49 protein-coding genes and 6 pseudogenes (1 of these 55 running past the window's edge) are annotated in these 57,671 nt (G+C 51.0%); 43 read left to right on the top strand and 12 right to left on the bottom strand.

Annotation, left to right across the window (positions count from 1 at the left end; translation table 11 throughout):
- Nucleotides 1-317 carry the 5' portion of an outer membrane lipoprotein periplasmic chaperone LolA gene (gene lolA / locus FGL10_RS00310; RefSeq protein WP_003709748.1) on the bottom strand. The gene continues 307 nt to the left of window position 1, outside the view, so only the first 317 of its 624 coding nucleotides appear in the window; the start codon lies at nt 315-317; the stop codon falls past the left edge of the window.
- 431 nt (nt 318-748) lie between these two features.
- Between lolA and FGL10_RS00295 the strand changes: the two genes are divergently transcribed.
- The 3 genes from FGL10_RS00295 to FGL10_RS00285 are packed head-to-tail and all read left to right on the top strand — an operon-like array spanning nt 749 to nt 3,285.
- Nucleotides 749-1,576 carry a ferritin-like domain-containing protein gene (locus FGL10_RS00295; RefSeq protein ID WP_003710433.1) on the top strand — a complete coding sequence of 276 codons (828 nt, stop codon included), beginning with the start codon at nt 749-751 and terminating at the stop codon, nt 1,574-1,576.
- Nucleotides 1,577-1,621: 45 nt separating this feature from the next.
- Complete coding sequence (locus tag FGL10_RS00290; protein ID WP_003710434.1) at nt 1,622-2,632, top strand: cation diffusion facilitator family transporter; 1,011 nt, start codon at nt 1,622-1,624, stop codon at nt 2,630-2,632.
- On the top strand, nt 2,629-3,285 hold the full coding sequence (locus FGL10_RS00285; protein WP_003710435.1) for an HAD family hydrolase: 657 nt from the start codon (nt 2,629-2,631) through the stop codon (nt 3,283-3,285). The genes FGL10_RS00290 and FGL10_RS00285 overlap by 4 nt, the downstream gene beginning before the upstream one ends.
- 244 nt (nt 3,286-3,529) lie before the next feature.
- On the opposite strand, the gene ppsR is transcribed toward FGL10_RS00285, so the two are convergent.
- Entirely contained in the window at nt 3,530-4,351 is an 822-nt protein-coding gene (gene ppsR, locus FGL10_RS00275; RefSeq protein ID WP_003710439.1) for a posphoenolpyruvate synthetase regulatory kinase/phosphorylase PpsR, read from the bottom strand.
- 411 nt (nt 4,352-4,762) lie between these two features.
- Between ppsR and ppsA the strand changes: the two genes are divergently transcribed.
- From ppsA to FGL10_RS00250, 3 genes are all read left to right on the top strand, one after another.
- Nucleotides 4,763-7,147: a phosphoenolpyruvate synthase gene (gene ppsA / locus FGL10_RS00265; RefSeq protein WP_003710443.1), complete on the top strand. Its 2,385-nt coding sequence runs from the start codon at nt 4,763-4,765 to the stop codon at nt 7,145-7,147.
- A gap of 222 nt (nt 7,148-7,369) precedes the next feature.
- Nucleotides 7,370-8,629 carry a transcription termination factor Rho gene (gene rho / locus FGL10_RS00260; protein ID WP_003710445.1) on the top strand — a complete coding sequence of 420 codons (1,260 nt, stop codon included), beginning with the start codon at nt 7,370-7,372 and terminating at the stop codon, nt 8,627-8,629.
- Nucleotides 8,630-9,235: 606 nt separating this feature from the next.
- Nucleotides 9,236-10,540 carry an ammonium transporter gene (locus tag FGL10_RS00250; RefSeq protein WP_036470159.1) on the top strand — a complete coding sequence of 435 codons (1,305 nt, stop codon included), beginning with the start codon at nt 9,236-9,238 and terminating at the stop codon, nt 10,538-10,540.
- Nucleotides 10,541-10,787: 247 nt separating this feature from the next.
- Here FGL10_RS00250 and FGL10_RS00240 read toward each other — a convergent pair whose 3' ends face one another.
- From FGL10_RS00240 to yajC, 9 genes are all read right to left on the bottom strand, one after another.
- A complete protein-coding gene (locus FGL10_RS00240) occupies nt 10,788-12,083 on the bottom strand; it encodes an NAD(P)/FAD-dependent oxidoreductase (RefSeq protein WP_003710451.1) in 1,296 nt (431 codons plus the stop codon).
- A gap of 125 nt (nt 12,084-12,208) precedes the next feature.
- Nucleotides 12,209-13,096, bottom strand: a complete 888-nt coding sequence (locus FGL10_RS00230) for an ABC transporter permease subunit (RefSeq protein ID WP_003710452.1) — start codon at nt 13,094-13,096, stop codon at nt 12,209-12,211.
- Nucleotides 13,096-14,061 carry an ABC transporter permease subunit gene (locus FGL10_RS00225; protein ID WP_003710454.1) on the bottom strand — a complete coding sequence of 322 codons (966 nt, stop codon included), beginning with the start codon at nt 14,059-14,061 and terminating at the stop codon, nt 13,096-13,098. Before FGL10_RS00225 ends, FGL10_RS00230 begins: the two co-directional genes overlap by 1 nt.
- A 15-nt stretch (nt 14,062-14,076) precedes the next feature.
- Nucleotides 14,077-15,201: an ABC transporter ATP-binding protein gene (locus tag FGL10_RS00220; protein WP_003710456.1), complete on the bottom strand. Its 1,125-nt coding sequence runs from the start codon at nt 15,199-15,201 to the stop codon at nt 14,077-14,079.
- A 275-nt stretch (nt 15,202-15,476) separates the two neighbouring features.
- Nucleotides 15,477-15,746: a 30S ribosomal protein S15 gene (gene rpsO, locus FGL10_RS00215; protein WP_002217790.1), complete on the bottom strand. Its 270-nt coding sequence runs from the start codon at nt 15,744-15,746 to the stop codon at nt 15,477-15,479.
- 38 nt (nt 15,747-15,784) lie between these two features.
- Nucleotides 15,785-15,961 (bottom strand): hypothetical protein, encoded by a 177-nt coding sequence (locus tag FGL10_RS11885; RefSeq protein WP_003710458.1) that lies wholly within the window; start codon nt 15,959-15,961, stop codon nt 15,785-15,787.
- Nucleotides 15,962-15,968: 7 nt separating this feature from the next.
- Entirely contained in the window at nt 15,969-16,904 is a 936-nt protein-coding gene (gene secF / locus FGL10_RS00210) for a protein translocase subunit SecF (protein ID WP_003710460.1), read from the bottom strand.
- Between the two features lie 3 nt (nt 16,905-16,907).
- Nucleotides 16,908-18,761 carry a protein translocase subunit SecD gene (secD, locus tag FGL10_RS00205; RefSeq protein ID WP_003710462.1) on the bottom strand — a complete coding sequence of 618 codons (1,854 nt, stop codon included), beginning with the start codon at nt 18,759-18,761 and terminating at the stop codon, nt 16,908-16,910.
- A gap of 74 nt (nt 18,762-18,835) precedes the next feature.
- On the bottom strand, nt 18,836-19,102 hold the full coding sequence (gene yajC, locus FGL10_RS00200; protein WP_003710464.1) for a preprotein translocase subunit YajC: 267 nt from the start codon (nt 19,100-19,102) through the stop codon (nt 18,836-18,838).
- 130 nt (nt 19,103-19,232) lie between these two features.
- Between yajC and FGL10_RS00195 the strand changes: the two genes are divergently transcribed.
- From FGL10_RS00195 to FGL10_RS00075, 24 genes and pseudogenes are all read left to right on the top strand, one after another.
- Complete coding sequence (locus tag FGL10_RS00195) at nt 19,233-20,345, top strand: histone deacetylase family protein (protein ID WP_036470163.1); 1,113 nt, start codon at nt 19,233-19,235, stop codon at nt 20,343-20,345.
- 217 nt (nt 20,346-20,562) lie between these two features.
- Nucleotides 20,563-21,627: a 2,3-butanediol dehydrogenase gene (locus tag FGL10_RS00190; RefSeq protein WP_003710472.1), complete on the top strand. Its 1,065-nt coding sequence runs from the start codon at nt 20,563-20,565 to the stop codon at nt 21,625-21,627.
- A gap of 122 nt (nt 21,628-21,749) precedes the next feature.
- Entirely contained in the window at nt 21,750-22,073 is a 324-nt protein-coding gene (locus FGL10_RS00185; protein ID WP_003710473.1) for a phosphoribosyl-ATP diphosphatase, read from the top strand.
- A gap of 72 nt (nt 22,074-22,145) precedes the next feature.
- Entirely contained in the window at nt 22,146-22,469 is a 324-nt protein-coding gene (locus FGL10_RS00180; RefSeq protein WP_003710475.1) for a histidine triad nucleotide-binding protein, read from the top strand.
- A gap of 52 nt (nt 22,470-22,521) precedes the next feature.
- Nucleotides 22,522-22,725: a Sec-independent protein translocase subunit TatA gene (gene tatA / locus FGL10_RS00175; RefSeq protein ID WP_003710477.1), complete on the top strand. Its 204-nt coding sequence runs from the start codon at nt 22,522-22,524 to the stop codon at nt 22,723-22,725.
- 3 nt (nt 22,726-22,728) lie between these two features.
- Nucleotides 22,729-23,412, top strand: a complete 684-nt coding sequence (gene tatB, locus FGL10_RS00170) for a Sec-independent protein translocase protein TatB (protein WP_003710479.1) — start codon at nt 22,729-22,731, stop codon at nt 23,410-23,412.
- An 11-nt stretch (nt 23,413-23,423) separates the two neighbouring features.
- The gene (gene tatC / locus FGL10_RS00165; RefSeq protein ID WP_003710481.1) at nt 23,424-24,194 is read left to right on the top strand and encodes a twin-arginine translocase subunit TatC; all 771 of its coding nucleotides are present in this window, start codon (nt 23,424-23,426) and stop codon (nt 24,192-24,194) included.
- Between the two features lie 52 nt (nt 24,195-24,246).
- Nucleotides 24,247-24,855: a Maf family nucleotide pyrophosphatase gene (locus FGL10_RS00160; protein ID WP_013449366.1), complete on the top strand. Its 609-nt coding sequence runs from the start codon at nt 24,247-24,249 to the stop codon at nt 24,853-24,855.
- An 8-nt stretch (nt 24,856-24,863) separates the two neighbouring features.
- Nucleotides 24,864-25,217, top strand: a complete 354-nt coding sequence (locus tag FGL10_RS00155; RefSeq protein ID WP_003710486.1) for a DUF2069 domain-containing protein — start codon at nt 24,864-24,866, stop codon at nt 25,215-25,217.
- Entirely contained in the window at nt 25,207-27,021 is a 1,815-nt protein-coding gene (locus FGL10_RS00150; RefSeq protein ID WP_036474963.1) for a PglL family O-oligosaccharyltransferase, read from the top strand. Before FGL10_RS00155 ends, FGL10_RS00150 begins: the two co-directional genes overlap by 11 nt.
- Before the next feature lie 189 nt (nt 27,022-27,210).
- Nucleotides 27,211-27,888, top strand: coding sequence for a two-component system response regulator MisR (gene misR / locus FGL10_RS00145; RefSeq protein WP_003710489.1), 678 nt, complete (start codon nt 27,211-27,213; stop codon nt 27,886-27,888).
- Nucleotides 27,889-27,900: 12 nt separating this feature from the next.
- Nucleotides 27,901-29,322 carry a sensor histidine kinase gene (locus FGL10_RS00140; protein ID WP_003710491.1) on the top strand — a complete coding sequence of 474 codons (1,422 nt, stop codon included), beginning with the start codon at nt 27,901-27,903 and terminating at the stop codon, nt 29,320-29,322.
- A gap of 92 nt (nt 29,323-29,414) precedes the next feature.
- On the top strand, nt 29,415-31,841 hold the full coding sequence (locus FGL10_RS00135) for a bifunctional acetate--CoA ligase family protein/GNAT family N-acetyltransferase (protein ID WP_036474959.1): 2,427 nt from the start codon (nt 29,415-29,417) through the stop codon (nt 31,839-31,841).
- A gap of 45 nt (nt 31,842-31,886) precedes the next feature.
- Entirely contained in the window at nt 31,887-32,132 is a 246-nt protein-coding gene (rpsP, locus tag FGL10_RS00130) for a 30S ribosomal protein S16 (protein WP_003710495.1), read from the top strand.
- A gap of 13 nt (nt 32,133-32,145) precedes the next feature.
- Nucleotides 32,146-32,655 carry a ribosome maturation factor RimM gene (rimM, locus tag FGL10_RS00125; RefSeq protein ID WP_003710498.1) on the top strand — a complete coding sequence of 170 codons (510 nt, stop codon included), beginning with the start codon at nt 32,146-32,148 and terminating at the stop codon, nt 32,653-32,655.
- Complete coding sequence (gene trmD / locus FGL10_RS00120) at nt 32,655-33,404, top strand: tRNA (guanosine(37)-N1)-methyltransferase TrmD (RefSeq protein ID WP_003710500.1); 750 nt, start codon at nt 32,655-32,657, stop codon at nt 33,402-33,404. The genes rimM and trmD overlap by 1 nt, the downstream gene beginning before the upstream one ends.
- Nucleotides 33,405-33,417: 13 nt before the next feature.
- Nucleotides 33,418-33,783, top strand: a complete 366-nt coding sequence (rplS, locus tag FGL10_RS00115) for a 50S ribosomal protein L19 (protein ID WP_002214322.1) — start codon at nt 33,418-33,420, stop codon at nt 33,781-33,783.
- Between the two features lie 318 nt (nt 33,784-34,101).
- The gene (locus FGL10_RS00110) at nt 34,102-34,827 is read left to right on the top strand and encodes a metal ABC transporter ATP-binding protein (RefSeq protein WP_171007429.1); all 726 of its coding nucleotides are present in this window, start codon (nt 34,102-34,104) and stop codon (nt 34,825-34,827) included.
- Between the two features lie 35 nt (nt 34,828-34,862).
- Nucleotides 34,863-35,738, top strand: coding sequence for a metal ABC transporter permease (locus FGL10_RS00105; protein WP_003710504.1), 876 nt, complete (start codon nt 34,863-34,865; stop codon nt 35,736-35,738).
- 76 nt (nt 35,739-35,814) lie between these two features.
- Nucleotides 35,815-36,744 carry a metal ABC transporter substrate-binding protein gene (locus FGL10_RS00100; RefSeq protein ID WP_003710506.1) on the top strand — a complete coding sequence of 310 codons (930 nt, stop codon included), beginning with the start codon at nt 35,815-35,817 and terminating at the stop codon, nt 36,742-36,744.
- Between the two features lie 280 nt (nt 36,745-37,024).
- Entirely contained in the window at nt 37,025-37,810 is a 786-nt protein-coding gene (locus tag FGL10_RS00095) for a YadA C-terminal domain-containing protein (protein ID WP_036474956.1), read from the top strand.
- A gap of 149 nt (nt 37,811-37,959) precedes the next feature.
- Nucleotides 37,960-38,898 carry a glycosyltransferase family 2 protein gene (locus FGL10_RS00090; RefSeq protein WP_003710511.1) on the top strand — a complete coding sequence of 313 codons (939 nt, stop codon included), beginning with the start codon at nt 37,960-37,962 and terminating at the stop codon, nt 38,896-38,898.
- Between the two features lie 1,300 nt (nt 38,899-40,198).
- Nucleotides 40,199-41,308 carry a replication initiation protein RepM gene (gene repM, locus FGL10_RS00080; protein WP_003711201.1) on the top strand — a complete coding sequence of 370 codons (1,110 nt, stop codon included), beginning with the start codon at nt 40,199-40,201 and terminating at the stop codon, nt 41,306-41,308.
- 96 nt (nt 41,309-41,404) lie between these two features.
- Nucleotides 41,405-41,821: pseudogene (locus FGL10_RS00075) on the top strand (DnaB-like helicase N-terminal domain-containing protein); the annotation flags it as partial.
- Here FGL10_RS00075 and FGL10_RS11880 read toward each other — a convergent pair.
- A pseudogene (locus FGL10_RS11880) lies at nt 41,821-41,925 on the bottom strand (IS1595 family transposase); the annotation flags it as partial. The pseudogenes FGL10_RS00075 and FGL10_RS11880 overlap by 1 nt on opposite strands.
- A gap of 92 nt (nt 41,926-42,017) precedes the next feature.
- Between FGL10_RS11880 and FGL10_RS00070 the strand changes: the two are divergent.
- From FGL10_RS00070 to FGL10_RS12875, 13 genes and pseudogenes are all read left to right on the top strand, one after another.
- Nucleotides 42,018-47,144 (top strand): annotated as a pseudogene (locus FGL10_RS00070) (two-partner secretion domain-containing protein); the annotation flags it as partial.
- Between the two features lie 99 nt (nt 47,145-47,243).
- Nucleotides 47,244-49,880 carry a hemagglutinin repeat-containing protein gene (locus FGL10_RS13070; RefSeq protein WP_446673950.1) on the top strand — a complete coding sequence of 879 codons (2,637 nt, stop codon included), beginning with the start codon at nt 47,244-47,246 and terminating at the stop codon, nt 49,878-49,880.
- Complete coding sequence (locus FGL10_RS12880; RefSeq protein ID WP_332000810.1) at nt 49,832-51,385, top strand: EndoU domain-containing protein; 1,554 nt, start codon at nt 49,832-49,834, stop codon at nt 51,383-51,385. The genes FGL10_RS13070 and FGL10_RS12880 overlap by 49 nt, the downstream gene beginning before the upstream one ends.
- 26 nt (nt 51,386-51,411) lie before the next feature.
- Entirely contained in the window at nt 51,412-51,831 is a 420-nt protein-coding gene (gene mafI, locus FGL10_RS00060) for a protein MafI (protein WP_003711570.1), read from the top strand.
- Between the two features lie 236 nt (nt 51,832-52,067).
- A pseudogene (locus FGL10_RS12975) lies at nt 52,068-52,157 on the top strand (hypothetical protein); the annotation flags it as partial.
- A gap of 305 nt (nt 52,158-52,462) precedes the next feature.
- Nucleotides 52,463-54,583 (top strand): VENN motif pre-toxin domain-containing protein, encoded by a 2,121-nt coding sequence (locus FGL10_RS12390; RefSeq protein ID WP_232043714.1) that lies wholly within the window; start codon nt 52,463-52,465, stop codon nt 54,581-54,583.
- A gap of 23 nt (nt 54,584-54,606) precedes the next feature.
- Nucleotides 54,607-55,098: an immunity 42 family protein gene (locus tag FGL10_RS00035; RefSeq protein WP_003711489.1), complete on the top strand. Its 492-nt coding sequence runs from the start codon at nt 54,607-54,609 to the stop codon at nt 55,096-55,098.
- Nucleotides 55,099-55,132: 34 nt separating this feature from the next.
- Nucleotides 55,133-55,786: a hypothetical protein gene (locus tag FGL10_RS00030; RefSeq protein ID WP_231844341.1), complete on the top strand. Its 654-nt coding sequence runs from the start codon at nt 55,133-55,135 to the stop codon at nt 55,784-55,786.
- 130 nt (nt 55,787-55,916) lie between these two features.
- The gene (locus tag FGL10_RS00025; protein WP_003711431.1) at nt 55,917-56,267 is read left to right on the top strand and encodes a helix-turn-helix domain-containing protein; all 351 of its coding nucleotides are present in this window, start codon (nt 55,917-55,919) and stop codon (nt 56,265-56,267) included.
- Nucleotides 56,171-56,500 (top strand): annotated as a pseudogene (locus FGL10_RS12970) (IS3 family transposase); the annotation flags it as partial. The gene FGL10_RS00025 and the pseudogene FGL10_RS12970, both read left to right, overlap by 97 nt.
- A 31-nt stretch (nt 56,501-56,531) precedes the next feature.
- Complete coding sequence (locus tag FGL10_RS00015) at nt 56,532-56,930, top strand: DDE-type integrase/transposase/recombinase (protein ID WP_138251405.1); 399 nt, start codon at nt 56,532-56,534, stop codon at nt 56,928-56,930.
- On the top strand, nt 56,839-57,069 hold the full coding sequence (locus FGL10_RS12965) for an IS3 family transposase (protein WP_039405057.1): 231 nt from the start codon (nt 56,839-56,841) through the stop codon (nt 57,067-57,069). The genes FGL10_RS00015 and FGL10_RS12965 overlap by 92 nt, the downstream gene beginning before the upstream one ends.
- A gap of 391 nt (nt 57,070-57,460) precedes the next feature.
- Nucleotides 57,461-57,671, top strand: a pseudogene (locus tag FGL10_RS12875) (VENN motif pre-toxin domain-containing protein); the annotation flags it as partial.

Genomic DNA, 57,671 nt, shown 5'->3' with positions numbered 1-57,671 from the left:
TGGTCTTGGGACGACTTGGTCACTTGTGCCAAATCGACATCGTAGAGCCAAACGGTTTGACCGTCGCCGACAATAGTCTGTTTGTAGGGCGAAGTGTATTCCCATTTGAAGAGGCCCGGGCGCAGGATTTTGAACGTGCCGTGCGCGGTTTGGGTTTTCTTTTTGCTTTGGACGGTTTGGGTGAAGCTGCCGCTGATACCGTCGGCATCGTTGTTGAATTGCTTGAGCGCGTCCACCGCGCCCGCCTGTGCGGAAGCGACGGCGACGGTCAGGGAGCAAACGGCGAGGAATTGGAACAGGTTGTGCGGTTTCATCATTATTTTTCCTTGTCGGGATGGGTGTGGCGTAAAGTATCGGCGCGGCAAAACAATCATATGGGCGGCGTTACGGGCGGTTTGTATTTTGCAAACCGCGTTTTCCGAGGGCTGATTTTTTTGACCGCTCGGAAAAGGCAGGCGCGCCACGCTGCCCTTTAATGTGTGCCGCGTTATAGTGGATGAACAAAAATCAGGACAAGGCGACGAAGCCGCAGACAGTACAAATAGTACGGAACCGATTCACTTGGTGCTTCAGCACCTTAGAGAATCGTTCTCTTTGAGCTAAGGCGAGGCAACGCCGTACTGGTTTTTGTTATAATCCACTATATTTGACGGTTTGGGCGCGGAATGCCGAATCGCGGAGATTATATGCCTCATCTTGTTTTTTTAAAACGCTATAATATTTGTTTTCCGAACACGGCGGACTTGAGATGAAACCCGATATTTATGCTTTGCTGGAACGCGCCCTGCTTTCGGGCGACCCCGATGAAAAAGGACGGCTGACGGATGAGGCGTTTGCCGCCGTTCAAAACATGGACGGGGCTGAAACAAACGCGCCGCCGCTGGATTTCCCCCGCGCGGGACAGCCGGACAAGCCGGTTTTGGTCGCGCCATCACAACTGACCCCGCGCAAAATGAACACAACCGAAGGCTATGCGGCGATGCTGCACGCGATTGCGCATATCGAGTTCAATGCCGTCAATCTGGCTTTGGACGCGGCATACCGTTTCCGCACGCTGCCGTTTCAGTTTGTCCGCGACTGGGTGAAAGTGGCGAAGGAAGAGGTGTACCATTTCCGCCTGATGCGCGAAAGGCTGCGCGCTTTCGGCTTCGATTACGGCGATTTTGAAGCACACAATCATTTATGGGATATGGCATACAAAACCGCCTACGATCCTTTGTTGCGTATGGCTTTAGTGCCGCGCGTATTGGAAGCGCGCGGGCTGGACGTTACGCCCGGCATACGCGCGAAGGTGGCGCAGCGCGGCGATTCGGAAACCTGCGGCGTGTTGGACATTATTTACCGCGACGAAGTGGGCCATGTCGCCATCGGCAACCGGTGGTATCAACACCTTTGCCGCGAACGCGGTTTGGAACCGATTGCCCTGTTCCGCAGTCTGATTGCCCGTTACGATATGTTTATCTTCCGCGGCTATGTGAACATCGAAGCGCGGGAAAAAGCGGGCTTCAGCCGCTTCGAGCTGGATATGCTGGAAGATTTCGAGCAGGGTTTGAAACAAGGCAAAAAGGTCGTCTGAAAACCCTGAAGCCGGATTTTCAGACGGCCTCTGTTGAGGAACGTTATGTCTCACCATCACGAACACCATCATCACGCACACGCCCACACGCATACCGCCAACAAAAAAGTATTGCGCGTGTCGTTCATCATCATCGCCGCCTTTATGCTGCTGGAGGCGGCCGGCGGCCGGCTGACCCACTCGCTCGCACTGCTTTCCGACGCTGGGCATATGTTCGGCGACGCGTTTTCCTTGGGCGCGGCATTGTGGGCGTTCAAACTCGGCGAAAAAGAAACCACGCTGCAAAAGACCTTCGGCTACAAACGTTTTGAAATCCTCACCGCCATGTTCAACGGCTTGTCGCTGGTGGTCATCGCCGTAATGATTTTCTACGAAGCCGTCAAACGCCTGCTTTATCCGCCCGAAATCGCCACGCCGGGGATGCTCGTCATCAGCATTATCGGACTGCTGGTCAACATCGGCGTGGCGGTTTATATGCTGAAAAACAGCGACACCGAAGCCAACGTCAATATGCGCGGCGCGTATCTGCACGTTTTAAGCGACCTTCTCGGCTCGGTCGGCGCGGTTGCCGCCGCCGTACTTATGATGGCGTTCGGCTGGAAATGGGCGGATCCGCTCGTCAGTATGTTCGTTGCCGCGCTGGTCGGACGAAGCGGCCGGAGCCTGCTCAAACAAACGCTGCACATCCTGATGGAGGGCACACCCGAAAACATCCGCACCGACGACCTGCTCGACGTTATCCGCAACACCGAAGGCGTAAAATCCGTCCACGACTTACACGTCTGGACGATTACAAGCAATATCAACGCCCTATCCTGCCACATCGTCGTGGACGGCAGCATAACCGTTGCCGAATCCGAACAAATCGCCTACCGCATCGAACACGGTTTGTCCCACAAAAACATCGGACACTGCACCATCCAAATCGAAAGCGAACACCACCCGCATCCCGACAGCGTCTTGTGCGCCAACAAAACCGGCGGCGCGCACCATTGCCGCCGTCAAACCCAAAGCCTTGCAGGCAAACCCATCGGAAAACCAAAGGAAGCCTTATGATACAAGCCGTATTGTTCGACCTCGACGGCACGCTCGCCGACACCGCCCCGGACCTCGGCAGCGCGCTCAACGCCGTGTTGCGCCGCCACAACCTGCCCGAAAAAAGCATCGCGGAAATCCGCCCGTATGCCGGACACGGCGCGGCAGGACTGCTCAAACTCGGCGCAGGCATCACGCCCGACCACCCCGACTACGCCCGGTGGCGCACCGAATACCTCGACGAATACGACCGCCGCTACGCCCAAGACACCGCCCTCTTCGACGGCGTGGACGAACTCATCGCCGAACTCGGCAGGCGCGGCATCAAATGGGGCATCATCACCAACAAACCCGCCCGCTTTACCGACAAACTCGTTCCCAAACTCGGCTTTGCCGTTCCGCCCGCCGTCGTCGTCAGCGGCGACACCTGCGGCGAACCCAAACCAAGCGTCAAACCTATGCTGTATGCGTGCGGACAAATCCACGCCGAGCCGCAACACACTGTCTACGTCGGCGATGCCGAACGCGACATCCAAGCCGGGCGCAACGCCGGTATGACGACCGTCCTTGCCGAATGGGGTTATATTTCCGATGAAGACGATACCGACTCTTGGCAGGCGGATTTCCACATCCGCACGCCGTTCGATCTGCTCGAATGTCTGGACAAAATATAGTAGATTAACAAAAATCAGGGCAAGGCGACGAAGCCGCAGACAGTACAAATAGTACGGAAACGATTCACTTGGTGCTTCAGCACCTTAGAGAATCGTTCTCTTTGAGCTAAGGCGAGGCAACGCCGTACTGGTTTTTGTTAATCCACTATACAGCCCTGAAAAATATCCGCCCCACAAACATAAAACTGCCGTCTGAAACCTGATTGCAGACGGCATTTCCACCTTCAAACCGAATCAAAGCCCGTCAAAACCTGCGCTTCAACTTGCACGCCTGAAGGATGTGCACGGCAAGCTCCTCCACCGATTTATCGGTCGTATTCGCAAACGGAATCCCGTGCCGTCTGAACATATTCTGCGCGTCCGCCACCTCGCTGCGGCAGGTATCGATACGCGCATAAGCCGAATTCGGGCGGCGTTCCTGACGGATGGCCTGCAAACGCTCCGGCTGGATGGTAAGTCCGAACAGCTTGTCTTTGTACGGTTTGACCATACGCGGCAGATCGACGGATTCCAAATCGTCGGGAATCAGCGGATAGTTGGCGGCGCGGATGCCGTATTGCAACGCCAGATAAAGGCAGGTCGGCGTTTTGCCCGAACGCGATACACCCATCAAGATTACATCCGCTTCCTGAAGGTTTTTATCGCTGACACCGTCGTCGTGGTTGAGCGAAAAATTGACCGCCTCCATACGCGCATCGTAACGTTGGGTATTACCGATACTGTGGTGTCCTTGCGTAGCGGCAACCGCCTCGGTGTTGAGTTCCTTTTCCAAAAGCCCGAGGAAAGTTTCAAAAAAATTGATATGGAAAGCGTCTGCCTGCTTGATGATTTCACGGATTTCATCGTTGACCACGCTGACAAACGCAATCGGACGCTGACCGTTTTCCTGCCGGCTCCGATTGACCTTCTCCACCACCTCGCGCGCCTTGTCCGGTGTATCGACAAACGGGTGCGTATGGCGTTTGAACGCCACATTGCCAAACTGGTTCAACAAAGCCTCGCCGATATTTTCGGCCGTCAGGCCGGTGCGGTCGGAAATATAAAACACTTGGCGCGGACTGCCCATCGCCCCTCCTTAAATACAGGATAAAAATATCATCATAACAGCAGCGGCAGACAAGGGGGAAGCACCCCGCCGCCCCTACCTCGGATTACACCCCAAAAAAAACAAATCATATTTTAAAATAAATTACCGAAAAACTATATTTCTTTAAAATAAAATTCCAAAAAAAGAAACCGGAAAAATACGGCACAAAACATTAACCTATTCAAAACCATCTGTTTTATAAAGGAAATACCTGAAAAAAACAATATGCCGCCCATCGATTTCAAACCGCTACACAGCCCGAACCCGCCATTTTTCAGACGGTGCCGCGATTGTCCGGACAGATAAAAACGTGACAGCGGCGGAACGAATCGCTTAAAATAAGGACGCGGATTTGTTTCTTTTTTAACATATTTTGGATTGGACACACAAATGGCCGACAACTATGTAATCTGGTTTGAAAACCTGCGTATGACAGATGTTGAACGCGTGGGCGGTAAAAACGCCTCGCTGGGCGAAATGATCAGTCAGCTGACCGAAAAAGGCGTGCGCGTCCCCGGCGGTTTTGCCACCACGGCCGATGCCTACCGCGCATTCCTCGCACACAACGGTCTGAGCGAACGCATTTCCGCCGCACTGGCAAAATTGGATGTCGAAGACGTTGCCGAACTGGCGCGTGTCGGCAAAGAAATCCGCCAATGGATTTTGGACACTCCCTTCCCCGAACAGCTCGATGCCGAAATCGAAGCGGCATGGAACAAAATGGTTGCCGATGCCGGCGGTGCGGACATTTCCGTTGCCGTACGCTCTTCCGCAACCGCCGAAGACCTGCCGGACGCATCATTCGCCGGACAACAGGAAACCTTCCTGAATATCAACGGCTTGGAAAACGTTAAAGAAGCGATGCGCCATGTATTCGCCTCCCTGTACAACGACCGCGCCATTTCTTACCGCGTCCACAAAGGCTTCGAACACGACATCGTCGCCCTTTCCGCAGGCGTGCAGCGTATGGTGCGTTCCGACAGCGGCGCGTCCGGCGTGATGTTCACCCTCGATACCGAATCCGGTTACGACCAAGTCGTCTTTGTCACTTCATCCTACGGCTTGGGCGAAAACGTCGTACAAGGCGCGGTCAACCCCGACGAATTCTATGTGTTCAAACCCACGCTGAAAGCAGGCAAGCCCGCCATCCTGCGTAAAACCATGGGTTCGAAACACATCAAAATGATTTTTACCGACAAAGCGGAAGCCGGTAAATCCGTAACCAACGTCGATATCCCCGAGGAAGACCGCAACCGCTTCTCCATTACCGACGAAGAAATCACCGAGTTGGCACACTACGCGCTGACCATCGAAAAACACTACGGCCGCCCGATGGACATCGAATGGGGACGCGACGGCTTGGACGGCAAACTCTACATCCTGCAAGCCCGTCCCGAAACCGTCAAATCCCAGGAAGAAGGCAGCCGCAACCTGCGCCGCTTTTCTATCAACGGCGAAAAAAACGTCTTGTGCGAAGGCCGCGCCATCGGTCAGAAAGTCGGACAGGGCAAAGTACGCCTGATTAAAGATGCTTCCGAGATGGATTCCGTCGAAGCCGGCGACGTACTGGTTACCGATATGACCGATCCGGATTGGGAACCCGTGATGAAACGGGCTTCCGCCATCGTTACCAACCGGGGCGGACGCACCTGCCACGCGGCGATTATCGCGCGCGAACTGGGTATTCCTGCCGTTGTCGGCTGCGGCAATGCGACCGAATTGCTGAGCAACGGTCAAGAAGTTACCGTATCCTGTGCTGAAGGCGATACCGGCTTCATCTATGCCGGTCTGTTGGACGTACAAATTACCGATGTTGCTTTGGACAATATGCCTAAAGCACCTGTAAAAGTCATGATGAACGTCGGCAATCCCGAACTCGCATTCAGCTTCGCCAACCTGCCCAGCGAAGGCATCGGCTTGGCGCGTATGGAATTTATCATCAACCGCCAAATCGGCATCCACCCGAAAGCCTTGTTGGAATTTGACAAACAAGACGACGAATTAAAAGCGGAAATTACCCGCCGTATCACCGGTTACGCGTCCCCTGTCGACTTCTACGTCGATAAAATCGCCGAAGGCGTGGCGACATTGGCCGCATCGGTTTATCCGCGTAAAACCATCGTCCGTATGTCCGACTTCAAATCCAACGAATACGCCAACTTGGTGGGCGGCAGCATCTACGAACCGCACGAAGAAAACCCGATGTTGGGCTTCCGGGGTGCAGCGCGTTATGTCGCCGAAAGTTTCAAAGACTGCTTCGCACTCGAGTGCAAAGCCTTGAAACGCGTTCGTGACGAAATGGGGCTGACTAACGTTGAAATTATGATTCCGTTCGTCCGCACTTTGAGCGAAGCCGAAGCCGTTGTTAAAGCCCTGAAAGAAAATGGTTTGGAACGTGGCGAAAACGGCTTACGCCTGATCATGATGTGCGAGCTGCCGAGCAACGCCGTATTGGCGGAACAATTCCTGCAATACTTCGACGGCTTCTCCATCGGCTCTAACGATATGACCCAGCTGACCCTCGGCCTCGACCGTGACAGCGGCTTAGTGTCCGAATCGTTTGACGAACGCAACCCTGCCGTCAAAGTGATGCTGCATTTGGCAATTTCCGCCTGCCGCAAGCAAAACAAATATGTCGGCATCTGCGGTCAAGGTCCGTCAGACCATCCGGACTTCGCCAAATGGCTGGTTGAGGAAGGCATCGAAAGCGTGTCTCTGAACCCGGATACCGTCATCGAAACCTGGCTGTATTTGGCGAATGAATTAAACAAATAATCAATGCCCATACCCCCGAGCCTGAAAAGCTCGGGGGTATTTTTCCAAACGACTTTACTCAAGCGATATATCCTGCCGATAAAGGCTGCCTCCGCCTGAGATAATATTTGACACCCACGCGCCGACTGCCTACAATTCCCCTTTCTCCGAGCAACCGCCAACGGTCAGCTTCTTCTTTCAGACGGCATCCGCCCGTCTTTTCCTCTTCTATATATCATTATTATGCACGTCTCTGAATTACAAACCCTGCACATTTCCAAACTTTTAGAGTTGGCAGAAGAACACGCTATCGAAAATGCCAACCGTTTCCGCAAGCAAGACTTGGTTTTTGCCATCGTCCGTCAAATGATGAAAAAAGGTGAGAGTTTTACCTGCTCCGGCACACTCGAAATCCTGCCCGACGGTTTCGGTTTCCTCCGCAGCGCGGACACCTCCTATCTCGCGGGCCCCGACGACATCTATGTCTCACCCACCCAAATCCGACGCTTCAACCTGCATACGGGCGACACCATCGAAGGCAGCGTGCGCGTCCCCAAAGACAACGAACGCTATTTCGCCCTGGTCAGACTGGATTCCATCAACGGCGACCACCCGGAAGTATGCCGCCATAAAATCCTGTTTGAAAACCTGACTCCTCTGTTTCCGACCAAACAGTTAAAACTGGAACGCGATTTAAAGTCCGAAGAAAACCTGACCGGACGTGCCATCGACCTGATTTCTCCCATCGGCAAAGGTCAACGCGCCCTCTTGGTTGCCCCGCCCAAAAGCGGTAAAACCGTGATGCTGCAAAATATTGCCCATGCCATTACCGCAAACTATCCTGAAGTCGAACTCATCGTCCTCTTGATTGACGAGCGTCCCGAAGAAGTTACCGAAATGAGCCGCTCCGTCCGTGGCGAAGTAGTCTCCTCCACCTTTGACGAGCCGGCTCAACGCCACGTCCAAGTTGCCGAAATGGTGCTTGAAAAAGCCAAGCGTATGGTGGAACACAAAAAAGACGTGGTCATCCTGCTGGATTCGATTACCCGCCTTGCCCGTGCCTACAACACCGTCGTGCCTACCTCGGGCAAAATCCTGACCGGCGGTGTCGATGCCAACGCACTGCATCGTCCCAAACGTTTCTTCGGTGCGGCGCGCAACGTGGAAGAAGGCGGTTCGCTGACCATCATCGCCACCGCATTGGTTGAAACCGGCAGCCGTATGGACGATGTGATTTACGAAGAATTCAAAGGCACCGGCAATATGGAATTGCACCTCGACCGCCGTATGGCGGAAAAACGCCTCTTCCCCGCCATCAACATCAACAAATCCGGCACGCGCCGCGAAGAACTGCTTGTGCCGAACGACCAGCTGCAACGTATGTGGCTGCTGCGCAAATTCCTGCACCCGATGGATGAAATCGAGGCAGCCGAATTTTTAATCGGAAAAATCAAAGCCTCTAAAAACAATGATGATTTCTTTGAACTGATGCGCGGAAAATAAACGCGCCGCCCGCATTAATGCGAAATGCCGTCTGAAGCCTGAAAATCGGGTTTCAGACGGCATTTTCATTCACACGGTCCCGGCGCGGTAACGGCGCAACCGCCGGCAATGTCCGTATCTGCCTGCCGAATGTGCAGCCTTTGCAAAGCCGGCTTTAAGGCATCCGTACCGGCATTGGAAACCGATGCGGGAACTTGATTCGAGATTGCAGCAAACCGCGTCCATTCTTATATAAATTTTATTTTTTATTTCATAAATAAAATTTTTTAATATATTAATCAATAAATTAATTTTATTAAACGAAAATATTGTCAACAATATTTTGCCTTATCCTCCAAACATCTGTATATTTTCCTACGGCAGATTGTTGACAATCCGTCCGCCCCCATATGCGCCGCCTGAGGATGCCCCTCCTGCCGGACAACGGATACGACGGATCGGATGCACTATTTTCACGTTCAAACAAGGGATTTGTTTCACACAGGGCGGCACATCGGCACAACTCCCCGCGCCTCCCGGTTCGGCAGGGCTTGCGCCATCCCGGACAAGCCCCGACCCCGCCTTCCCGAAAGACAGAATCCAACCATTAAGGAAACTTCAATCAAAATGAAAAAACACATATGGGCGGCATCTTTGCTGCCGGCATCCCTATCGGCAGAACCATTAAACTGGTGGAAGCCTTATTCCGCCGTCAATTCGGGCGATACCGCCTGGGTGATGACTGCGGCTGCCTTGGTATTGTTGATGACGCTTCCCGGACTGGCTTTATTCTACGGCGGTATGGTGCGGAAAAAAAACCTGCTCTCGACGATGATGCACAGCTTTTCCATCGCGGCATTGGTGGGCATTCTTTGGGTCGCAGTCGGCTATTCTTTGGCGTTCACGCCGGGAAATGCCTTTATCGGCGGTTTGGGGCGCGTATTTTTAAGCGGGATGCAGATAGACGCTGCCGCAAAAATGTTGACCGTCTCGCCTAATGCGCCGACTGTTCCCGAACCGGTATTTATGTTTTTCCAGATGACGTTTGCCATTATTTCGACCGCCATTATTACCGGCGCGTTTGCCGAACGGATGAAATATTCGGCAATGATGCTGTTTTCGGGCATATGGTTTTTATTGGTTTATGTGCCGGGCGCGCATTGGGTGTGGGGCGGCGGCTTTATGAGCAAAGGCGGCGTATTGGATTATGCCGGCGGTACGGTGGTGCACATCAATGCCGGTATCGCGGGACTCGTCGCCGCCTTGGTTTTGGGCAGGCGCATAGGCTACGGGCGCGAGGCGATGCCTCCGCACAATATGGCGATGACGCTGATCGGCGCGGCAATGTTGTGGTTCGGCTGGTTCGGCTTTAACGCCGGTTCGGCGCTTGCGGCAGACGCGGCGGCGGGTATGGCGATGGCGGTAACGCAGGTGTCGGCCGTATTCGGCGCGGCAGGCTGGCTTGCCTGCGAAAAAATAGCGGGACACAAACCTTCCGCTTTGGGGCTGGCTTCCGGCGCGGTTTCCGGGCTGGTCGGCATCACTCCTGCCGCCGGCTTTACCGGCCCGTCGGGCGCGGCCGCCATCGGTATATTGACTGCCGCCGCGTGCTTTGTGTCCGTCACCGTCGTCAAACACAAATTGCGTTACGATGATTCTTTGGACGCTTTCGGCATACACGGATTCGGCGGGCTGGTGGGCGGAATATTGACCGGCATCTTTTTCGACAACCGCATTTTCGGCGGGGATGCGGCAGTTTGGCAGCAGTTGTGGATACAGATAAAAGACGGATTCGTTATGGCGGCATACAGCGGGCTGATGAGTTGGGCGATTTTGAAGGTTGTGGGGAAAATCTGCGGCGGCCTGCGCGTCGGCAAGGATGTCGAACGCGAAGGTTTGGATCTGAATATCCACGGCGAACGCGTGGAATAAGGGCGGCTATGCCGTCTGAAGCCTGGAAATCGGGTTTCAGACGGCATTTTTCACGTTTGCCGCCGATGGGGATAAACATATAGTGGATTAACAAAAATCAGGACAAGGCGACGAAGCCGCAGACAGTACAAATAGTACGGAACCGATTCACTTGGTGCTTCAGCACCTTAGAGAATCGTTCTCTTTGAGCTAAGGCGAGGCAACGCCGTACCGGTTTAAAGTTAATCCACTATACTGCCTGCGACGCTCAACGGCTGTCTTTCCACTGATAATATTTCGAGCCGAGGAAAGAACCGAGCTTTCTCAAAAACGGCTGGAGGATGATATTCGGCTGGCGCAACCGCTCAAACGGCTTCAGACGGCATTCGTCCCCTAAAATTGCTTCCGCAACCGCCAAACCTGCAATGCCCGTTATCGCCATCCCGTGCCCGGAATAGCCTTGCGCATAAAAAACATTCGCGGCCAAACGTCCGAAATGCGGGACAAGGTTGGCGGTAATATCGCACTCCCCGCCCCACGAATATTCGATTCCGACATCGGCAAGCTGCGGAAAAACTTTAAGCATATCTTGGCGGACAAGTTCGGTCATACGCGCAGGATCGTCGATAAACTCGTTATCCTTACCGCCAAAAAGCAGTCTGCCGTCCGCGCTGAGGCGGTAGTAGTCCAAAATATGGCGGTTGTCGCATACTGCCATATTGTTGCGGATAAGCCCTTTTGCGCGCGCCCCCAAGGGTTCGGTGGCGATAATAAAGGTGCTGACGGCAATCGCCTTACGCTCCAAAGGCTTGAATATCGGATTCAAACCGGCATAAGTATTGACGGCATAGACCATATTTTTGCATTCGACACTGCCTTCGGGCGTGTAAACCAGCCAACCGTTTTGATGCGGTTCTATGCGCGTCATCGGGGACTGCTCGAAAATCTGCGCGCCGGCTTCGGCAGCGGCGCGGGCGATGCCCAGCGTGTAATTGAGCGGGTGCAGATGTCCGGACAGGGGATCGAATTGCGCCCCTTGGTACATATCGCTGTCAAGCTGCTGTTTCAACTCGGCTTTATCCCAAAGTTGATAATGACTCGCACCGTAATGCCGTTGGGCGCGCCCGTGCCATTGTTGCAATTCTTCCCAATGCTGCGGACGAACGGCAACCGTGGCATAACCGCGCTGCCAATCGCAATCGATGGTATGTTTGCGGACGCGTTCGTCCACCAGTTCGACCGCCTGCAAAGACTGTTGCCAAAACCATTGCGCCTGCTCCAAACCAACCTGTTTTTCAATTTCCTCCATACCGCAGGCGTAATCGCTGATAACCTGCCCGCCGCTCCGTCCCGATGCGCCGAAACCGACGCGCGCGGCTTCCAACACAACCGTTTCTTGTCCCTGCTCCGCCAAGGGCAGTGCGGTGCACAAACCGCTCAAACCGCCGCCGATAATGCAGGTATCGGTTTTCAGACGGCATTGGAGTTTCGGATAAACAGTATGGGGATTAACCGAACTGAAATAATAAGAAGGCAGATATTCTTGAAAATCAGGACGAATCATTGTGTTTGCTTTATCGGGTATATTTTCGGACGGAATGATACAGGCTGTCGGGCCATATCGTCCAAACAGAAAATCGGTTGAAGAAAACAGGCTGACCCGGTTATGCGGTCAGCCTGCCTTATTAGTTAATTTGCTTTCTCGGCAGCCAATTTTTCTTGGCGGTAGGCTTCCGCCGCCTCGCGGTCGCGCTTGGTTGCCTGCCTCATCATCCAATAATTGACGATGATGACCAATGTTCCGACGATGCCGATGAGGATGGTTGCCAAAACGTTCATCTGAGGATCGAGACCCAGCTTGATTTTGGAGAAAATCACCTGCGGCAATGTGGAAGAACCGGGGCCGGACAGGAATGAGGTAATCACCAAATCATCCAAAGACAGGGTAATGCCGAGTAGGAAGCCGGAAGCAATGGCAGGGGCAATCAAAGGCAGGGTAATGACGAAAAAGATTTTCAGCGGACGCGCGCCCAAATCCATTGCGGCTTCTTCGAGCGACTTATCCAATTCGATCAGCCGCGAACGGATGACGACGGTAATGTATGCCATACAAAGCGTGGTATGCCCGAGGAAAATAGTGAAGAAGCCCCTGTCGAAATAGAACGGCTGCAACCATTCGCTGCCCTGCAAAAATATCTGCACCTGAATAATCAGCAGCAGCATAGACAGGCCGGTAATCACGTCGGGCATCACCATAGGCGCGGAAATCATACCGGCGAACAAGGTACTGCCGCGAAAGCGTTTGATACGCGCCATCGCATAGCCCGCCAGCGTACCCAAAACGACGGCGGCAAGCGAGGAAACGACGGCAATACGCAGCGATAACCAAGCAGCTTCCAAAATGGTGTCGTTTTCCAGCAATGCGCCGTACCACTTGGTCGAAAAGCCGCCCCAAACGGTAACCAGCTTGGATTCGTTAAACGAATAGACAACCAAGACGACCAGCGGGATATACAGAAACGCCAGCGACAGTGCCAACATCAGTTTCAAGAACCAAGATAATTTGGATTTCTGCATTATTTGGCTCCTTCTTCCAATTCGCGGTTTTCATAATGCTGGAACAGGGCAATCGGCACGACCAGCAGCGCAACCATCACAACGGCGACGGCGGAAGCCAGCGGCCAGTTGTTTTGATCGAAGAACGCCTGCCACAAGACTTTACCGATCATCAGGTTTTCCGAGCCGCCGACCAGCTCGGGAATGACGAACTCGCCGACTGCGGGAACGAAAACCAGCATCGAACCTGCAATAATGCCGGTTTTCGACAACGGCAGGGTAATCGTCAAGAACGACTTGACCGGTCCCGCGCCCAAGTCGGAAGCCGCTTCGAGCAGGCGGTTGTCGAGTTTCACCAGCTGCGTGTAAAGCGGCAGAATCATAAACGGCAAATAGGCATAAACCATCACCAAGTTCAATGAGAACGCATTGTAGAACAAATCTAATGGCTCACTGATAATACCCATCTTAATCAATAAGTTGTTTATGATGCCGTTATGCCCGAGCAAACCCATCCACGCATAGACACGCAGCAGGAACGATGTCCAAAAGGGCAGCATAATGGCAAGCAGCAAACCATTGCGGACGGATGGGTCGGCACGGGAAATCGCATAGGCGGTCGGATAACCGACCAACAGGCAAATCACCGTCGTCGTCAATGCCGTTTTTATCGAGGACCAATAAGTCATCAGATAGATATTGCTGTTTTCACTGTCGCCGAACGGATTAAGGGTGCTCCAAAAATTTTGGAAAATATCGGCATAGTTTTGATAGCTGATAGCAATGTTCAGACGGCCTAAATCCTCATCGATGCTGGTCAGCGGCGTAAACGGCGGAATGGCGATTTCTTGTTCGGCAAAGCTGATTTTCAGCACGATGGCGAACGGAATCAGAAACAGCACCAAAAGCCAAATATATGGCACGGCAATCACCGCGCGCCGGCCCGGGCGGCGGAACAGTTTGTTTTTCAGTTTTTTAAGGTTCATCTCACTTCCCTTAAATCAACGGAACAACGGAGTCGGTTGGTTTTCCGGCCAGCTGATGTAGACGGTTTCGTCCCAAGTCGGCGGCGTGATGTTGCGCACATACCAATAAGGTGCGGGGACTTGGCTTTTGACGACGCGGCCGTTGGCGAGTTTGATGTGGTAAATGGCGAAGCTGCCCAAATAGGCGATTTCTTTTACCGTGCCTTTCGCCCAGTTATAATCGCCCAAATGTCCGGGTTTTTCTTTATACAAATCGATGTCTTCCGGACGGATGCTGACCCACAAATCCTGTTCGCTCGGGCCGCCCAAACCATGATCGATACGGACGTGGTTTTCCAAACCTTCGCATTCGATGACGGCATAATCCGCATGATCTTCAATCACGACACCGTCAAAAATATTGGTTTCGCCGATAAACTCGGCAGTAAAGCGGCTGTTGGGATAGTCGTACACGTCGCTGGGCGTGCCGACCTGCTGCAACTGACCGTCGGACATAATGGCGATACGGGTCGCCATCGTCATCGCCTCTTCTTGATCGTGCGTAACCATAATGCAGGTTACGCCGACTTGCTCCAGCGTGTTGACCAATTCGAGCTGGGTTTGCTGGCGCAATTTTTTGTCCAACGCGCCGAGGGGTTCGTCCAGTAGCAGGATTTTCGGACGTTTTGCCAGACTGCGTGCCAAAGCGATGCGCTGCTGCTGACCGCCGGACAATTGGTGCGGTTTTCGCTTGGCGTATTTGGTCATCTGAACCAGGCGCAGCATTTCTTCCACACGCGCTGCGATTTCGTCCTTAGGCATTTTGTCCTGCTTCAATCCGAAAGCGATATTTTGCTCCACAGTCATATGCGGGAACAGGGCATAGCTTTGAAACATCATATTGATGGGACGGTCATAGGGCGCGAGTTTGGTAATGTCCTGACCGTCAAGGATGATTTTGCCCTGATTGGGGCTTTCCATACCCGCCAGCATACGCAGCAGCGTGGATTTGCCGCTGCCGGAGCTGCCCAAAAGGGCGAAGATTTCGTGTTGATAAATGTCCAAGTCGATGTTATCGACAGCGTAATTGTCACCAAACTTTTTCACCAAACCTTGGATTTTGAGATAAGGTTTGGCTGAGGACGCAGTGGTTGCGGTCATAATGGCAATACTCCAATAAAAAAACGAGTACCGGCAAAACGGATTTTCGAAAGGGTGATAAAAAGCTGTTTGATTGCTGGCGGGAGTCGCAACGTCTGATGCCGTCTGAAACTCTTGTGAAGCGCACGGGCAGCGTGAAATAAAAAGGGGGTTATAAAGAACCCTGTATTATATTAGCTTATAAGGTCTTAGGGGAATAAATATGGGCCGGTATCATTAATGGGATACGGGAAAAGAAAACACCGCCCGTTTCCGGGCGGTGTCGAAAAGCGCAATTATTTACGCAGACCCAAGCGGGTAATCAACGCACGATAAGTATCGGGTTGGGTACGGCGCAAATATGCCAACAAACGGCGGCGTTGGCTGACCATTTTCAACAGGCCGCGGCGGCTGTGGTGGTCTTTGGGGTTGGCTTTAAAATGGGGGGTCAAATCATTGATACGGAAAGTCAGCAAGGCGACTTGCACTTCGGAAGAACCGGTATCGCCTTCTTTACGTTGGAAATCTTTAACGATTTGCGCTTTTTGTTCTACGGTCAATGCCATAATGAAAACTCCAAAAATATAAGAATCCCCATAGGGATTCAGACAAGTTTGCCAAGCCTGAAGACAACGGCAAACTCCCTATGCCCAAGATAGGACAACGCGGCATTATGCCACAATTCCCGCCTTTCTGCACAATATTTAAAACCGTGAAAACAACCGTTAAAAATGCCGTCTGAAGCATTGTCTGCCTGAAGCTGCGGCACTTCAGACGGCATATGCGCTTCAGACCACGATCTCTTCTTTCTTCTTCACTTCCCTGCCGATGTTTTCACGGCTCAAACCGAACATCAGCAAGAGCGGGCTGGCAACCAATACGGAAGAATAAATGCCGAACACGATACCGATGGTCAACGCCATAGAAAAGCCGTGCAAGGCCGCGCCGCCGAACACCAGCATGGATACGACCATCGCCTCGGTCGAACCGTGGGTAATGATGGTACGGCTCATAGTGGCGGTAATCGCATTGTCGATGACTTCCGGCACGGTATGCCCGCGCATATGCGGCTTGCGGAAGTTTTCACGGATACGGTCGAACACCACCACAGATTCGTTCACGGAATAACCCAAAACGGCCAAGATACCGGCTAAGACGGTCAGCGAAAACTCCCATTGGAAGAAGGCAAAGCAGCCGAGAATAATCACGATGTCGTGCATATTGGCGATAATGGCAGATACGGCAAAACGCCATTCGAAACGCATAGATAGGTAAACGATGATGCCCGCCACCACGAAGCCCAATGCCATCAAACCGTTGGTAACCAATTCTTCACCGACTTGAGGGCCGATAAATTCGACTTGGCGCAAGGCAACGTCGGGATTGTCTTTTTTCAGCAAATCCATCACCCGGTTGGACAATTGGGCGGAAGTTACGCCTTCTTTGTTCGGCAGGCGGATCATAATGTGCTTGTTCGTACCCAATGCCTGAACCTGTATATCGCCCATTTTCAGCGTATCGAGGCGGTCGCGCATCTTATTGACATCCGCACCCTGCCGGTATTGGACTTCCATCACCGTACCGCCGGTAAATTCAACAGAGAAATTCAGGCCTTTGGTCACCAAAAAGAATACGGCGGCGATAAACGTAAGCAGCGAAATAAAGGTCGTCAGTTTGCCGTAGCCCATAAACGGAATATCGCGCTTGATTTTAAATAATTCCATATTTTACTCCTTGCCTGCTGCCATTCCGGCTTCCGGCTTCCACACCGAACCGATGGAAATATTTTGCAATTTGCGGCGGCGGCCGTACCACAGGTTGACCAAAGCACGGAACACGACCACGGACGAATACATCGAAGTCAGAATACCGATACAGTGCACAACCGCAAAACCGCGTACCGGACCGGAACCGAATACCAACAATGCGATACCGGCAATCAGCGAAGTCAGGTTGGAATCGACGATGGTTGCCCAAGCGTGTTGGAAACCAAGGTTGATGGCCTGCTGCGGTGCGACGCCGGCACGAAGTTCCTCGCGGATACGCTCGTTAATCAATACGTTGGAGTCAATCGCCATACCCAAGGTCAGGGCCAGCGCGGCTATGCCCGGCAGTGTCAGCGTCGCCTGCAATGCCGACAAAATACCTATTAAGAACAAGATATTGGTACTCAAGGCAATGGTAGAGAAGAAACCCATCAGGCGGTAGTAAACCACCATAAATACGGCAACGGCGGCGAAGCCCCACAAGGTAGAGTGGAAGCCTTTTTCAATGTTTTCCTTACCCAAAGACGGGCCGATGGTGCGTTCTTCGACAATCTGCATCGGCGCGGCAAGGGAGCCGGCGCGCAGCAGCAGCGAAGTATCGTTGGCCTCGGCCGTCGTCATACTGCCAGAAATTTCCACACGCCCGCCGGTAATGGCGGTGCGGATGACAGGCGCGGTTACGACTTCGGATTTTCCTTGGTCAATCAACACCATCGCCATACGTTTACCGACATTGGCCGCAGTCAGTTCGCCGAAAATGCTGCCGCCCGCGCTGTCCAGGCTCAGGCTCACGGCAGGCGCGCCCATTTGATCGAAGCTGGGTTGCGCGTCGTTGATATTGTCGCCGGTCAGCTCGACCTGCTTGCTGATCAGCAGGGTCTCCGGATGCTCGCCGCCGCTTGAAAGCAGCTCGTAACCGCTCGGCACATTGCCTTCCGAAGCCTCGCGCAACTTGGCGGGATCGTCCTCCACCATACGCACTTCCAAAGTCGCGGTACGACCGATAATATCTTTTGCTTTGGCGGTGTCTTGCACGCCGGGAAGCTGCACAACGATGCGGTCCGGTCCGGATTGCTGGATAACCGGCTCTGCCACGCCCAACTCGTTCACACGGTTGTGCAGGGTAGTGATGTTCTGTTTGACCGCATCGGAACGCACTTTATTGACCGCCTCTTCCGAAAGCGTCAAGACGATATTGCTGCCGTCTGAATTCAGCGTTGCTTCAGGAAACAGCTTGCGCAACTGCGGCATCGCCTTTTGCACATCGCCGGCATCCTGCAAAGGGACGGTCAGGCTGTTTTCAGCCTGACGCACCGTGCCGCTGCGGATTTTTTCGCGGCGCAGTTCGCGGCGGATGTCGCCCGAATAACGTTCAAACGTTTTCTGCATCGCCGCTTTCATATCGACCTGCATGGTGAAATGCACGCCGCCGCGCAAGTCCAGACCCAAAAACATCGGATTGGCTTTGATTTTCGCCATCCATTCCGGGCTGTCTGCCAAAAGGTTGAGCGCGGTAATATAGCCTTCGCCCAAAGTATTTTCGATAACGTCGCGCGCCTTCAGTTGCGTTTCAGTATCTTTGAAGCGCACTTTCAACGAATTGTCGACGACGAACATCCCGTCAGTCTGAATACCCGCCTGTTTCAGCGCGGCATCCACTTTAGACCGGGTTTGATCGTTAATCACAATGGCTTGTCGGTTGGTCGATACCTGTACGGCAGGCGTTTCGCCGAAAAGGTTGGGCAGCGAATAAACGGCCGCGACGGCAACCGTCAGCGCAATCAGCAGGTATTTCCATAAAGGATAGCGGTTCATAAATAAACCTTTGCTTTGTTTGTAAAGGCAAACAGCCGCACTCGGGAAATGAGGCGGCTTTTCTAAAAAACGGATTACTCGGCTTTTGCGGCAACCGCGTTGCGCTCGACTTCCACTTCGATTTTCGCGCCTTGTCCGATGTCGACAGTATAGAATTGCTCGCCGACTTTGGTTACACGTCCTTTAAAACCTGCCGCCAAAACGACTTTGTCGCCGACCTTCAAAGCGGCCAACATCGCCTGGTGTGCTTTAAATTTCTTTTGCTGCGGACGCATAATCAAGAAGTAGAACACCACCATAATCAACACTAAAGGAGCAAATTGTGCAACAGCCTGATTCATAAATTTATCCGTTCTTTCTAATAGGGTTGAAAATTAAACGGGGTATATAATAGCATAAGACCGTAAACAATATATCGGGTTTGCCGCCGGCATCCGCCCATATGCCGCCCTCCGGCCCGACTGTGAAACTATGCCGCCTATCCGCCTGATTCTGAAATTCTATTCCCTGTTGCGCCTTTTTTCGGGCCAAAACGCCCGCACCGTATGGATTTCGCATCCCGCCTGTGCCGGGCACGAACCCGGCGCGAACCATCCCGATTCCCCGGAACGCATCGGCAGCATCGAGCAGGCCCTGCGCCGTTCCGGCGTTTGGCGGCGGCTCCAAACACTGGACGCGGAAGAAATCAGCGATGCGCGCCTCGCGCTTGCCCATACGAGCAAATATTTAAACCGGTTAGAGTCCCGCCTGCCTGAAGACGGCAAGATTTACCGCTTGGACGACGACACCGTTATCAGCAAAAACTCCCTGTCTGCCGCCCGTTTTTCCGCAGGTTCGGTCGTTCAGGCGGTCGATATGGTTATGAAACGCAAAGCGTGGCACGCTTTTTGCGCCGCCCGCCCGCCGGGGCATCACGCGAAAAGCGGCAAGGCAGGCGGGTTCTGCCTCTTGAACAACGTTGCCGCCGGTGCGATGTACGCCCTTGCCGAATACCGGCTGAACCGCATCGCCATCATCGATTTTGATGTCCATTATGGCGACGGTACGGCGGAAATACTCAAAAACAACCCGAACATCCTGTTTTTCAATCTGTTTGAGACCGACCTTTTCCCCTTTCCCGAAAACAACGATATGCCCGACGGCGGCAATATGGTGCACCTGCCCTTGCCGCCGGGTACGGGGAGCGTGGCGTTCCGGGAAGCCGTCCGCAGGCAGTGGTTGCCGGGGCTTGCCGCCTTCAAACCCGAACTGGTGCTGCTGTCGGCGGGATTTGACGCGCACCGGTCGGACGAATCCGGCAGGCTCAACCTGCACGAGGCGGATTTCGGCTGGCTGACACACAAAATCATTCAGACGGCATCGGGCTGCCCGGGTAAGGTCGTATCCGTATTGGAAGGCGGTTATACCCTTGAATCCTTATCAAAATCCGCCGCCGAACACATCCGCGTGCTGGCAGGATTGGGCAAATCCGAAACGGCCGCCGCCTATCAGGCGGAATTGGACCGCAACAGGGAACACGTCCCCCCCCCGGCCCGAACCCGGCATAAGCACGCCGGGCCGGCCGTTTTAAAACAAGGGCTATGACGGCATAGGTATTATTTAAATCTGATTCGGTTTGCAGGCGGTATCATTATTTGACCTGAAGCAAAACAAGAAACTTTTACCTGCTTGAAATAGGTTTTTTTGTAGCAAAATAACACTCGGGCAAATTGAATCCGGCCCTTACCGGCCGCCGTTTCCATCCCAACCGCCGCCGGACATCTTCAGACGGCATTCCTACTTGAAAACAAGGAGCATTACAATGAAAGCAGCACGTTTTTACGACAAAGGCGATATCCGCATCGAAGACATTCCCGAACCGGCCGTAGCTCCGGGTACTGTCGGCATCAATGTCGCCTGGTGCGGCATCTGCGGCACCGACCTGCACGAATTTATGGAAGGCCCGATTTTCATTCCGCCCTGCGGCCATCCGCATCCGATTTCCGGCGAATCCGCACCCGTCACGATGGGACACGAGTTCTCCGGCGTGGTTTATGCCGTCGGCGAAGGCGTGGACGACATCAAAGTCGGCCAACACGTTGTGGTTGAACCTTACATCGTACACGACGACGTACCGACCGGCCCGGGCAGCAACTACCACCTCTCCAAAGACATGAACTTTATCGGCTTGGGCGGCTGCGGCGGCGGCCTGTCTGAAAAAATCGCCGTCAAACGCCGTTGGGTGCATCCGATTTCCGACAAAATCCCGTTGGATCAAGCCGCTTTGATCGAGCCTCTGTCCGTCGGACACCACGCCTATGTACGCAGCGGCGCAAAAGCAGGCGATGTCGCATTGGTCGGCGGTGCAGGCCCGATCGGTTTGCTGTTGGCTGCCGTGCTGAAAGCCAAAGGCATCAAAGTCATCATCACCGAATTGAGCAAAGCGCGTAAAGACAAAGCCCGCGAAGCCGGCGTTGCCGACTACATCCTCGACCCGTCCGAAGTCGATGTTGTTGCAGAAGTGAAAAAACTGACCGGCGGCGAAGGCGTGGACGTGGCATTTGAGTGCACCAGCGTGAACAAAGTGTTGGATACTTTGGTCGAAGCCTGCAAACCTGCCGCCAACTTGGTCATCGTATCCATTTGGAGCCACCCCGCCACCATCAACGTCCACAGCGTCGTGATGAAAGAGCTGGACGTGCGCGGCACGATTGCCTACTGCAACGACCACGCCGAAACCATCAAACTGGTTGAAGAGGGCAAAATCAACCTTGAGCCTTTCATCACCCAACGCATCAAATTGGACGAGCTGGTTTCCGAAGGCTTCGAGCGTCTGATTCACAACAACGAATCCGCCGTTAAAATCATCGTCAACCCCAACCTGTAAGCAGGCCGCGCCGCAACGGCCCAAATGCCGTCTGAAGCCTTCAGACGGCATTTTCCAATCAGGCGCGGCGGCCCGCCTTACCTCGGGATTGTCATTCCGAAGCACCCAAACAAGGAGAAATTATGGGAGATTCCGTACTATCCGCCATCCAACAAACCATCGACCGGCGCAAATCCGCCGATCCGTCCGAATCCTACGTCGCACAACTCCTGCATAAGGGCGAGGACAAAATCCTAAAAAAAGTCATTGAAGAAGCGGGCGAAGTATTAATGGCATCCAAAGACAAAGACCCGTCCCACCTGGTTTACGAAGTCGCCGACCTTTGGTTTCACACGATGATCCTGCTGGCGCACCACAACCTGAAGGCGGAAGACGTATTGGACGAACTTGCACGCCGTCAGGGGCTGTCGGGGCTGGCCGAAAAAGCCGCCCGCACAGAATCTTAAATTTATATTACAATCTCATCCTTTCCACGTTTAATCCGTCTGGGTGCCTCTTCAGACGGCAACGGAGCCGTTATGGACAACTGTATTTTCTGCAAAATCGCCGCCAAAGAGATTCCGGCGCAAACCGTCTATGAAGACGGCGAAATGGTTTGCTTCAAAGACATCAACCCCGCCGCGCCGGTCCACCTGCTGCTGATTCCGAAAGTCCATTTCGACTCGCTGGCGCACGCCGCGCCCGAACATCAGATGCTGTTGGGCAAAATGATGTTGAAAGTTCCCGAAATCGCCAAAGCGGCAGGTTTGGCCGGCGGCTTCAAAACCCTGATCAATACCGGCAAAGGCGGCGGGCAGGAAGTCTTCCACCTGCATATCCATATTATGGGCACGCCGGCATAAACCATTATTCCAACCGCTACTTCCAACCGTATCACTGTATAAAGGACTCGTTATGGGCATCTCTTCTATGTCGCACTGGATTATCGTACTGATTATCGTCGTTTTGATATTCGGCACAAAAAAACTGCGTAACGTCGGCAAAGACCTCGGCGGTGCGGTGCACGATTTCAAACAAGGGCTGAACGAAGGCACAGACGGCAAAAATGCCGAAAAAGACGGCGTAATCGAACACAAAAAAGACGAAGACAAAGCATAACTTATGTTTGATTTCGGTTTGGGCGAGCTGGTTTTGGCCGGCGTTATCGCCCTGATTGTCCTAGGCCCCCAACGCCTGCCCGAAGCCGCCCGCACCGCCGGGCGGCTCATCGGCAGGCTGCAACGCTTTGTCGGAAGCGTCAAACATGAGTTTGACACGCAAATCGAACTGGAAGAACTGAGGAAGGCAAAGCAGGAATTCGAAGCCGCCGCCGCTCAGGTTCGAGACAGCCTCAAAGAAACCGGTACGGATATGGAGGGTAATCTGCACGACATTTCCGACGGTCTGAAACCTTGGGACAAACTGCCCGAACAGCGCACGCCTGCCGATTTCGGTGTCGATGAAAACGGCAATCCGCTTCCCGATGCGGCAAACCCCGCATCAGACGGCATTTCCGACGTTATGCCGTCCGAACGTTCCGATACTTCCGCCGAAACCCTTGGGGACGACAGGCAAACCGGCGGCACGGCCGGACCCGAGGAAACCGGCCAAGACCGCGCCTGGCGCGAATACCTGACCGCGTCCCCGCCGCCCGCCGCACAGACCGTCGAAGTCAGCTATATCGATACCGCCGTCGGAAACCCTGTTCCGCATACCACTTCGCTGCACAAACAGGCAATCAGCCGCAAACGCGGTTTGCGTCCTAAATCCCGCGCCAAACCCAAATTGCGCGTCCGTAAATCATAAAGGGGCATCCGGTGTCCGAAACACACAACGAACAACCCGTCCAACCGCTTGTCGAACACCTCATCGAGCTGCGCCGCCGCCTGATGTGGACGGTTGCCGGCATCTTAGCCTGCTTTTTCTGCCTGATGCCCTTTGCCCAGCAGCTCTATACCTTCGCCGCCGACCCGCTGATGGCAAACCTGCCCAAAGACACCAGTATGATCGCCACCGATGTCATCGCGCCGTTTTTCGTGCCGGTCAAAGTTACCCTGATGGCGGCATTTTTGATTTCGCTGCCGCATACGCTCTACCAAATCTGGGCATTCGTCGCCCCCGCGCTCTATCAAAACGAAAAACGCCTGATCGCCCCGCTCGTCCTTTCCAGCGTCAGCCTGTTTTTCACCGGTATGGTATTTGCCTATTTCCTGGTCTTCCCCGTCATTTTCAAATTCCTTGCCGGCGTAACCCCCGTCGGAGTCAATATGGCGACGGACATCGACAAATACCTGTCCTTTATCTTAGGTATGTTTGTTGCGTTCGGCACGGCATTTGAAGTGCCCATCGTCGTCATCCTGTTAACCAAAATCGGCGTGGTAACGACCGCGCAGCTCAAACACGCCCGGCCTTATGTCATTGTTGGCGCGTTTATCGTTGCCGCAGTCATCACGCCGCCCGACATTATTTCGCAGACCCTGCTTGCCATTCCGCTGATTCTCTTATACGAGGCGGGCATCTGGCTCGGACGCTTTTTTACTTCCGCCCCCAAAGGAGGGGACGGCGTGCGGCCGCCTGCAAAAACCTGACACTATGCCGTCTGAAGTCCTGCCTCATACCGCCACAGATTAAGGAATACCTTTGAATACCCTCTATTTAGGTTCAAACAGCCCGCGCCGAATGGAAATCCTGACACAGTTGGGCTACCGCGTCATCCAACTGCCCGCCGGCATCGACGAATCCGTTAAAGCCGGCGAAACACCTTTCGCTTACGTTCAAAGGATGGCGGCAGAAAAAAATCAGACGGCTTTGTCCCTGTTTCTCGAAACCAACGGCACAATGCCCGATTTCCCCCTGATTACCGCCGACACCTGCGTCGTTTCAGACGGCATCATATTGGGCAAACCCCGCTCCCAAGCCGAAGCAATCGAATTTTTAAACCGATTGTCCGGCAAACGGCATACTGTCCTGACTGCCGTCTGCATTCATTATCGCGGCAATGCGGAAAACCGCGTCCAAACCAACCGCGTCGTTTTCAAGCCCCTGAGTTCGGAAGAAATTTCCGCCTATGTGCAAAGCGGCGAACCGACGGATAAAGCCGGCGCCTACGCCGTACAAGGCATAGGCGGCATCTTTATCCAATCTATCGAAGGCAGCTTCAGCGGCATTATGGGGCTGCCCGTTTATGAAACCGTTTCGATGTTGCAGGATTTGGGATACCGCTCCCCCTTGTCCGCCCTTAAACCGTAAAGACCGCCGTGAACAGACAAACCGCTTACCTCCTTGCCTCTTTCAGCCTGATCGCACTGATAATCCTGTCCCTTGCCTGGGAACTGTGGATTGCGCCGCTGCGCCCGGGCGGTTCGTGGCTTGCGCTCAAAGCCCTCCCCCTCTGCCTGCCGCTTTCAGGCATCTTGAAAAAGAAAATCTACACCTACCAATACAGCTCCATGCTGGTTCTGATTTATTTTGCCGAAGCCCTTATGCGTTTATTCAACGCTTATCCCGCAGAACAAATTTGCGCCGCGCTTTCCGCAGTATTCAGCATCATCTTCTTCATATCCTGCCTGTCGTTCGTCAAACAATACAAGGAAACAAACAATGCCCGCTGAAACGACCGTATCCGGCATCCGCCCCGCCGCCAAACTGCCGATTTACATCCTGCCCTGTTTCCTTTGGATAGGCATCGTCCCCTTTACCTTCGCACTCCGTCTGGAACCGTCGCCCGACTTTTACCACGATGCCGCCGCAGCAGCCGGCCTGATTGTCCTATTGTTCTTCACGGCAGGAAAAAAGCTGTTTGATGTCAAAATCCCCGCCATCAGCTTCCTTCTGTTTGCAATGGCGGCGTTTTGGTATCTTCAGGCACGCCTGATGAACCTGATCTACCCCGGTATGAACGACATCGTCTCTTGGATTTTCATCTTGCTCGCCGTCGGCGCGTGGGCCTGCAAGAGTTTGGTCGCACACTACGGACAAGAACGCATCGTTACCCTGTTTGCCTGGTCGCTGCTTATCGGCTCCCTGCTTCAATCCTGCATCGTCGTCATCCAGTTTGCCGGCTGGGAAGACACCCCCCTGCTTCAAAACCTCATCGTTTACAGCGGGCAAGGCGTAATCGGACACATCGGGCAGCGCAACAACCTCGGACACTACCTGATGTGGGGCATACTCGCCGCCGCCTACCTCAACGGACAACGAAAAATCCCCGCCGCCCTCGGCACAATCTGCCTGATTATGCAGACCGCCGTTTTAGGTTTGGTCAATTCGCGCACCATCTTGACCTACATAGCCGCCATCGCCCTCATCCTTCCCTTCTGGTATTTCCGTTCGGACAAATCCAACAGGCGGACGATACTCGGCATAGCCGCAGCCGTATTCCTTACCGCGCTGTTCCAATTTTCCATGAACACCATTCTGGAAACCTTTACCGGCATCCGCTACGAAACCGCCGTCGAACGCGTCGCCAACGGCGGTTTCACAGACCTGCCGCGCCAAATCGAATGGCGCAAAGCCCTTGCCGCCTTCCAGTCCGCCCCGATATTCGGGCACGGCTGGAACAGTTTTGCCCAACAAACCTTCCTCATCAATGCCGAACAGCACAACATACACGACAACCACCTCAGCAACTTGTTCACCCATTCCCACAACATCGTCCTCCAACTCCTTGCAGAGATGGGAATCAGCGGCACGCTTCTGGTTGCCGCAACCCTGCTGACGGGCATTGCCGGGCTGCTGAAACGCCCCCTGACCCCCGCATCGCTTTTCCTGATCTGCACACTTGCCGTCAGTATGTGCCACAGTATGCTCGAATATCCTTTGTGGTATGTCTATTTCCTCATCCCCTTCGGACTGATGCTCTTTCTGTCCCCCGCAGAGGCTTCAGACGGCATCGCCTTCAAAAAAGCCGCCAATCTCGGCATACTGACCGCCTCCGCCGCCATATTCGCAGGATTGCTGCACTTGGACTGGACATACACCCGGCTGGTTAACTCCTTTTTCCCCGCCACTGACGACAGTGCCAAAACCCTCAACCGGAAAATCAACGAACTGCGCTATATTTCCGCAAACAGTCCGATGCTGTCCTTTTATGCCGACTTCTCCCTCGTAAACTTCGCCCTGCCGGAATACCCCGAAACCCAGACTTGGGCGGAAGAAGCAACCCTCAAAGCACTAAAATACCGCCCCCACTCCGCCACCTACCGCATCGCCCTCTACCTGATGCGGCAAGGCAAAGTTGCAGAAGCAAAACAATGGATGCGGGCGACACAGTCCTATTACCCCTACCTGATGCCCCGATACGCCGACGAAATCCGCAAACTGCCCGTATGGGCGCCGCTGCTGCCCGAACTGCTCAAAGACTGCAAAGCCTTCGCCGCCGCGCCCGGGCATCCGGAAGCAAAACCCTGCAAATGACCCGCGCCGGCGGATGCGGATGCCGCCCGAAATGTAAAGCTCCCTGCAAGACATTGCAAAAAACAGCAAACCGGCAGGGAAATACGCTATCAAAAAACATTGCAGCCGTGTTAAGATGAGCCGTCAAACAATCTTTTCACGCCCCTTCCGAAACAGGATCGGGGCAGACCCTTACGAAAAGGAAACACCATGAGCCGCGTATTACTCGTAGACGACGACGCACTGCTGACCGAACTGCTGACCGAATACCTGAGCGCCGAAGGGCTGAACGTCCGCAGCGTTTCCGACGGCGAAGCCGGCGTACAGGAAATCCTAAGCGGGCAATACGATGTAGTCGTATTGGATTCCATGATGCCCAAAATGAACGGGCTGGACGTTTTGAAAAACGTCCGCTCGCAAAGCACCGTCCCCATCATTATGCTGACCGCCAAAGGCGACGACATCGACCGCATCATCGGCTTGGAAATGGGTGCGGACGACTATGTGCCCAAACCATGCACGCCGCGCGAACTCCTGGCGCGCATCAACGCCATCCTGCGCCGCACGCAACACGGCGGCGAACAAAACAACGCGCCGAACAGCATCTCCGCCAGCGATGTCGTCCTATACCCCGCCAAACGCCAGGCTTCCGTCAAAGACACGCCGCTGGAGCTGACCAGTACCGAGTTCAACCTGCTCGAAGTCCTGATGCGCCACGCCGGCCAGGTGGTCAGCAAAGAAACCCTGTCCGTCGAAGCGCTCGACCGCAAGCTGGCAAAATTCGACCGCAGCATCGACGTACACATTTCCAGCATCCGGCACAAACTGGGCGATGCCTCGCTGATTCAAACCGTACGCGGTTTGGGCTACCTGTTTGTCAAAAACTGAAGCAGCGGGCAAATGAAACTGTTCCAACGCATCTTCGCCACATTTTGCGCGGTTATCGTCTGTGCAATCTTTGTGGCGAGTTTTTCTTTTTGGCTGGTGCAAAACACCCTTGCCGAAAACCAATTCAACCAACGCCGCACCATCGAAACCACATTGATGGGCAGCATCATTTCCGCATTCCGGGCGCGCGGGGACGCGGGCGCGCGGGAAATCCTGACGGAATGGAAAGACAGCCCCGTCTCATCGGGCGTGTACGTCATACAGGGCGACGAGAAAAAAGACATCCTGAACCGGTATATCGACAGCTACACCATCGAACGCGCCCGGCTTTTCGCCGCCGGACACCCGCATTCCAACCTCGTCCATATCGAATACGACCGCTTCGGCGAAGAATACCTGTTCTTCACCAAAGACTGGGACAAGCTCCAAGCCCGCCGCCTGCCCAGCCCCCTGTTGATCCCCGGCCTGCCGCTCGCCCCGATTTGGCACGAACTCATCATATTGTCCTTCATCATCGTCGTCGGACTGCTGATGGCGTACATCCTCGCCGGCAATATCGCCAAACCCATCAGGATTCTTGGCAACGGTATGGACAGGGTAGCAAACGGAGAACTTGAAACCCGAATTTCGCAACAAGTAGACGACCGCGACGACGAATTGTCCCATCTCGCACTGCAATTCGACAAAATGGCGGAAAAACTCGAAAAACTTGTCGCCAAAGAACGCCACCTGCTCCACCACGTTTCCCACGAAATGCGCTCCCCGCTTGCCCGTATGCAGGCGATTGTCGGGTTAATTCAGGCGCAGCCCCAAAAACAGGAACAATACCTGAAACGCCTCGAAGGCGAGCTGGGCAGGATGGACACGCTGGTCGGCGAACTCCTGACCCTGTCCCGCCTCGAAACCTCCAATATGGCTTTGGAAAAAGAAAACCTCGCCCTCATCCCCTTCCTCGGCAACCTTGTGGAAGACAACCAAAGCATCGCACAGAAAAACGGACAGGCGGTTACCCTGTCCGCCGACGGGAAAATTCCCGAAAACGCCGCCGTCTGCGCCAATGAAAGCTACCTGTACCGCGCCTTCGACAACGTTATCCGCAACGCCGTCAATTACAGCCCGGAAGGCAGCACCGTCCTAATCCATATCGGACAAAGCCACAAACACTGGATTATCGACGTTACCGACAACGGGCCGGGCGTGGACGAAATGCAGCTTCCCCATATCTTTACCGCCTTTTACCGCGCCGATTCGGGGGCGGGCAAACCCGGGACCGGCCTCGGTTTGGCGATTACCCGCCACATCATCGGGCAGCACGGCGGGAAAATCATTGCCGAAAACATCAAGCCGAACGGGCTGCGGATGCGCTTCATCCTGCCCAAGGCAAAAACGGCTTCCAAGCAGAAAAAGGAACAAACCGGCCATAATGCCGCCTGACCCTTCAGACGGCATCGGCGCGACCCGCCGGCCCCGAACGGACAAACAGCCGCCCTCCCGAAATCCCGCCCCCGTCCGCAAAGGAACGCACTATGCCGACACAAACCGATCCGGGCTACTTCTTTATGCCCGACCACATCATCCTGATAAGGACGGACGAACAACCGTACAGCCTTGGCGAACGCCTGCTCGGCAACCTGCTGGGCACGCCTTTCCGAGGGAAAATCACCCCCGTCCGGCCGCGCCATCACAGCATTGCCGGCCTGTCAGCCTATACGGATTTCGACAAAATCCCCGGCAGCGCGGATTTGATTATTGCCGTTACCCCGCCCGACAGTTACGATGCCCTGTTCAAAACCTGCCGGAAAAAACAACTCCCGCACATCATCCTCATACAGGACTGGGACAGCCTGCCCCCGTCCGAACTGCATACCGCCGAAACCGCCATCCGGAAACACCACGGAAACGGACTCAACATTACCGCCTGCACCACGGCAGGCATCCAGATTCCCTCACTCGGACTCAACATCAGCACCCAAAACGAATACGCCGCCGGCCATACCGCCATACTGACCGGAAATGCCGCCGTCAGCCGCGAAATCGACGGCATCCTCAAAAAACTCCGCCAAGGCACATCCCGCCACATCAGCCTGAACTACACTGTCAGCCCCATCACATCCTCCGACTGGCTCAACCGCTTCGGACACAGCCGGCACACCAAAGCCGCCGTCCTGCACCACAACCTCGAAGAAGACCAGCGCAAACTGTTCAGCGCCATACGCCAATTTACCCGCCACACACCGCTCGTCCTCCACATTACCTACCGCACGGACGAAACCGACCGCGCCGTCCTGCACAGCCTCGCCCGCCGCTGCAACTTCCTCATCAGCTTCGACACCGACGGTCTCGAAGCCGCACTGCGCGCCCTGCTGTCCGACCTGCCCCCGCTGTCCCGGCTCGACATCCTGTCCGACGCGCCTGCCGAATGGCTGGACGCGCACGCCCCCGAAAACCTCACCCTCCACTTTCCAAACCTCCCCCCGCAAGTCCGCAACGGATACCTGACAGGCACACCCTCGCCTTCACGCTTCCACGACACCGTTTCCCGACAGCTCGCCCGTCCCGACACACAGGCCGTACTGGCAATACCCGCCCCCTCTGGAGACGGGGACGACAAAAAAACAACACGCGCACTGGTCCGCCTGTCCGAACAGACCGCCAAACCCCTGCTCGTCAGCAGCCCCTTTTCAGACGGCATCCCCCTCTTCGACAACCCCTTGCAGGCAATCCGCACCCTTTCCTACCGCAATACCGCCGCCGCCCTGAAACAGGCGCAGCTCGACACCGCACCGCCGCAACCGTGCCGTCTGAAGCCCCTTCAAACCCCGAACATCAAAAAAGCCCTCGAAGCCGCCGACCCATCCCTAATCGCCGAAGCCCTGCACCTCCCCCCCTACCGGCACACCGCCCACAACGCCGTACAGTTCCAATTCCGCAACCACCCCGTTTACGGCGGCATCCTGACCGCGCGGTACGACGGCAAAACCGCCGCCGCACTCCCCCCGTTTACCACACTCGACAGCCTCCGCCTCGCCCGGTTTGCCGGACTGGACGACCCGCAAACCCTCAACCGCTTCCTCCGCACACTGACCGCCCTTTCCGAACACAACCTGAACCTCGGCACCATCACACTCAACCTCAACGGCGGACAATACCATACCGACTTTGACCTGAAAGCACCCGAAACACACAACGCATCCGGGCGCAAAACCGCCGGCAAAACCGCACAAACCCTCGGACACGCCGCCGCAAAAATGCACAGTGCCGCCGCATACCTGAAACACAAAAACCCAGCAGCCTCCGAGTTTCTCCGGCACACAAGCGAAGCCGCCGCCGAACTGCTCGGCAGCAAACCCGCAGCCGATAAAAAAACACCCGGCGTACTCGCACCCTACCCGGCGGCACACCCGAAAACCCTGTCCCTGAAAAACGGCACAACCGTCACCATCGCCCCCCTGCTTCCCGAAGATGCCGAAGCCAAACAACAATTCGTCCGCAACCTCGACCCCGAAGCCCGGTACACGCGCTTCATAACCCGTACCAACGAACTGCCCGCAGCCACATTGGCGCGCCTATGCAACCTCGATTACTACTGTGAAGCCGCGTGGGCGGCAAGGGATGCCGGCGGCAACATCGTCGCCGTCGCCCGCCACAGCCGCCTGAACCGCAACGAATGCGAGTTCGCCATCGCACTGGCGGAACATATGCGCGGCAGCGGGCTGGCACAAAAAATGATGGAACTCGTCATCCGTACCGCAGCACAACAAGGCTACCCCGCCATCAGCGCCGACATCCTCAAAACCAACACCCCTATGGTCAAACTTGCTGAAAAATCAGGATTTACCCTAAAAGAATCAGATACCGAAAAAAACCTGTACCGCGCATACCTAGACCTCACGGCAGACAAAACAACAGCAAAAACAAATAAAAACTTGCACACCGGCCGCAAAATAACCTAAAATCGACAGTTTCCATATATCCGATTTTTTTCAAAAGGACCCAAAATGGTAGTTATCCGCTTGGCACGCGGCGGCTCGAAACACCGCCCCTTCTACAACGTTATCGTTACCGATTCGCGCAACCGCCGCGACGGCCGCTTTATCGAGCGAGTAGGCTTCTACAACCCCGTAGCCAATGAAAAACAAGAGCGCGTCCGCCTCAACGCCGACCGCCTGAACCACTGGATTGCACAAGGCGCACAAATCAGCGACGCCGTTGCAAAACTGGTTAAAGAACAAAAAGCCGCCTAATCCCCCTCCCGCTATGGCAGACGCTCAAAACCGGGTAGCTATGGGCTACATCAAAGGCGTATTCGGCATAAAGGGCTGGCTGAAAATTGCCGCCGATACCGAATATGCCGACAGCCTTTTGGATTACCCCGAGTGGCAATTGGTCAAAGACGGAAAAACCGTTGCCGTCTCCCTTGAAGGAGGGAAGGTTGCCAACGGCGAACTCCAAGTCAAATTTGAAGGGATAAACGACCGCGATTCGGCATTCTCATTGCGCGGTTACACCATCGAAATCCCCCGAGAAGCCTTCGCACCGACGGAAGAAGGGGAATACTACTGGGCAGACTTGGTGGGGATGACCGTCACCGACAAAGACAATACCGTACTGGGCAAAGTCAGCAGCCTGATGGAAACCGGTGCAAACGATGTATTGGTGGTTGACGGGGAATACGGGCAAATCCTGATTCCGTTCGTATCCCAATACGTCGAAACCGTCGATGCCGGCAGTAAAACCATTATTGCCGATTGGGGTTTGGACTACTGATGCTTATCCAGGCGATTACCATTTTCCCGGAAATGTTCGACAGCATTACCCGCTACGGCGTAACGGGGCGTGCAAACAAACAGGGGATTTGGCAGTTCGAACCGGTTAATCCCCGAGCGTTTGCCGACAACAGGCTGGGCTATATCGACGACCGCCCGTTCGGCGGCGGGCCGGGAATGATTATGGCGGCTCCGCCGCTTGATGCGGCGATAAAATATGCCAAGGCACAATCCTCCCACACTGCAAAAGTTATCTGCCTCAGCCCGCAAGGGAAACCGCTGACACATCAGAAAGCGGCAGAACTGGCAAAACTCCCGCACTTGATTTTGCTGTGCGGACGGTACGAGGGCATAGACGAAAGACTGCTGCAAAGCAGTGTCGATGAAGAAATCAGCATCGGGGACTTTGTCGTTTCCGGCGGAGAGCTTCCCGCCATGATGCTGATGGATGCAGTATTGAGGCTGGTACCCGGCGTATTGGGCGACATACAGTCTGCCGAACAGGATTCGTTCTCAAACGGTATCCTGGATTGCCCCCACTACACCAAACCCTTAGAATTTCAAGGTATGGCTGTCCCGGAAGTACTCCGTTCGGGCAATCATAACTTGATTGCGGAATGGCGGTTGGAACAATCGCTTCGCCGCACCTTGGAGCGCAGACCCGACTTATTGGAAAAGCGCGATTTAATCCCAAAGGAATCCCGCCTCTTGAAAAGAATCCTGCAAGAGCAACGGGAAATCCAATCATAATTTAGGAAAAACAATGAACCTGATCCAACAATTGGAGCAAGAAGAAATTGCCCGTCTGAACAAAGACATCCCCGAATTCGCACCGGGCGACACCGTAGTCGTATCCGTACGCGTCGTAGAGGGTACGCGCAGCCGTCTGCAAGCCTACGAAGGCGTGGTTATCGCCCGCCGCAACCGTGGTCTGAACAGCAACTTCATCGTCCGTAAAATTTCCAGCGGCGAAGGTGTGGAACGTACTTTCCAACTGTACTCCCCTACCGTTGAGAAAATCGAAGTCAAACGCCGTGGCGATGTCCGCCGTGCCAAACTTTACTACCTGCGCGGCCTGACCGGCAAAGCTGCACGCATTAAAGAAAAACTGCCTGCACGCAAAGGTTGATTCAAACGATTTCCCCCAATGCCGTCTGAACCTTCAGACGGCATTTTTTTATCGCCGCAATATCAACAAGACAACGATATTTCCAATCCGCCTCCCCTGCTTAACAATCACTCCCGCCTATTCAAGCAGAATTTACAGACCAAACGTTATACAGTATCATATCTGCCATATAATGATAACCGCTTTGCCAACTTCTCTTTCAAAACCGCAAATCATCATGACACCTTCCCTTTTACTATCAGGATTGACCTTCCGCCTCATCCTTGCCCTGATTGCCGTATCCCTTTTATGGGGTGTTTACCTTTGGGCGGTATCGGTATGAGCATCATCGTTGAAAACCTGACGGTCAGCTACCGCCGCCGTCCTGCCGTACACCACGTTGACATTACTTTTGAAGAACACAGTATGTGGGCGGTTTTCGGACCGAACGGCGCAGGGAAATCTACCTTTCTCAAATCCTTAATGGGATTGCAGCCTATCGACACGGGCAGCATCCGGCTGGACGGATTGACCCGTCAGAACATTGCCTACCTTCCCCAGCAGTCCGACATCGACCGCTCCCAACCTATGACTGTTTTCGACTTGGCGGCAATGGGGCTGTGGTATGAAATCGGCTTTTTCAAAGGGATAAATACCGCTCAAAAACAACGCGTCCACGAAGCCTTGGAGCGTGTAGGAATGCGGCAGTTTGCCCGCCGCCAAATCGCCCACCTCTCAAACGGACAATTCCAGCGTGTCCTTTTTGCCCGAATGCTGGTTCAAAATGCCAAATTCCTGCTTTTGGACGAACCTTTCAATGCCGTTGATGCACGGACAACCTACGAGCTTCTCGACGTGTTGCAAAAATGCCATTACGGCGGACACGCTATCATTGCCGTTTTGCACGATTACGAACAAGTCCGTGCCTACTTTCCTAACACTATGCTGCTTGCACGTGAAAAAATTGCGGCAGGTGCAACCGAAACCGTGTTGGCAGAACCTTACCTCACCCAGGCCAACGCCAAGATGCAGAAACAGGAAAGCCCCGAATGGTGCGCCTCATAAATGCCGTCTGAAACCATGTCCCCGTGCCAAACACTATGAACCCCTACGACCTGCTTATCACACCCTTTGCAGAATTCGACTTTATGCGCTACGCCTTCGCATCCGTCTTCTGCCTGTCCCTCAGTGCCGCACCCGTCGGCGTATTCCTCGTTATGCGGCGGATGAGCCTGATCGGCGACGCACTCAGCCACGCCGTCTTGCCCGGAGCCGCCGTCGGCTACATATTTGCCGGCTTGAGCCTGCCCGCTATGGGTGCGGGCGGGTTTGCCGCCGGTATGCTGATGGCGCTGCTTGCCGGACTTGTCAGCCGCTTTACCACCCTGAAAGAAGATGCCAACTTTGCCGCCTTTTATCTCAGCAGCCTCGCCATCGGCGTAATCCTCATCAGCAAAAACGGCAGCAGCGTCGATTTGCTCCACCTTCTTTTCGGCTCTGTGCTTGCCGTCGATATTCCCGCCCTGCAACTCATCGCCGCCGTCTCCGGCCTCACGCTCATTACCCTTGCCGTCATCTACCGCCCCCTCGTACTGGAAAGCATAGATCCCCTGTTCCTCAAATCCGTCAACGGCAAAGGCGGGCTTTGGCACGTCCTCTTTCTCGTCCTGGTCGTCATGAACCTCGTATCCGGCTTCCAAGCCCTCGGCACCCTGATGTCGGTCGGATTGATGATGCTGCCCGCCATTACCGCCCGCCTATGGGCAAGAAATATGGGGACGCTCATTCTGTTGTCCGTCCTCATCGCCCTCTTTTGCGGTTTGACCGGGCTGCTCATTTCCTACCACATCGAAATCCCATCCGGACCCGCCATCATCCTCTGTTGCAGCATCCTTTATCTCTTTTCCGTCATACTCGGCAAAGAAGGCGGCATTCTGACCAAATGGCTCAAAAACCACCGCCACCACACCACCTGACCCCGCAAGCCGCTTGAACAAACAGGCGGCTTGTTTTACCATAACAGATGTTACGTTATATCACAGGAGAACAGTTATGAAACACCTCAAACTTACCCTTATTGCCGCATTGCTAACCACCGCCGCAACTGCCGCCCCCCTGCCCGTCGTAACCAGCTTCAGCATTTTGGGCGACGTTGCCAAACAAATCGGCGGAGAGCGCGTATCCATACAAAGTTTGGTCGGAGCCAACCAAGATACGCACGCCTATCATATGACCAGCGGCGACATTAAAAAAATCCGCAGTGCAAAACTCGTCCTGCTCAACGGCTTAGGACTTGAAGCCGCCGATGTACAACGTGCCGTCAAACAGAGCAAAGTATCCTATGCCGAAGCGACCAAAGGCATCCAACCCCTCAAAGCCGAAGAAGAAGAAGGCGGACACCATCACGACCACGATCATGACCACGACCATGACCACGAAGGACACCACCACGACCACGGCGAATATGACCCCCACGTCTGGAACGACCCCGTCCTTATGTCCGCCTATGCCCAAAACGTCGCCGAAGCCCTGATAAAGGCCGACCCCGAAGGCAAAGTTTATTATCAACAACGCTTGGGCAACTACCAAATGCAGCTCAAAAAACTGCACAGCGACGCACAAGCCGCATTTAATGCCGTCCCTGCCGCCAAACGCAAAGTCCTGACCGGGCACGATGCCTTTTCCTATATGGGCAAACGTTACCATATCGAGTTCATCGCCCCGCAAGGCGTGAGCAGCGAAGCCGAGCCTTCGGCCAAACAAGTCGCCGCCATCATCCGCCAAATCAAACGCGAAGGCATCAAAGCCGTATTTACCGAAAATATCAAAGACACCCGCATGGTTGACCGCATCGCCAAAGAGACCGGCGTCAACGTCAGCGGCAAACTGTATTCCGACGCACTCGGCAACGCGCCCGCCGACACCTACATCGGAATGTACCGCCACAACATCAAGGCAATGAGCGAAGCGATGAAGAAATAAACCCTAAACACACAATGCCGTCTGAAACCTTTTTCAGACGGCATTCTCATACCCGTGCACAAAAGGCGGCCCCACAACGTACAAATATATAGTGGATTAACAAAAACCGGTACGGCGTTGCCTCGCCTTGTCCTGATTTTTGTTAACCCACTATACAATGACCAACATAAATCATTGAAAAAAAAAAAATGGATAAAATAATACAACGTATTATTTACAGAGTAAGGGTCTGAATATATAATCGGAGGATTACGTTAACTTTACTCTAATCGATACAATTATGACCCGCACCGACAAAAAACATACGGCAATATCCAAACTCATCCTCACAGCAGCAGCCACAGGAATCGGCATATCCGCCGTGCCATACGCTCAGGCTGACGGCAATGGGGCAACGTCGATCAGAAAGCTGATGATAGAAAACCCAATAGATGATGACAATAAAAAAACAGTTGTAGATACATACGATCCGGATAACGTTATTACATATGGGGACGTTACCATCGGCTATGACGGCAATGAGACCCTGATTACCAACATTTCAAGGGGTGGCCTTTATTCGGGATCGACTGATGCGGTTACCGGAGATCAACTGTATCAACTGTATCTCGACGTACCTGAAAAGATTGAGAAAAAGCTTGGGGAATTTATTCAAGATTTACCTGGTAAATTCAATGAGTCTGGATCAGACGTTAAAATTGAATATTCAGAGGAAACTTCAAGACTAACTCTAACCCTTTCCGACAAATTGAAAGAGAAAATCGACAATATGTCCTCTGAACGGATTTCCTCTATAGAGCAAAAAGTCGACAAGTTGGATAAATCAATGAACGGCGGTATCGCCAAAGCAGGAGCGATCGCACTCCTTCCTCAACCGACTTATGCGGGACACTCGATGGTATCCGCTTCTACGGCACACTACAACGGCGAACAGGCTCTTGCAATCGGTTACTCCAGCCTCTCAGATAACGGTAAAGTAATCCTGAAGGCAGGTGCTTCGTTCAATTTCTCCGGCAACAATACCAAAAAACCGTTATTTGGAGCGGCTGTCGGCTATCAATGGTGATCTTCCGCCATCAATACCTATTGGAACACAGCCTATAGTAAAAATGCCGCACTTGCAGACAGGTGCGGCATTTTGGATTTTGTATGCAGACCATATCCTAAAGTTGCCCATCTGCATACTTCGCCTTTTACAACAAATTAAGGATTCAGATGTACTCCAACGATAAAGCAACCTCCGATAATCTACCCAGTATCAGCTTCATCCTGCCCGTCTATAATGTTGCACCCTATATCCCCCGCGCGCTTGAAAGCATATTGCTTCAAACGGTACGCAAAGAAATTATTTTGATAGATGACGGTTCGACAGATGGCAGTGCGGAAATTCTGGCGAAATATATGCACCAATATCCCTTTATTACCGTTGTCAGCAGCCAAAACAGGGGCGTGGCGGCGGCACGCAATGCCGGATTAAAACTTGCAACGGGGGATTTCATTATGTTCTTAGACCCCGATGACGAACTTTACCCCATAGATTTCGGTTTGTGGGCAAGACTTGCTCAAGATAACGGACTTCAAGCGATTAAAGGCGTATATCTCCGTCCTCCTTATGAAGAGGGGAAAAATATGTTGAGGTGTAAGCCCGTTTTTCAATTTAAAGAACAGCACAATGGGAAAATCTCATCTATGCAGGGGATATTGATGCAGAGTCTGCCTCATCACTGGCCTCTACACAATATGTGCTTTATGATTGACCGTCGCCACCTTGTCGCTACGGGCGTTACCTATCGCAACGGTATGCGTTTTGGGGAAGATATGGTTTTCATCTCTGAATTTCTGCTTGCAGGCGGAAAAGTCTTGGAGGTTGACATTCCCTTTTTTATTTACCACCGCAGAAAAGGAAGTCTGACAACCGCTCTACCCGACCACAGGCTGACCGATTACCTTCACAATCTGCTTACCTACCTCGTACCGCTGATGGAAAGGCAGACCGATTCAAGATACGCAGAAACTGTCCGTCAAATCCTACTGATTGAATTCGATAAAATTGGCAGAATTGTCAAAAATATCCCTGAACTGAAAAAAGAATATGACTGCCTCTTTGCGCAACTGCCGGATAAAAAATATGGCTGTGTTTTGATATTAGGTTGATACAGGATTTAAGAAGGAATCATGAAATACATGATTCCTTTTCGTTTGCCTATATTAAAAAATAAAGAATAGGGTTATTTTTTAATTTTAGTCTTTTAATACCTTTTCTCTTTTTTAGCAGTCTTTTTATTTGTCTAGTGTTCTGTATTTAAATGGATTTATCTCGCCATCATGGTATATATCACACCGTTTATCGGGCAATATCACACCGTTTGTCGTTTTATTTGACACCGTTTGTCGTGCAATTCAGCACCGTCTATCAGGAAATAGCACACCGTTTTGCAGGTATATCGCACCTTTTAGCGTGCAAGACTAAACAGATGGGAAAATAGACATATCACACCTGTTTTCGTGTAAAACAAGCTGTGAACAACATATCTGACATTGATATAACACCATTTATCGTGTTTGAAAAATTTCCCCCTAGTTATTAATTTAATTAATTGATGTATATAGATTTTATTCTAAATAATCGTCAATACTGCCTTCAATATCACACCATACGATGTGCTAAATTTCATCAAAAACTTTTGTTAGCTGGAACCCTACCTGTAGGTGTGGTGGGCCGTTAACACGTAGGACGAGTGTCCAAGTACTGGTAAGAAGAAGGCGTTAATGAATGTCCTCAAAAATAAGGGCAGCACACATAGCAGTGTGCCTTTTAATGTAAGGTTCCGGATTGATTGTCTTGCAAATGTGATTTCAGCCAAAGATATAACACCGTTTTTCGTGCTTAAAAAATTCACTTATGCTGCTATTTTAATATATTGATATATATATATTTTTATAATAAATTCTGTATAAACACCCTCAATATAACACCTTTTGGTGTGCAAAATTCCTTACCGGTTGAAACCCGTCGCTTGGACATTCGTTCCTTTCTAAATCAGGATGATGCTTTATGTACTGCCCTTTAAAAACTTATATAACACCGTTTGGCGTGCAACAGTCTTGGGTTTAACCCTTGAATAACAAAAAAATAGAGTGAGTTTTTCATTTTAGTCTTTTAACCACTTTCTCTTTTCGGTCTGTATATTTCAAAAGAATATATTGGATTTCAAAGATATTGCTGTTGTAAATCAGGATATATCACACCGTTTATCGGGCAATATCATACCTTTTGTCGTTTTATTTGACACCGTTTACCGTGCAATGCAGCACCGTCTGTCGGGAAGTGGCACACCGTTTTGCAGGTATATCACACCTTTTAGCGTGCATAAGGTTCAAGAATCAACCGATCATTTGACACCCTAATCATACAAAGGTAGCATATTGTTTTTATTTAGCGGAACCATCTGTTATGGCTGTTAAAAACCTTGTTGTTAAAGACAATGCGTTAATCAATGCCAGCTACAATCTTGAACTGGTGGAGCAGAGGTTAATACTGTTGTCCATTATTGAGGCTAGGACTACGGGAAAGGGGATTACCGCAAACGACAGGTTGACCATTACAGCCAGCAGTTACATGAATAATTTCCATACCAACCGCAATACGGCGTATAAGGCTTTGAAAGATGCCTGTAACAACCTTTTTGAACGCCAATTCAGTTTTATCGAGAAAACACCAAAAGGGGAAAAGGTAGTACGGACAAGGTGGGTATCTCAGGTCGCCTATATTGAACAACAGGCAACGGTAGAGTTAGTTTTTGCACCAAATGTTGCCCCTTTGATTACGATGCTAGAAAAAAACTTCACAAGCTACGAGCTTGATCAGGTCTCATCGTTGAGCAGTAAATACGCGGTGCGGCTCTACGAAATTATTATTTCATGGCGTGCAGCCGGTAAGACACCGATGTTCAGTACAATGGAGTTGCGTGAACGTTTGGGTGTGATGCCTGACGAGTATCAAAAAATGGAGCTGTTCAAACGTAAGGTTTTGGATTTCGCCGTCAAGCAGATCAATGATAAAACGGATATTTCCATTACCTACGAGCAGCATAAAGAAGGACGAAAAATTGTAGGTTTTACATTCTCAATCCTACATAAAATAGGGTCGAAAGACATCCCTCTTGAAAATCAATCGGAACTTTTTGCCGGAATGACTGATTTGGAAGCCGGAACGATACGGGTCAGGGCGGAAGCATATATCGCTTCGCTCATTGCAAAAGGTCAGAACGTGACTAAAGCCCATAGGCTGAATATTCTGAAAAAAGCCGTAGAGGAACGTTGGGGATTTGAAGATGCGGCTAAAGATAATGGGGTCAAAAATCCTGAAAACAAAAATGCAAAAGTCGGTTTAACCGAATGGGAAAAGATTTCTAATGGCACACGTTTTAAGGACAAGGATGGAACAATTTGGGTTAAAGATTCAGGTATGCTTAGGACTGAAGGGACAAACAGGTGGATAGCCGATTCTCAGATTGCCAGATTATTTCCTATGTTAACTGTGATGGTTGAGGAAGGTATTTAACCCGGCAGCCCGCGTATCCTACCTGTTTTGCGGTACGGAAACCAATTGAACCTGCTTTACGCTACAATAGAAGATTGCAATTTTGGCGGATGTACCATGAACGATTACACAGCCATGCCGTCTGAAGACGGAGGAATCGGCTCATTGTCGCTTCCGCCGCACTCAATGGAGGCGGAGCAGTCTGTTTTGGGCGGTTTGATGCTGGAAAATCCGGCATGGGACAGGATTGCCGATGTGGTTTCGGGAGAGGATTTTTACCGGCATGAACACCGCCTGATTTTCCGATCCATTGCCAAACTGATCAATGAGAGCCGTCCTGCCGATGTCATCACGGTTCAGGAAGATTTGCAGCGGAACGAAGAGCTGGAAGCAGCGTGGGGATTCGAATATCTGATTTCCCTGGCGCAAAATACTCCGTCTGCCGCCAACATCCGGCGCTATGCCGAAATCGTGCGCGAGCGTTCTATTATGCGCCAACTCGCCGAAGTGGGAACGGAAATTGACCGCAGCGCCATACCCAAAATATCGGCAGCGGAACGGGCGGTAGCTTGGAGTACGAAAAATTCAAGCAGTTTCTTTTGAACTCTATTGTTTAATTTACAATTGGTTATCTTTATTTTCGTAGCCTGGCATAACTGCTAATCTACGTCAGCCTCTAAAAATTAATCTAATTTACGATTATAAAAATATTATTAAGAAAGCCCTTACTATGAACCGCACCCTGTACAAAGTTGTATTTAACAAACATCGAAACTGCATGATAGCCGTTGCTGAAAATGCCAAACGCGAGGACAAAAACACAGCCGACACCCAAGCTGTAGGTATGTTGCCAAATGATATTGCGGGCTTTGCGGGTTTTATCCATTCTATCTCTGTTATCTCATTCTCCCTTTCATTACTGCTCGGTTCTGCCCTTATCCTGACTTCTTCTTCTGCTAATGCCCAAGGTATCGTTGCCGACAAATCCGCACCTGCACAGCAACAGCCTACCATCCTGCAAACAGGTAACGGCATACCGCAAGTCAATATTCAAACCCCTACTTCGGCAGGGGTTTCTGTTAATCAATATGCCCAGTTTGATGTGGGTAATCGCGGGGCGATTTTAAACAACAGCCGCAGCAACACCCAAACACAGCTAGGCGGTTGGATTCAAGGCAATCCTTGGTTGGCAAGGGGCGAAGCACGTGTGGTTGTAAACCAAATCAACAGCAGCCATTCTTCACAACTGAATGGCTATATTGAAGTGGGCGGACGACGTGCAGAAGTCGTTATTGCCAATCCGGCAGGGATTGCAGTCAATGGTGGTGGTTTTATCAATGCTTCCCGTGCCACTTTGACGACAGGTGAGCCACAATATCAAATAGGCGCATTAACAGGCTTTCAGGTTCGTTCGGGTCATGTTGCGATCACGGGACAAGGTTTGGATGCCCGTGATACCGATTTCACGCAGATATTGAGCCATGCGGTTAAGATTGATGGGCCTGTGTGGGGTAAAGATGTGCGTGTGTCGGCAGGGAAAAATGATGTCTCAGCTGATGGCTCTATCCGGTCTTCACACTCCCCTGCTACGAATATAAATTCCGACAACTCACTGTATGCCATCGATACAGGGGCATTGGGCGGTATGTATGCCGGTAAGATCACCCTGATCAGCACTGATCGTGATGCATCCGTGCGCAATCAGGGGCAATGGTTTGCCTCAGCCGGCAATGTGGCAGTGAATGCTGAGGGTAAACTGGTCAACACGGGCATGATTGCAGCGACGGGAGAAAATCATGCGGTTTCACTTCATGCCCGCAATGTTCATAATAGCGGTACGGTTGCCTCACAGGATGATGCCAATATTCACAGCCAGACGCTGGACAATTCAGGTACGGTCTTATCCTCAGGTCAATTGACTGTCCGTAATTTAGGCCGTCTGAAAAACCAAAACAACGGTACGATCCAGGCTGCCCGCTTAGATATGTCAACAGGTGGTTTGGATAACACAGGTAATATTACTCAAACAGGTTCACAAGCATTGGATTTGGTATCTGCCGGCAAATTCGATAACAGTGGCAAGATTGGTGTAAGTGACGTTCCACAGACCGGTTTGAATCCCAATCCATCAGTCATACCACAGATTCCGAGTACTGCAACAGGTTCAGGCAGCAGCACTGTCTCGGTATCTAAGCCTGGTTCAAACAATCCCGTTTCACCTACAGCACCTGCAAAAAACTACGCCGTAGGACGCATTCAAACAACAGGAGCATTTGACAATGCAGGATCAATCAATGCAGGTGGGCAAATTGACATTGCCGCCCAAAACGGTTTGGAAAATTCGGGTAGTCTGAATGCGGCTAAACTACGAGTATCAGGCGATTCATTTAACAATACGGTAAAAGGCAAACTCCAGGCACACGATCTGGCTGTTAACACTCAAACTGCTAAAAACAGCGGTCACTTATTAACTCTAACCGGCAAGATTGACAACCGTGAACTGCATAATGCCGGAGAAATTGCCGCCAACAATCTGACACTCATTCATTCGGGCCGCTTGAGCAATGATAAAAAAGGCAATATTCGAGCTGCACATTTACAGCTTGATACCGCCGGTTTACATAATGCAGGTAACATTCTTGCCGATAGTGGAACCGTTACCACCAAGAATAATCTTCGCAATACAGGAAAAGTTTCTGTTGCACGACTGAATACCGAAGGTCAGGCTCTAGATAATACGCACGGACATATAGAGGCTGAAACGGTTAACATCCAAAGTCAGCAACTGACTAACCAAAGCGGCCATATTACTGCTACCGAACAACTGACTATCGATAGTCGAAATGTAGACAACCAAAACGGCAAACTACTATCTGCAAACCAAGCACAATTAGCTGTTTCAGACGGCCTATACAACCAACATGGTGAAATTGCCACCAACCGGCAGTTGTCTATTCACGATAAAAATCAAAACACTTTGGCGTTAAACAATGCGGACGGCACGATTCAATCTGCCGGTAATGTATCGCTACAAGCCAAATCACTCGCCAACAATGGCACATTAACAGCCGGTAACAAACTGGATATTGCTTTGGCGGACGATTTCGTCGTAGAGCGCGACCTCACTGCAGGCAAACAATTAAATCTAAGCATAAAAGGCCGTCTGAAAAATACCCATACCCTACAAGCAGGCCATACGCTCAAACTCAATGCCGGCAATATAGATAACCAAGTTACAGGCAAAATTATTGGCGGAGAACAAACGGACATCACATCCGAACAGCATGTAGACAACAGGGGCTTGATCAACAGCGACGGTTTGACCCACATCGGTGCAGGTCAAACCCTGACCAACACCGGGACAGGCAAAATCTATGGCAACCATATTGCCCTGGACGCGCAAATACTGCTTAACCGGGAAGAAACGACGGAAGGCAGTACCAAAGCGGGGGCAATAGCTGCAAGGAAACGTTTGGATATTGGAGCGAAAGAGATTCATAACCAAGAAGGTGCCCTACTATCCAGCGAAGGTATTTTTGCCGTAGGTAATCGACTGGATGAACAACATCATGCGGCAGGCATGGCCGATACCTTTGTTAATGGCAGTGCCGGTTTGGAAGTACAAGGTGATGCATTGATGTCTGTTCGGAATATGCAGAATATCAATAATCACTTTAAAACAGAGACATACTTAGCCAAAGCAGAAAAGCAAGTTCGTGACTACACCGTACTGGGGCAAAATACCTACTATCAGGCAGGAAAAGACGGTTTATTCGACAACTCGCAAGGACAAAAAGACCAAACTACTGCTACGTTCCATTTAAAAAATGGTTCTCGTATTGAGGCCAACCAATGGCATGTCCGAGACTACCACATCGAGACTTATAAAGAACGCATCATCGAAAACCGGCCGGCACACATTACTGTGGGCGGTAATTTGACTGCCTCAGGTCAAAATTGGCTGAACAAAGACAGCCGGATTGTAGTGGGCGGGCGTATTATCACTGATGATTTAAACCAGAAAGAAATTACCAATCAAAGTACAACAGGCAAAGGTCGCACAGATGCTGTCGGCACACAGTGGGATTCAGTTACAAAAAAAGGATGGTACAGCGGCAGAAAAAGACAACGCCGTACTGAAAGAAACCATACTCCTTACCATGATACCCAACTATTTACCCACGACTTCGACACGCCTGTATCCGTCATCCAACAGAATGCCGCCTCCCCTTCCTTTCAACCCGCTGCATCTGCAATCAAACTGATTGACGGAGTATCCACAGCAGCCGTCAATGGTCAGCGCATCCATACCGGTAATGTGGTCTCGTTAAATAACGCTACTGTTACTCTGCCTAACAGCAGCCTCTATACCACCCATCCTGACAATAAAGGCTGGTTGATTGAAACCGATCCTCAATTTGCAGACTACCGCCGCTGGTTGGGCAGCGACTACATGTTGCAACAACTGGAATTGGACGCCAATCATCTACACAAACGGCTAGGCGACGGCTACTACGAACAAAAACTTGTTAATGAACAAATCCACCAGTTAACAGGCTACCGCCGACTCGACGGCTACAGGAGTGATGAAGAACAATTCAAAGCTCTGATGGACAACGGCCTTACTGCTGCCAAAACATTCGGTCTCACCCCAGGTATCGCCTTGAGTTCAGAGCAAGTTGCCCGCTTAACTTCAGATATCGTTTGGATGGAAAATCAAACCGTCACACTGTCTGACGGTTCGACTCAAACCGTACTGGTTCCTAAAGTCTATGCCCTGGCGCGCAAAGGTGATCTCAATACCTCCGGTGGCCTGATTAGTGCCGAACAAGTCTTACTTAAACTGCAAAACGGCAACCTGACTAACAGCGGTACCATTGCGGGGCGGCAGGCCGTACTCATCCAGGCACGGAATATTAACAGCAACGGCAACATTCAAGCCGACCAAATCGGCTTAAAAGCTGAAAAAAGTATCAATATCGACGGCGGGCAGGTACAAGCAGGCAGACTGCTGACTGCCCAAGCGCAAAATATCAACCTTAACGGTACAACCCAAACTTCCGGTAATGAACGTAACGGCAATACCGCCATCGACCGTATGGCCGGCATTAACGTGGTCGGAAGCTATACTGAGCAAGTAGATAACAGAGCTTCAGACGGCATCCTATCCCTGCATGCCGGCAACGATATCAACCTCAATGCGGCCACCGTCTCTAACCAAGTTAAAGGCGGCACTACCCAAATTACCGCCGGCAATAATCTCAACCTCGGCACCATCCATACCGAACATCGCGAAGCCTATGGTGCATTAGATGACGAGAACCATCGCCATGTCCGCCAAAGTACCGAAGTCGGCAGCAGTATCCGCATGCAAAACGGCGCACTGCTTAGAGCCGGTAACAACTTAAAAATCCGCCAAGGCGAACTGGAGGCCGAAGAAGGCAAAACCGTCCTTGCCGCAGGACGTGATGTCACTATCAGCGAAGGACGCCAAATAACCGAACTGGATACCTCGGTAAGCGGGAAAAGCAAAGGCATCCTTTCCAGTACCAAAACACACGACCGCTACCGCTTCAGTCATGATGAAGCAGTCGGCAGCAACATCGGCGGCGGCAAAATGATTGTTGCAGCCGGGCAGGATATCAATGTACGCGGCAGCAACCTTATTTCTGATAAGGGCACTGTCTTAAAAGCAGGTAGGGACATCCAGCTAGAAGCAGCTTCCAATCGCTATTTTGATGCTGAAACACACGAATATAAAAAATCGGGTCTGAGCGGAGGCTTCCGCGACGGTGTTTTAAGTGTCGGATACACTAAAGCTTCCACAAAATCCAACCAAGACCAAACTGCAACCACCCTGACAAACTCCCAAGTCGGTAGTAAACAAGGTAATACCGTAGTTGTTGCCGAACGAACCCTAAACACCAAAGCTGCGATACTGGCATCAGGTGGCGATATGCACCTACAGGGACGTGATGTTGCTTTAAATGCAGGGTACACGGAAACAAATAACAACAACGATATCGAACAAAAACAATCAGGTCTATCCATGGGCATAACCCTGAATCCCATTGATGCTGCCAAAGCTAATTACAAACGCAATATGCAAGGCAGTGGCTACAGCAATAGCATAGTGGGTAAGGCCTTGCAACGCGCCGATGCCGGAGCAAAGGCATCCACAGCAGCTTTTACTCCTATCGTCATCAACGGTGGTCGCCAAAAAACTACGGAAAATCGTCATCAAGAAGATACGCAAGCAGTGGTAACGGCCGTTTCTGCGCAAGGCAACCTAAACATTGTTGCCGACGGCGGCAGTATCAGAAGTGAAGGGACAAAACTGGCTGCCGAACGCGATATCCTGCTTTCGGCAACAGAAAGTATAACGTTGGATGTTGCCCGCAACACCGCCGATCAACACGGTTCCCGTAAGCGCAGCGGTTTCAGCATAGATAACCGAGAATTGATTCCGGCGGGGACGTTTAATGACCGTAGCAATGCACAAGGCAATCTCGATAAAGCTACCGGCACACAATTGTCCGCGGGTGGCATCGCCACATTGCAAGCGAAAAAAGCGGATATCAACATCTTCGGTAGCAGCATTGCCGCGCAAGATGATGTTACCTTGTCTGCCGGCCGCAATATCAATATCCGTTCCAGCCAAAACAATCAAACCCAATCAGAACGTCAAATCACCAGCGGCATCGGCACTGCGGTAATTTCCGATACCGAACACTTTGCCGGGTGGATGAAAAACCGGAAAGATAGTAACAGTAATCAAGTTGAACAGATTAAATCCCAAGTTGGGAGCTTGGGCGGCAACGTCAATATACAGGCTGGTGGCAACTATACCCAACAGGTTGCCAATGTGGTGGCCGCCAAAGACATCAATATTACAGCAAAAAGCGTTGAGATTCTGGCTGACCACAATCGCAACAACAGCCACCAATCCGAGCGCGACGTTAAAATTGGCACCTTTGCCAAGGTATCTTCTCCACTGATCGACCTGGTAAACGCTGCCGAAGGCGCGGTGAAGAGTAAAGCAGACGACCGCACGCAGGCGCTGCAAACACTGGCTGCAGGTGCACAAGCTTATTCTACCTACAATACCGCTACCAGCGGCGGTGCATTAGCCAAAGCAGAAGTAGGTTTCGGCTTTAAAACTGCCAACAGCAGCCAAGACCAAAGCCAAAACCATAGCCAAGCCAATGTTTTGAATGCCGGTGGTAACCTCAATATCCGTTCTACCGAAGGTAACATCCACCTTCAAAACACCCAAGCACAAGCGGCTGAAACCCTCCGCTTAGATTCAGCCAAAGATTTGATACTCGAATCTGGCCAATCTTCCCAATCCGCCGATGGAAAAAATAGCAGCCTTGGTGCATCAGTGGGTGCAGGCGTCTCCGTAGGCGCGCAAACCGGTGTTTATGCTTATGGCGAAGTGGGTGGCAGCAAAGGTAAAAACCATTATCTTGCCCAAACACACGATCACACGACCCTCCAAGCTAATAAAATCGAATTGGCAAGCAAAGGTGATACCACTCTCAAAGGGGCTGCAGCCACTGCCGGCCGCATTGATGCCGATGTAAAAGGCCGTCTGAACATCGAAAGTGTTCAAGACCATACCGAACAGGACAACAAACAAACCGGCGCCGGCGTACGTGTACAAGTTTCCTTGGGCACCGCCTGGGAGGCTTCGGGCAACTTCAACCAAAGCAAAGCTTCAGGCAGCAGTGACAGTGCGGCTATCCAATCCGGACTTTTTGCAGGAGAAGGCGGCTACCACATCGAGGCCGACAGCATCCACCTAAAAGGCGGAGCCATTACCTCTACCGCGCCGAAGGAGCAAAATGAATTAACTGCCAAACGTCTTACTTTTGAAAATATTCAAAACCAAAGCAGTTATAGCGCATCCAATGTCAGCTTGAGCGGTAGTTACGGTAGCGACAGCCCCTCTGAAACCCCCGACAACGCCGACTTCCGTCAAACAAACTTAGGTAAGGCATTTGCACGCTCTGCAGGCAAAAATGGTACCGACTTCAACCCCGGCTTGCCGCAATATGAAAAAGGCGGCGACAACAGCACCACCTATGCTACCCTGAGCGAAGGCCGTCTGAACATCGGCGGCAAAGAGACCACTACGCAAGAACTGGGTATCAATAGTGACAGCAGTAACGCACACCGTGCTGTTGCGGCTCTGCCCGATTTAGCCAAGATTACTGAAAAGCAACAGATTATAGCTAAAGCAACTTCCGATATAGTATCCGCTGCGCACACTTTCAGCAGCAACCGCCAAAAAACCGCTGCAAAAAATAAAGCCAAAGCCGAATCGGAGTTCGAAGGTCGTCTGAAAGCCCAAAATGACGGCAGCTATGAAGCCTACGCCAAACTGGACGAAACCGAACGGCAAAAAATCCTAATCAACTACTCAGAAACCTATCGCAAAGCCGATGCCGAAGCCCAAAATTGGGGGTGGGAGGTAAACACAGCCGTGCCCTTAATGCCGGCATCACCCTCGCGACCGGTCTGCTTGGTGGTCAAAGCGGATTGCAAAGCGCAGTCAATGCCGCTGCGCCTTATGCCTCCGAAGCAATAGGCAGGACATTTGGACACGGTGAAAACAAAAACGAAACCGCCCAAGCCGTCGGACATTTCCTTTTAGGAGCAGCTATCGCCCGCGTCAACGGTGGTAATTTTGCTGCCGGCGGTTCGGCTGCGGTTGCAGCTGAAAAAGCAGCGGAACATCTTGCCCAACGGTATAACGACGGTAAAACCGCAATCGATCCGCAAACAGGCGAGTTCAATGCCAACCTGCTGCCGGAACATATCAAAGAAGAAATCAAATCGAAGATCGGGGTGATTGCATCGCTGACGGGCGCGGCCGTGGGCGGCACGCCGGCAGAGGCGCAAACCGGAGGGGCGGTCGGGCAGAATGCGGTGGAAAACAACCTCTATCTGACATCGGAAGCCTTAAAACGGGATGAACAGACAGCCCGTAAAATTTATTCCGTCATAAAAGAGCAAGTCAAACATGAATGCAGTTCCACAGGAAGAATTACCGAATGTCGTCAAAATATAGGACGCATTATCGAATTTACCCAAGACCAACGCTTTGACAGTCGGTTTAAGGACTTAGAAAAAGAATCCTTATATTACCTAAATCAACATCCTGATTTAGTAGCCTCTTATTTGAAGGCTGAGTACGAAAAGCTGGATAGGGAAGACAAAAGTATCCTGCACCGCTACATCTCACCCGGGGCTGAAATCGTTTCGGGCAGTTTGGGTGTTGTTCTTTCAGGAGTAGCCGGAGGCGGATCTTGTGCCGAGACTTTCGGCTTAGGCTGTGCCGCCGCTTTGGTTGGTGTAACGTCTTCCTACGATCATGTCATTACTGGGGCGAAGAACTTCGGAAAAAAAGCCAGCGAACAACGACCGACGATTACGGTTCAGACCTTGAAGCAGTTGGGGCTGTCGGAGCAGGCTGCGGAATATGTTCAGTTTTCTATAGATTTGTTCAGTGTGGGTAAATCAGGAGCCGGTATGCCTAAGGCTAAGCCTGTGTCTGATGCAAAACCGAGATGGGAGGTTGATAGGAAGCTTAATAAATTGACAACTCGTGAGCAGGTGGAGAAAAATGTTCAGGAAACGAGAAGAAGGAGTCAGAGTAGTCAGTTTAAAGCCCATGCGCAACGAGAATGGGAAAATAAAACAGGGTTAGATTTTAATCATTTTATAGGTGGTGATATCAATAAGAAAGGCACAGTAACAGGAGGGCATAGTCTAACCCGTGGTGATGTACGGGTGATACAACAAACCTCGGCACCTGATAAACATGGGGTTTATCAAGCGACAGTGGAAATTAAAAAGCCTGATGGAAGTTGGGAGGTGAAAACGAAAAAAGGTGGGAAAGTGATGACCAAGCACACCATGTTCCCAAAAGATTGGGATGAGGCTAGAATTAGGGCTGAAGTTACTTCGGCTTGGGAGAAAAGAAAGGAATTAGAAGGTCAAAAATGGAGAGGTACAAGTAAATCTGGTGTTGAAATAGAAGGATTTACGGAACCTAATCGAACAGCTTATCCACTTTATAATAGTAAATGAAGTATTGATTAAAAAGGTGTTTTTAAATGTATAAAATAAAATGTTTTTATGATCAGTTTAGTTCTGGTGAATTATTTAACTACTGCCAGTTTTTAGATAATTCTTCTAATCAAAAGATAAATACACGAGGAACAGTGTATCAATATATTATTTATGTTTTAACAGGAGACCTTTATCTACAAAAAGACATAGATGAAAATTTAGAATTTATCTATCAAGCAGAAAATAATCCCAATGAAGTTTATTCAGGAGGTGGACAAGGTTTTTGCTGGGATATTTCTGCTGAAAAAGTAGTTTTCTATCACAACGAATTTGATGAAGAAGACGGCTGGCCTGATTTAAGCTGTTCGCTGCATACTTTTAAAACTGCTTTAATTGCTTGGAATGCTTTTTTGCAATTGCCTAAAAGTATTCATTCGGTGGTGGAGACTGTGATTGAGGAATAAGCATAATTAGCTTAATGAATAGAATCAGCGATATAGATTGGACTGCAAATCCACGCTTATACGCTGTGCCATGATTAAGATGTTAGAACTTGTATTGAATACAAGTTCTCATAAACGAATGGCAGCAATCCTTTGATTTAGATAAGATCCTTGATTTAGAATAATATTGTCCAATTATTTGCAATCATTCTATAAAAATCAAGGAACTAAAATCATGAACAAAACCCTATCGCGTCATCTTCAACTTTTGTCGTGGCTGCCTGATGGTTGTTGCAGAGAATGTGAAGTGCGAAGGTAAAAGCTGTGCCGATAGTGATTCAGCAAGCCGTAGCCCATATGAAACCTAAACTCAACAAGTAAGATGTGTGCGGAACGCACACATGCGGTTCTCAAGGTTTGAGCTAAGAGGCCGTCTGAAAATAACAAATGGGTTTTGCCTATGGTTGTTTTCAGACGGCTTCAGATTTCGCTTCCTCTTTTCCATATCCTATAAACATGTGATTAAATTTTCATTTATGGCGTTTTTTTATCTTTTTGTCTGTTTTTGTGCATTGCTATAATTGCCCGCTTACATTACCATACCGAACAGGACAACAAACAAACCGGCGCCGGCGTACGTGTACAAGTTTCCTTGGGCACCGCCTGGGAGGCTTCGGGCAACTTCAACCAAAGCAAAGCTTCAGGCAGCAGTGACAGTGCGGCTATCCAATCCGGACTTTTTGCAGGAGAAGGCGGCTACCACATCGAGGCCGACAGCATCCACCTAAAAGGCGGAGCCATTACCTCTACCGCGCCGAAGGAGCAAAATGAATTAACTGCCAAACGTCTTACTTTTGAAAATATTCAAAACCAAAGCAGTTATAGCGCATCCAATGTCAGCTTGAGCGGTAGTTACGGTAGCGACAGCCCCTCTGAACCCCCCGACAACGCCGACTTCCGTCAAACAAACTTAGGTAAGGCATTTGCACGCTCTGCAGGCAAAAATGGTACCGACTTCAACCCCGGCTTGCCGCAATATGAAAAAGGCGGCGACAACAGCACCACCTATGCTACCCTGAGCGAAGGCCGTCTGAACATCGGCGGCAAAGAGACCACTACGCAAGAACTGGGTATCAATAGTGACAGCAGTAACGCACACCGTGCTGTTGCGGCTCTGCCCGATTTAGCCAAGATTACCGAAAAGCAACAGATTATAGCTAAAGCAACTTCCGATATAGTAACCGCTGCGCACACTTTCAGCAGCAACCGCCAAAAAACCGCTGCAGAAAATAAAGCCAAAGCCGAATCGGAGTTCGAAGGCCGTCTGAAAGCCCAAAATGACGGTAGCTATGAAGCCTACGCCAAACTGGACGAAACCGAACGGCAAAAAATCCTAATCAACTACTCAGAAACCTATCGCAAAGCCGATGCCGAAGCCCAAAATTGGGGGGTGGGAGGTAAACACAGCCGTGCCCTTAATGCCGGCATCACCCTCGCGACCGGTCTGCTTGGTGGTCAAAGCGGATTGCAAAGCGCAGTCAATGCCGCTGCGCCTTATGCCTCCGAAGCAATAGGCAGGACATTTGGACACGGTGAAAACAAAAACGAAACCGCCCAAGCCGTCGGACATTTCCTTTTAGGAGCAGCTATTGCCCGCGTCAACGGTGGTAATTTTGCTGCCGGCGGCTCGGCTGCAGTTGCAGCTGAAAAAGCAGCGGAACATCTTGCCCAACGGTATAACGACGGTAAAACCGCAATCGATCCGCAAACAGGCGAGTTCAATGCCAACCTGCTGCCGGAACATATCAAAGAAGAAATCAAATCGAAGAGCGGGGTGATTGCATCGCTGACGGGCGCGGCCGTGGGCGGCACGCCGGCAGAGGCGCAAACCGGAGGGGCGGTCGGGCAGAATGCGGTGGAGAATAATTCAGTGGGTATATCATATTCTGCTTGGAAAAAAGATCAGGCTTTAATGAAAGAAAATCCTGCCGCTTATTCGCAATTACGAACAGAACAACTCCAGGCTATTAACTTTTTGATTGACTTTATTCCAGTTATCGGAGATATAAAAGGTTTTGCAGAAGCAGAAACCAAAGGCGATTATTTCTTTGCTACTGTAGGAATAATTCCACTTTATGGAGATGCTGCCAGAAAAGTCCATCAAGCCGAAAAAGCTTATCAGGCAGCCAAAGCCGCTAAAAATACAGAAAAAATGAAGGCCGCAATAGATCAAGCCCGCCGCAATCTGGGAAACATAAGGTCGAATGTTACAGGCAGTGATCCTTTGTTGGCGGGTGTGGGGAATATCCGTATTCCTGTAAACGGCAATGTTGCGAAGGGGGGCAGGATTCCGGATACGGCATTGGCGTCGAAGAATTATTCGAGAAATGATTTAAGGCCACATAAAGAATCAAGCACAGGATCATCTGTACCTGTTCCATCTGAAACCACAGTAACTTTTAGAGAGGGTAAAGATAGCTATGAATTAAAATATCAATCTAATGAAAAACACTCATTAGGACACGGTGGGAAAAGACCTGGACATGAAGCATCATTAGAACCTAAAAATTCTTTAGAATTATTTCAACAGTCAATTTCCGTTAAAGACGGTATGAGGGTTACTTTTGATAAATCAACTGGTGAAGTGCATCAATTTTTTTCAGGTACTGGCAATAACAGGAATTTGTATCACTGGGCAGGAATTTTAAACAGGAATAGAATAGATAAACTTAATATCCAATTGCGTAGAAAATTGGGTATTCCTGGAAAATAAATTTTATTCAAGGAGTATTCTAAATGATTTTTGGGAATCCATATAAATTTGCAATTTGGATTGAGGAGATAGACGAATGGAGTTCAGAAAATTTTTCCGAAGGGATTTTTACATTTTTTGTGAATGGAGACATGATTCCTCAAGAACTACCAAATACATCTACTTTTTTACCAAATTCTTTGCGTAGCATACAACAGTTTATTTCAATAATTGATGATCTAGAGTGCCCTAATTTATTTAACTTAGACTATTGTAATGCATATGTTTTTTTGAACGATGCTGTTCATTATCGTAATATGGAATTATCAGAAGAGGAATCTTATTCATATTGGAAATACTGTATAACAGAATATATTGATAACCCTGAAGAAAAAGACAATATTTGGTATTTATCTAATAAGCATAATGAAAAATTATTATATTTAAATGATAATATTGTTAAGGAATCGGTGTTTAAAAAAGGATATATAAAAAATATTATGGAAAAAATAATTATGAAATTTAATTATATTTAAATGATAATGATGAAATTTATCTCACATAAAATCTATGTTTAAAGATGCATCAAGCACGTGTTTTTTAATATCTTCCAGAACTGGTAGGCTTATAAAGCCAACAGGAAGTAAGTATGATGCTCACCATATTCAACCATTAGAAAATAATGGTGGTAATATTTGGCAAAACATTACTCCAGCTAGGTATCCTGATTGGATAGATAATATGTTTGAACGAATAAAAAATTCTTCTATTATTGTGAATAATTTCGACGAATATTCATTATGCCAAGAGAAAAATCTATTTTTTAAATTACCAGATAGTGATTTTCTAGAGTTAGAAAAGCATATCCAAATTCCATATGATTTATTCTGCTTTTGGAAAGAAATTGGTTATGGTTTTCTTACTGTAAATGAAAGTGGAAGTATTCGATCAGAGTCTGATAATCGAATTATGGATCCTTTATCTATTTTAGATATATTGGTTGGGGAATCAGAACAAGTTTCTTCTAATTTTGTTATTGAACCATATCAAGTACCATTTTTCGAAAGATTTAGTGAATATTTTATTTGTTTTGATAGGCGAAATTTAAATAAGCCTAAACAACCTGTCTATTGGATATGGGATATGGAAAATCCGTTAGCTGACTCAATAGAGAGTTTTATTTACAAGTTATTTGAAAATCCTGATTTTTTAAATGAAATTTAGCAAGCCGTAGCCCATATGAAACCTAAACTCAACAATTAGCACAAGGTTTGAGCTAAGAGGCCGTCTGAAAACTGAACTGCACCCCAAAAGTTGGACACATCCCCTCCAACTCACAAGGTGCAGTTTTTTTATGAGCAAATATACATTACACTTCAAATACCAAGCCGTACTCTACTACCTGCATATACGCAGCCAACAGCGTACCGCAGACCACTACGGCATCTCCCGAACCCACCTGCGACGATGGATACGCGCCTATCAAGAAGGCGGCGTCGGCGCACTCGAACATCCCCAATCCAAAACCATGACCGACCACCGCAAAAACCCCTTCATCGCCGACAAACCCGACCACGAAAAAACACAGGCGGAGCTTATCGAAGAGTTGTGCTATATGCGCGCAAAGGTTGCCTACCTAAAGGAGTTAAAAGCCCTCAGCAAAAAGCGGACCGAAAAGAACAAAGCCAAACCGTCCAAACACTGAGGGCGCAACACCCGCTCAAATACCTGCTACACATCGCAAACCTGCCCAAAAGCAGCTTTTACTACCACCACCAAGACCGACCCGACCCCGATGAAGCCGACAAAGCCCTCCTCGTCGAAACCTACCGGCGGCATAAAGGACGATACGGGCAAAGGCGCATTGCCGCAGCATTGGGTTGGAACCGCAAAAAAGTGGCGCGGTTGATAAGACAGCTAGGACTGAAAGCCCTCATACGGGCGAAAAAAAGCCTACCGCCATCCCGCCATGGGCGAAATATCGGAACACCTCCTCAAACGTCGGTTCACAGCCAAAAAGCCCAACGAAAAATGGCTGACAGACGTGACCGAACTCAAAGGAAAGGACGGCAAACTGTACCTCTCGCCGATCTTGGACTTGTTCAACCGCGAGATCGTCGCCTACGCCATGAGCCGCAGAGCCGACAGTGAAATGGTGAAGGAAATGCTCGAAAAAGCCGCACCCCGGCTGACTGATAAAGGAACAATGCTTCATTCTGACCAAGGCGTGCTGTACCGTACGGCGGGGTATAGGGAATTGCTTGGCCCAACATTCCATGGTTCAAAGCATGTCGCGAAAGGCGAATTGTTGGGACAATGCACCGATGGAGAGTTTCTTTGCGGTGTTGAAGACGGAGTGTTTCTATAACGCAGGAGAATTGACGGTGGACGAATTGATGAAACAGATAGATGATTATATGGATTACTACAACCGGGAGCGTTGCAGTTTGAAATTGAAAAAGCTGAGTCCTGTCGCATACAGAACCCAGCTTACACAGAGCGCCTGAATAGGCTTTTATGAGCGTCCAAAATTTGGGGGCCAGTTCACGTTTCAGACGACCTTTATTTAACGTTACCGAGCTAGCGGGTTACAAAGCGCAGTCAATGCCGCTGCGCCTTATGCCTCCGAAGCAATAGGCAGGACATTCGGCCACGGTGAAAACAAAAACGAAACCGCCCAAGCCGTCGGACATTTCCTTTTAGGAGCAGCTATCGCCCGCGTCAACCGGTGGTAATTTTGCTGCCGGCGGTTCGGCTGCGGTTGCAGCTGAAAAAGCAGCGGAACATCTTGCCCAACGGTTATAACGACGGTAAAACCGCAATCGATCCGCAACAGGCGAGTTCAATGCCAACCTGCTGCCGGAACATATCAAAGAAGAAATCAAATCGAAGATCGGGGTGATTGCATCGCTGACGGGCGCGGCCGTGGGCGGCACGCCGGCAGAGGCGCAAACCGGAGGGGCGGTCGGGCAGAATGCGGTGGAAAACAACCTCTATCTGACATCGGAAGCCTTAAAACGGGGATGAACAGACAGCCCGTAAAATTTATTCCGTCATAAAGAGCAAGTCAAACATGAATGCAGTTCCACAGGAAGAATTACCGAATGTC

It is taken from the genome of Neisseria lactamica, from assembly GCF_901482445.1.
In the GTDB taxonomy this organism is placed as follows: domain Bacteria; phylum Pseudomonadota; class Gammaproteobacteria; order Burkholderiales; family Neisseriaceae; genus Neisseria; species Neisseria lactamica.
The sequence above is the reverse complement of the archived record's forward strand: the minus strand, read 5'-3'. Positions and strand labels throughout refer to the sequence as shown.

Excerpts from the sequence above, each read along its gene's own strand:
- FGL10_RS00090 (WP_003710511.1), top strand. The coding sequence starts at position 37,960 with ATGTACTCCAACGATAAAGCAACCTCCGATAATCTACCCAGTATCAGC.
- mafI (WP_003711570.1), top strand. The coding sequence starts at position 51,412 with ATGTATAAAATAAAATGTTTTTATGATCAGTTTAGTTCTGGTGAATTA.
- FGL10_RS00035 (WP_003711489.1), top strand. The coding sequence starts at position 54,607 with ATGATTTTTGGGAATCCATATAAATTTGCAATTTGGATTGAGGAGATA.
- FGL10_RS00220 (WP_003710456.1), bottom strand. The coding sequence starts at position 15,201 with ATGACCGCAACCACTGCGTCCTCAGCCAAACCTTATCTCAAAATCCAA.
- FGL10_RS00030 (WP_231844341.1), top strand. The coding sequence starts at position 55,133 with ATGTTTAAAGATGCATCAAGCACGTGTTTTTTAATATCTTCCAGAACT.
- FGL10_RS00015 (WP_138251405.1), top strand. The coding sequence starts at position 56,532 with ATGGGCGAAATATCGGAACACCTCCTCAAACGTCGGTTCACAGCCAAA.
- ppsA (WP_003710443.1), top strand. The coding sequence starts at position 4,763 with ATGGCCGACAACTATGTAATCTGGTTTGAAAACCTGCGTATGACAGAT.
- FGL10_RS00240 (WP_003710451.1), bottom strand. The coding sequence starts at position 12,083 with ATGATTCGTCCTGATTTTCAAGAATATCTGCCTTCTTATTATTTCAGT.
- FGL10_RS00225 (WP_003710454.1), bottom strand. The coding sequence starts at position 14,061 with ATGAACCTTAAAAAACTGAAAAACAAACTGTTCCGCCGCCCGGGCCGG.
- tatB (WP_003710479.1), top strand. The coding sequence starts at position 22,729 with ATGTTTGATTTCGGTTTGGGCGAGCTGGTTTTGGCCGGCGTTATCGCC.
- FGL10_RS00195 (WP_036470163.1), top strand. The coding sequence starts at position 19,233 with ATGCCGCCTATCCGCCTGATTCTGAAATTCTATTCCCTGTTGCGCCTT.
- rho (WP_003710445.1), top strand. The coding sequence starts at position 7,370 with ATGCACGTCTCTGAATTACAAACCCTGCACATTTCCAAACTTTTAGAG.
- FGL10_RS00150 (WP_036474963.1), top strand. The coding sequence starts at position 25,207 with ATGCCCGCTGAAACGACCGTATCCGGCATCCGCCCCGCCGCCAAACTG.
- trmD (WP_003710500.1), top strand. The coding sequence starts at position 32,655 with ATGCTTATCCAGGCGATTACCATTTTCCCGGAAATGTTCGACAGCATT.
- FGL10_RS00250 (WP_036470159.1), top strand. The coding sequence starts at position 9,236 with ATGAAAAAACACATATGGGCGGCATCTTTGCTGCCGGCATCCCTATCG.
- FGL10_RS00095 (WP_036474956.1), top strand. The coding sequence starts at position 37,025 with ATGACCCGCACCGACAAAAAACATACGGCAATATCCAAACTCATCCTC.
- repM (WP_003711201.1), top strand. The coding sequence starts at position 40,199 with ATGGCTGTTAAAAACCTTGTTGTTAAAGACAATGCGTTAATCAATGCC.
- FGL10_RS00180 (WP_003710475.1), top strand. The coding sequence starts at position 22,146 with ATGGACAACTGTATTTTCTGCAAAATCGCCGCCAAAGAGATTCCGGCG.
- FGL10_RS00025 (WP_003711431.1), top strand. The coding sequence starts at position 55,917 with ATGAGCAAATATACATTACACTTCAAATACCAAGCCGTACTCTACTAC.
- FGL10_RS00100 (WP_003710506.1), top strand. The coding sequence starts at position 35,815 with ATGAAACACCTCAAACTTACCCTTATTGCCGCATTGCTAACCACCGCC.
- ppsR (WP_003710439.1), bottom strand. The coding sequence starts at position 4,351 with ATGGGCAGTCCGCGCCAAGTGTTTTATATTTCCGACCGCACCGGCCTG.
- misR (WP_003710489.1), top strand. The coding sequence starts at position 27,211 with ATGAGCCGCGTATTACTCGTAGACGACGACGCACTGCTGACCGAACTG.
- FGL10_RS00185 (WP_003710473.1), top strand. The coding sequence starts at position 21,750 with ATGGGAGATTCCGTACTATCCGCCATCCAACAAACCATCGACCGGCGC.
- rpsO (WP_002217790.1), bottom strand. The coding sequence starts at position 15,746 with ATGGCATTGACCGTAGAACAAAAAGCGCAAATCGTTAAAGATTTCCAA.
- secF (WP_003710460.1), bottom strand. The coding sequence starts at position 16,904 with ATGGAATTATTTAAAATCAAGCGCGATATTCCGTTTATGGGCTACGGC.
- rplS (WP_002214322.1), top strand. The coding sequence starts at position 33,418 with ATGAACCTGATCCAACAATTGGAGCAAGAAGAAATTGCCCGTCTGAAC.
- secD (WP_003710462.1), bottom strand. The coding sequence starts at position 18,761 with ATGAACCGCTATCCTTTATGGAAATACCTGCTGATTGCGCTGACGGTT.
- FGL10_RS00295 (WP_003710433.1), top strand. The coding sequence starts at position 749 with ATGAAACCCGATATTTATGCTTTGCTGGAACGCGCCCTGCTTTCGGGC.
- FGL10_RS12965 (WP_039405057.1), top strand. The coding sequence starts at position 56,839 with ATGGTTCAAAGCATGTCGCGAAAGGCGAATTGTTGGGACAATGCACCG.
- FGL10_RS00290 (WP_003710434.1), top strand. The coding sequence starts at position 1,622 with ATGTCTCACCATCACGAACACCATCATCACGCACACGCCCACACGCAT.
- FGL10_RS00140 (WP_003710491.1), top strand. The coding sequence starts at position 27,901 with ATGAAACTGTTCCAACGCATCTTCGCCACATTTTGCGCGGTTATCGTC.
- FGL10_RS00285 (WP_003710435.1), top strand. The coding sequence starts at position 2,629 with ATGATACAAGCCGTATTGTTCGACCTCGACGGCACGCTCGCCGACACC.
- FGL10_RS00105 (WP_003710504.1), top strand. The coding sequence starts at position 34,863 with ATGAACCCCTACGACCTGCTTATCACACCCTTTGCAGAATTCGACTTT.
- rimM (WP_003710498.1), top strand. The coding sequence starts at position 32,146 with ATGGCAGACGCTCAAAACCGGGTAGCTATGGGCTACATCAAAGGCGTA.
- FGL10_RS00190 (WP_003710472.1), top strand. The coding sequence starts at position 20,563 with ATGAAAGCAGCACGTTTTTACGACAAAGGCGATATCCGCATCGAAGAC.
- tatA (WP_003710477.1), top strand. The coding sequence starts at position 22,522 with ATGGGCATCTCTTCTATGTCGCACTGGATTATCGTACTGATTATCGTC.
- yajC (WP_003710464.1), bottom strand. The coding sequence starts at position 19,102 with ATGAATCAGGCTGTTGCACAATTTGCTCCTTTAGTGTTGATTATGGTG.
- FGL10_RS11885 (WP_003710458.1), bottom strand. The coding sequence starts at position 15,961 with ATGCCGTCTGAAGTGCCGCAGCTTCAGGCAGACAATGCTTCAGACGGC.
- rpsP (WP_003710495.1), top strand. The coding sequence starts at position 31,887 with ATGGTAGTTATCCGCTTGGCACGCGGCGGCTCGAAACACCGCCCCTTC.
- FGL10_RS00110 (WP_171007429.1), top strand. The coding sequence starts at position 34,102 with ATGAGCATCATCGTTGAAAACCTGACGGTCAGCTACCGCCGCCGTCCT.
- FGL10_RS00230 (WP_003710452.1), bottom strand. The coding sequence starts at position 13,096 with ATGCAGAAATCCAAATTATCTTGGTTCTTGAAACTGATGTTGGCACTG.
- FGL10_RS00135 (WP_036474959.1), top strand. The coding sequence starts at position 29,415 with ATGCCGACACAAACCGATCCGGGCTACTTCTTTATGCCCGACCACATC.
- FGL10_RS13070 (WP_446673950.1), top strand. The coding sequence starts at position 47,244 with ATGCACCTACAGGGACGTGATGTTGCTTTAAATGCAGGGTACACGGAA.